The organism is Lysobacter defluvii IMMIB APB-9 = DSM 18482, assembly GCF_000423325.1.
GTDB lineage: Bacteria > Pseudomonadota > Gammaproteobacteria > Xanthomonadales > Xanthomonadaceae > Novilysobacter > Novilysobacter defluvii.
Map to the genome: position 1 here is coordinate 108,921 of NZ_AUHT01000011.1, position 53,058 is coordinate 161,978.

Here is a 53,058-nt window from a genome sequence, read left to right on the forward strand (position 1 = left end):
CACCTGCTTGCGGTCCAGCGCGGCGCCCGGATCGTCCGCGTGCACGACGTCGGCGCCACCGTCGACGCCCTGAAGGTGTGGCAGGCGGTGGCCGCCGTGCCGCCGCCGCGCGCGGGCGGAAGCGCCCCGCGGATCCGCTGGCCGGACGAGGACTGAGCCCGGCCCCCGGGCTGAAAGCGGTCGCCGGTCTGCGTTAGGCTGCCCCGCTTGTGCCGTCCCGCGGGGCGGTCCACGCAAAGCAAAGATGGGGGACCGCATGAATGAAGGCTCTTCGATGATCGCCGCCAATATGCCGCTGATCGTCATGTTCCTGGTGTACCTGGCCGGCATGGTCCTGATCGGCTTCGTCGCCTGGCGCCGGACCACCAACTTCGACGACTACATCCTGGGTGGCCGCAAACTCGGGCCGACCGTGACCGCGCTGTCCGCCGGCGCCTCCGACATGAGCGGCTGGCTGCTGATGGGCCTGCCCGGGGCGATGTACCTGGGCGGCGTGTCCGAAGCCTGGATCGGCATCGGCCTGATCATCGGCGCCTGGGTGAACTGGCGCGTGGTCGCCGGCCCGCTGCGGGTTTACACCGAGCACACCGGCAATGCGCTGACGCTGCCGGATTACTTCACCAACCGCTTCGAGGACGGCTCGCGGGTGCTGCGGATCTTCTCGGCGCTGGTGATCCTGGTGTTCTTCGCCGTGTACTGCGCCTCGGGCATGGTGGCCGGCGCCCGGCTGTTCGAGAGCGTGTTCGGGATGACCTACGGCAGCGCGCTGTTCTGGGGTGCCTCGGTGACGGTGCTGTACACCTTCGTCGGCGGCTTCCTGGCGGTCAGCTGGACCGACGTGGCCCAGGGCAGCCTGATGCTGTTCGCGCTGCTGCTGGCCCCGGTGCTGACGATCATGCACACCGGCGGCTGGGAGCTGACGGTGGAGACGATCCGCTCCGTCGATCCGTCGCTGCTGGAGTGGACCCGCACGGCCGCGGGGCCGATGAGCGGGATCGCCATGGCCTCGCTGATCGCCTGGGGCCTGGGCTACTTCGGCCAGCCGCACATCCTGGCCCGGTTCATGGCCGCCGACTCGGTGCGCACCATCCCGGCCGCACGCCGCATCGGCATGGGCTGGATGATCCTGTGCCTGGTCGGCTCGCTGTCGATCGGTCTCTTCGGCATCGCCTACTTCGCCGCCCACCCGGAGGTGGCGGGACCGGTGGAGGCCAACTCCGAGCGGGTGTTCATCACCCTGGTGGAGGTGCTGTTCAACCCATGGGTGGCCGGCATCCTCCTGTCGGCGATCCTGGCGGCGGTGATGAGTACCCTGTCCAGCCAGCTGCTGGTGTGCTCCAGCGTGCTGTCGGAGGACTTCTACCGCGGCTTCATCCGCAAACAGGCGGGCCAGCGCGAGCTGGTCTGGGTCGGGCGGCTGGCGGTGCTGCTGGTCGCGCTGGTCGCCATCGGCATCGGCTGGGACCCGGACAGCAAGGTGCTGGGCCTGGTGGCCTACGCCTGGGCCGGCTTTGGCGCCGCCTTCGGCCCGGTCGTGCTGCTGTCGCTGTTCTGGAAGCGGATGACCCGCAACGGTGCGCTGGCGGGCATGCTGCTGGGTGCCGGCACGGTGCTGCTGTGGAAGGAGGTGGTGGTCAACCGGATGGGCTCGGAGGTCTACGAGATCATCCCGGGCTTCATCGTCGCCACCGTCGCCATCGTCGTGGTGAGCCTGCTGGGCCGCGGGCCGTCGCGCGAGATGCAGGCCCGGCACGAGCAGGTGCACGCCGCCCTGGGCGAGCACGGCTACTGACCGGGGCAATGGGCGACCGGCGTCCATCGGCAGCGCGGCCGCCGGCCATCGCCCTGATGGGCCCGACGGCCTCGGGCAAGACCGCGCTCGCCCTGGAATGGGGCGAGCGCCTGGGCGGGGAGATCATCAGCGTCGACTCGGCGCTGGTGTACCGCGGACTCGACATCGGCTCGGCGAAGCCGGACGCCGCCGAGCGGGCGCGGGTCCCGCATCACCTGGTCGACATCCGCGACCCGTGGGAGACGTACTCCGCGGCCGAGTTCGCCGCCGACGCCCGATCGGCGATGGAACAGGCCGCCGCCCGGGGCCGCGTGCCGATCCTCGCCGGCGGCACCGGGCTGTACTTCCAGGCCCTGCTGCACGGCCTGTCGGAGATGCCCGCGGCCGACCCCGGCGTACGGGCCGAAATCGCCGACGAGGCCGAACGGCGCGGCGGGTGGGCGGCCATGCACGCCGAGCTGGGCCGCATCGACCCCGCCTCGGCCGCGCGCATCCAGCCGGGTGATCCGCAGCGGATCCAGCGGGCGCTGGAGGTCTGGCGCCTGTCGGGCCGGACCATGAGCGAGTGGCGGAGCGGGCCCGCTCCGGCGCGGCTGCCGTTCCGCGTGCTCCTGCTGGTGCTCGCGCCGCAGGACCGGACCGTGCTGCACGACCGCATCGCCCGCCGGTTCGACCAGATGCTCGAGGCCGGCTTCCTCGACGAGGTCCGCCGCCTCCGGTCCTTGCCGCAGCTGTCCGGGCACCCGGCCCCGCTGGACCTGCCGGCCCTGCGGGCGGTCGGCTACCGGCAGGCCTGGGAGCACCTGGACGGCCGCTACGACGCCGCCGGCTTCCGCGACCGGGCGATCGCGGCGACCCGGCAGCTGGCCAAGCGGCAGCTGACCTGGCTGCGTTCGCGGCTGGACGCCCGCTGGTTCGACCCGGAAAGCGACCGCACCGGGCTGGAGGAGGCGCTCGCGCTGTTCCTTCCGGCCCGGTAGGTGCCCGGGCGCGGCCCCGCGCACGGTCGCGGGTGGTGCGCTTGCGCTACCATCCCACGCGGCCCGGCCACGGGGTGGTGGCCCGGGCCGCCGCCCACGCGCGGCCCACAACAACTACAAACCAGCTGTCCTACTTTCTCGGGGAAATTCGATGTCCAAGGGGCAATCCTTGCAGGACCCGTTCCTGAACGCACTGCGCCGCGAGCGCGTGCCGGTCTCCGTGTACCTGGTCAACGGCATCAAGCTGCAGGGCACGATCGAGTCCTTCGACCAGTTCGTCATCCTGCTGCGCAACACCGTGAGCCAGATGGTCTACAAGCACGCCATCTCCACCGTGGTCCCGGCGCGCAACGTGCGCGTGGGCCCCGGCGGCGGCTACGTCCAGTCGGGCGAGAACGGCAACGGCAACGGAGCCCCCCGCGACGACGAGGAATGAGCGGAGGCGGGCTTGCGTTCCGGCCCCCGTACACCCATGTGGGGGGAATGAGCCAACGATGCCCGGAGACGACCCCGCTTGTTTGAGCGTTCCCGCAAGGGCGAGCACGCCCTGCTGATCCAGCCCCACGCCGGCGGTCCGCCGGACCCGGACGTGCTGGAGGAGTTCACCGAGCTCGCGCGCTCGGCGGGCGCCAGCATCGCGGCCGTCGTGCCCGCGCGCATCGACCGGCCCACCGCCGCGACCCTGATCGGGAGCGGCAAGCTGGAAGAGGTGATCGCCGCGGCCGATGCCTCCGGCGCCGACCTGGTGCTGGTCAACCACCCGCTCAGCCCGGTGCAGGAGCGCAACCTGGAGAAGCTGCTCCAGCGCCGCGTGGTCGACCGCACCGGCCTGATCCTGGACATCTTCGCCCAGCGCGCGCACAGCCACGAAGGCAAGCTGCAGGTCGAACTGGCCCAGCTGCGGCACCTGGCGACCCGCCTGGTGCGGGGCTGGACCCACCTGGAGCGCCAGCGCGGCGGTTCGATCGGGCTGCGCGGCCCGGGCGAGACCCAGCTGGAAACCGACCGCCGGCTGCTGCAGAAGCGCCTGGAACAGCTGCAGAAGCGCCTGGACAAGGTCGAGGTGCAACGGGCGCAGATGCGCCGCGCGCGGGTACGCAGCGAGCTGCCCCGGGTGGCGCTGGTCGGCTACACCAACGCCGGCAAGTCGACACTGTTCAATACCCTGACCGGCGCCGGCGCCTACGCCGCGGACCAGCTGTTCGCCACCCTGGACCCGACGGTCCGGCGCGTCGACCTGGCGGCGGGGGCGGTGGTGCTGGCGGACACCGTCGGCTTCGTGCGCGACCTGCCGCACGAGCTGGTCGCGGCCTTCCGCTCCACGCTCAGCGAGGCGCGCGAGGCCGACCTGCTGCTGCACGTGGTCGATGCGTCCGATCCGCACCGCGACGAGCGCATCGCGCAGGTCGACCAGGTGCTGGCGGACATCGGTGCCGGCGAGCTCCCGCAGCTGCTGGTGTTCAACAAGATCGACCGGCTCGAGGATGCCCGGCCCCGGATCGACCGCCCGGCCGAAGGCCACCCCCGGGCCTGGATCTCGGCCCGCGACGGCGAAGGCATGGAGCTGCTCGCCACTGCGATCGGCGAGGTGCTCGAGCTGCGCAACGTGAGCGGGACCATCGCCCTGCCTTCGCGGGCCGGCCGGCTGCGTGCCCGGCTGCATGAACTAGGCGCCGTGCGCGGCGAGCAGGCGTGCGAGGACGGCTGGCGGATCCAGGTCGAGCTCGCCGAGGCCGAGGCACGGCGGCTGGCGGCGGGCCCGGAAGGGCACGCGCTGGCGCCATTGCTGCCCACCCCATAGAATCAGCGGTCGCATTTTTTCGGAGCAGGCATGGCCTGGAACTCTCCCGGCAACAATTCCAGCGGCAAGGGACCGCGCCAGCGCGGTTCGGGCGGGCTGGACCAGCTCCTGGATCCGCTCCGCAACCTGTTCGGCGGTGGAGGCACGGGCGGGATCGGCCGCTGGGTGTTGCTGGTGCTGGCGCTGTGGCTGGCCGCCAACAGCTTCGTCCTGGTCGCCGAGCAGCAGCGGGGCGTGGTCCTGCGCTTCGGCGAGTACGCCCGCCTGCTGCAGCCCGGCCCCCACTTCAAGCTGCCGTGGCCGTTCGAGCGGGTCATCAAGGTCAATGCCACCTCCATCAAGACCTTCGGCACCACCGTCCCGGTGCTGACCTCCGACGAGAACATCGTCCAGGTCGAGATCAACGTGCAGTACCGCGTCAGCGACCCGCACATGTACCTGTTCGGCACCCGTGACGCCGACGCGATGCTGGCCCAGGCCGCGCTGAGCACCGTGCGCGAGCAGGTCGGCCGGTCCCCGCTGGACACCGTGCTGGGTGCCCGCAATGCGCTGGCGGTGTCCGCCCGCGACCAGCTGCAGGCCTCGCTGGACGCCTACCGCACCGGCCTGGTCGTGACCGAGCTGAACCTGCCCAACGCGCGCCCGCCGGAGGAGGTCAAGCCGGCCTTCGACGACGTCAACAGCGCCCAGCAGGACCAGGACCGCCTGATCAGCGAGGCGGAGGCCTACGCCGCGCAGGTGGTGCCCGAGGCCCGCGGCCAGGCCGCCCGGGTGCGTGCGACGGCGCAGGGCTACCGCGAGTCGATCATCGCCCGCGCCCAGGGTGACGCCGACCGCTTCTCGATGCTCGTCACCGAGTACCAGAACGCGCCGGAGGTCACCCGCAAGCGCCTGTGGCTGGAGACCGTGCAGGAAGTGCTGGCCGACAACCGCAAGGTGGTGGGCGGCGATTCCAGGCAGTTGATCTACGTTCCGATGGACTCGGCCGGCAACGGCGGCGGTGGATCCGCCAGCCAGTCGCCGCCGCTGCTCACCCCCGAGCTAGTGGTCCCGGACCAGGCGCAGGACGCCGGCGCGCGGGAGGCCCGCGGCCCCCGCCCGACCGGTCGTGAGGAGGTGGGCCGATGAGGTACCCGATTATCGTCGCGCTCGTCGTCGCGCTCCTGCTGGGCCTGATGGGCGGCACCTACGTGGTGCGCGAGGGCCAGGTCGCGATGGTGCTGAACCTGGGCCGCGTGGACCGGACCGACATCGGCCCCGGGCTGCACTTCAAGTGGCCGCTGATCGAGCGCGCGCTGGTCTTCGACCGCCGCCTGCAGGTGCTCGACGCCGAGCCGGAGCGCTACCTGACCTCCGAGCGCAAGGACGTGGCGGTGGACTTCTTCACCGTCGGCATGATCTACGACGTCGGCGCGTTCTACCGCGCCACCGGCGGCGACGAGTCGATCGCAGTGGACCGCCTGGCGCCGATCATCAAGGACTCGCTGCGCAACGAGATCAACTCCCGCACGCTCACCGAGATCGTCTCCGGCAACCGCTCGGAAATCATCGAGCAGCAGCTGGAGGGCATCAACCGCGGCGCCAGCACCATCGGCATCCGGATCATCGACCTGCGCCTGAAGCGGATCGACCTGCCGACCGACAGCCAGGTGATCCAGGACGTGTACCGCCGCATGCGCGCCCAGCGCCACCAGGTGGCCAGCCGCCTTCGCGCCGAAGGCGCCGAGCAGGCGCAGACGGTGCGCGCCGAGGCCGACCGCCAGCGCCAGGTGATCATCGCCGAGGCCGAGCGCGACGCGCAGCGACTGCGAGGCGAGGGTGATGCGGTCGCCGCCGCGACCTATGCCGAGGCCGCCAACCGCGACCCGGCGTTCTATGCCTTCCAGCGCAGCCTGGAGGCCTACCGCGCGGCCTTCGCGGACGGGCAGGGCGTGATCGTGCTTGACCGCGACGACGAGTTCCTGCGCTTCCTCGACAGCGACCGCTGACCGGCCGATGGCAGGGGAACTGTTGGCGGCCGCGTGCCTTGCACTGGTGCTGGAGGGGCTGTTCCTGTTCGCAGCCCCCCGCGCCTGGCGCGAGGCCATGGTGCACCTGGTCCGGCTCGACGACCGGCGCCTACGCAACGTCGGCGGGCTGGTGCTGGTCGTGGCCCTGGTGGGCCTGTGGGTGGTCCGCGGCGCGGGCTGACCGGCCGCTGGCCTTTCGCCTTTCAGCCGGCGACGCCGGTTTCCAGCGGCACGTCGTGTTCGCGCAGCCAGGCCACCACGGCCTTGCGCTCTTCCCGGGCTTCGGGCGTCAGCGCATCCTCCGGCGTGCGGAAGAAGTACGCCTGGAACGTCGCGTCCTGGCCGCCCTGCGCGTGCGGGGCGGCGCCGGCCTGGAGCAGCGCCAGCACGTGGGCGCCGGCATTGACCATCGCGGCGCGGTGCAGCGGGGTGTAGCCCTGGGAGTCGGCGGCGTTCGGATCGGCGCCGGCGTCCAGCAGCAGGCTGAACTGGGCGCTGGTGCGCGGTGACACCGCCACCGCCAGCGGGGTCTCGCCGTTGCGGCGGTTGCGGGCATTCGGGTCCGCGCCCTGGCCCAGCATGAGTTCGAGGTAGGACGGGTCGTCGGCCAGGGCAGCGGTGTGCAGCGCCGTCGTGCCGTTGAACCCCTCGGCCTCCGGATCGGCCCCGCTGTCGAGCAGGGCCTCGAACCCTGCGCGGCTGCCGGACAGGATCGCGAACTGGAGCAGGTTCACTCCGTCCCTGCCACGCGCATCGGGGTCGGCCCCCTCCTGTACCTGGGTGCGCACGGCGTACGCGTTGCCATGCCGGGCCGCGCTGGCCAGGGCCGCGGCTTCGGCGTCGTCAAACGGAAGGTCCATGGGTTCTCCGCTGCAGGCACTGGTGGACAGTAGTGCCGCCAGCAGCAGGATCCGCATCATCGGCTGGCGGCTTGGCATGCGCGAATACTAGCCCCAGCCGGCGGCAGTCCAGAAGCACCCCTCAGAAGCGGTCACGCAGCCAATTCCAGCCGTCGGACACCACGTCCACGCCCTGCGCCACCACTTCGGTCACGAGGCGCTCAACCGGGCGGCTGTTGAACGGCGACATCAGGATGCGCTCGAGGCTGGCCGGGTTTTCGTAGCCCTCCTGCCAGGGCTGCTGCTGCAGCATGGTGTCGATCAGGACCTGCTGCTCGTGGCTGCTGGCCGCGCGGCCCAGGTACTGGATGCCGCTGGCCAGGCCACCGAGTGGCCCCGGGATGCGCGTGAGGCCGTCGAGCACCTCGTTGACCCTCCCGGCGGTGGCCTCGTCCACGCCCGCGTGCTGCAGTCCGTACTCGATCACGCGATCGGACAGCTCGCCCTCGGGCTTGACGACGATCTGGTGGCCGATCGCATCGGGGGCGAGCGGGGCCGTGAGCCAGCCTTCCTGCACCTGGGTCAGCGCATCCTCGTGCATGGAATAGCGCCGCACCTGGCCGGCCTCGGCCTGGCTGCGGAACTGCCCGGCGTCGAGCCCCAGCCGTGCCAGGGTGCGGTCGTGCACGCCGGACGGGTCGAAGGTGACCGCGGGGATGCCGGTGACTGCCGAGGCGACCGTGGCCAGCCCGCCGCCCTGGGAGTGGCCGGTCAGCGCGAGGTTGGTGTAGGCGGGGTTGCCCGCGGCGTCGACGCCCATCTCGCCGAAGGCCTGGGCGAACTCCTGCGCCGCCTGCGGGGCCAAGCGGTCGAACTCGTCCGTGACCTGGCCGGTGCCCTGGGCGAAGTTGGTCATCCAGTCCGCGGCGCCATCGGCGGTGCCCCGGAAAGCGAGGACGTAGTTGCCCTGGCCATCGGTGAACACTTCGGCCTTGAACTGGCTGCCCGGTATGTCGAGCCGTCCCGGGTCCATGCCGGCGGCTTCGAGCTGTCCCTCGTCCAGCGCCGACCAGCCGCACAGGTCGACGTCCTTGTCGCCGTACACGGCCGTGGACATGCGCATCAGGTCGACGTCGACCTCGCGGCCACGCGTCCCGGCGACATGGGCGGAGAAATCCGCCGCGTCGTACGGCATCGCCGCGGCCGGGCCGCAGGCCGGCGGCGCCACCTGCGGATGCCAGGACGGCTCCGGGCGCCAGGCGCCGGTGTTCCCGGACAGCGGGCGCGCCTGGTCCGGCACCGGCGCGGCGGGCCCGGGAACGGTGCGCGCCAGGGTGGCCTGCAGGGCGGACGGGGCGAGGATGGGGTTCATGGCGCCAGACCCTTTATCACGCGGACGTGCCCGAGCTTTGCACCGGTGGGCCCGGGCCGCCATTGGGGCCCACCCTAGCGGGGCTGGCCCAGCGGCCCCTAAACCCGGATAATGCCGAAAAGCCGGAGGGGCGTTCCTCCGGCTTTTTCTGTGCGTGCCACCGGGGCCGTCCCGCGGCCGCCGCCTGCTCGGGAGCATCTGCAATGGGTCAGTCAGTCGTCGTTCTTGGTGCCCAGTGGGGCGATGAAGGCAAAGGCAAGATCGTCGACCTGCTGACGCAGGACATCGGCGCGGTGGTGCGCTTCCAGGGCGGCCACAACGCCGGCCACACGCTGGTGATCGGCGGCCGCAAGACGGTGCTGCACCTGATCCCGTCGGGCATCCTGCGCGACGGCGCGCTGTGCCTGATCGGCAACGGCGTGGTGCTGCACCCGGGCGCGCTGCAGAAGGAGATCGCCGAGCTGGAGGCCAGCGGCGTTGAGGTGCGCAGCCGGCTGAAGATCAGCCCGGCCACGCCGCTGATCATGCCGTACCACGTGGCCCTGGATCAGGCGCGCGAAAAGGCCGCCGGTGGCAAGGCGATCGGCACCACCGGCCGCGGCATCGGCCCGGCCTACGAGGACAAGGTGGCGCGCCGTGGCATCCGCGTCGCCGACCTGCACTATCCGGAGCAGCTGGCCGAGCAGCTGCGCAGCGCGCTCGACTACCACAACTTCGTGCTGACGAAGTACCTCGGCGTCGACGCGGTGGACTACCAGCAGACCCTGGACGAAGCGCTGGCCTTCGCCGAGGTGGTCGAGCCGATGAAGTCGGACGTTGCCGGCATCCTGCACGACCTGCGCAAGGCCGGGAAGCGGGTGCTGTTCGAAGGCGCGCAGGGCTCGCTGCTGGACATCGACCACGGCACCTACCCGTACGTCACCAGCTCCAACACCACCGTCGGCGGCGCGCTGGCGGGCACCGGCGTCGGCGCGGACGCGATCGACTACGTACTGGGCATCTGCAAGGCCTACGCGACCCGCGTGGGCGGCGGGCCGTTCCCCACCGAGCTGAACGACGACACCGGGCAGCGCCTGCGCGACCGCGGACAGGAATACGGGGCGACCACCGGGCGCCCGCGCCGCTGCGGCTGGATCGACATCGTCGCGCTCAAGCGCGCGGTCGCCATCAACGGCATCAGCGGCCTGTGCATCACCAAGCTCGACGTGCTGGACGGCTTCGACACCCTGAAGATGTGCATCGGCTACCAGTACCGCGGCAAGCAGACCGAGTACGCCCCGCTCGACGCCCAGGGCTGGGAGGAGTGCGTGCCGGTGTACCTGGAGTTCCCGGGCTGGCAGGAAGACACCCACGGCATCACCGACTGGGACAGGCTCCCGCCTGCCGCCCGGGCCTACCTGCGCGCGCTGGAGGAACTGGCCGGCTGCCCGCTGGCGATGGTGTCCACCGGGCCGGACCGGGACGCCAACATCGTGCTGCGCGACCCCTGGGGCTGACCGTCGGCCGCGTCGCGCGCGGAGCCGAGTTCCTCCAGTAGCGAGGCGATCCGCGACGCGTCCACGGGTTTGACGAAGTAGTGGTCGAAGCCGGCCCGCAGCGCGCCGGCGCGGTCGCGTTCCTGCGCGTAGCCGGTCACCGCGACCAGGGTGGCGCCCGCGGTCCCGGGTGCCGCCCGCAGCCGGCGTGCCAGCTCGTGGCCGTCCATCCCCGGCAGCCCCACGTCCAGCAGGCAGACCTGGGGCTCCTCGATGCGGGCGCGTTCCAGCGCGCGGTCGGAGGCATGCTCGACCAGGGCCTCGTGTCCGAGGGTCTCCACCAGCATCGCCAGCATGGCGGCGGCATCGCGGTTGTCGTCCACCACCAGGACCTTCAGGGGGGCGCGCCGGGTGGCCTCGCGGGCGGCGGGGATGTCGGCCGCAGCGCCCTCGGGCTCCGCGTCCAGCCGGGGCAGCGACAGCGTGAACCGGCTCCCGCGGCCGGGACCGTCGCTTGCGGCCGAGACGCTGCCGTCGTGCAGGGCCATCAGGCTCCTGACCAGGGCCAGGCCGATCCCGAGCCCGCCCTGCGACCGGTCCGCCGGCCGCTCGGCCTGCGAGAACAGGTCGAAGGCGTGCTCGACCAGGTCCGGCCCCATGCCGATGCCGGTGTCGCTCACGCTGACCTGCACCCGGCCCTCGTCTACGGCCATCTCCAGGGTGATCTCGCCGGCCTCCGGGGTGTAGCGCGCCGCGTTGGTCAGCAGGTTCGCCACCACCTGCACCAAACGCTTGTGGTCCCCGCGCACGATCGCCGCGCCGGCGGGTAGCTGGACCGTCATCCGGTGCCCGCGGGCCTCCACCACCGGGCGGGTCTGCTCGAGCGCGTCGGCCACCACGCGCTTGAGGTCCAGTGACCGCGCATCCAGCTGGATCAGCCCGCGGGTGACGCGCGAGACGTCGAGCAGGTCGTCGATGAGCCCGGTCATGTGGCGGACCTGACGGGTGATGATGCTGCTGGTCTGGCGGACGCGGTCGGGATCGTCCAGGCCCATCGCCAGCAGGTCGGCCGCCGCGCTGATCGGCGCCAGCGGGTTGCGCAGCTCGTGCGCGAGCATCGCCAGGAACTCGTCCTTGCGCCGGGAGGCCTGTGTCAGCGCCTGCTCGGCACGGACGCGGTCGGTGACGTCGTTGGTGGTGTGCAGGATGCAGACCACCTTGCCCTCCGCGTCCAGGATGGGCGTATTGACCGGATCCCAGAAGCGCTCCTCGAAATACCGGCGCCCCTGCGGGTCCGTGCGCGGTATGGGGTAGCGCGTCACCGGCAGCTGCTGCACCTCGCCGCTTTCGATCGTCTCCAGGATCGAATCCCGGAGGGAGGACGCGTTGCGTGCGCCCGGGTCCGCCGGATCGTCGGGAAACACCTCGAACAGGCTGCGTCCGACCATCTCCTCGCGTTTGCGACCGGTCCACTGCAGGAACCGGTCGTTCACCGCCATCACCACCGCCTCCGGCGTCGGCGTCAGCACATAGGCCCCGATCGGGCCGCGCAGGAAGGTGGATTGGAACAGGTCGGGCGCAAGCATCGCGGGCACGCGGAATGGAGAGGGCGCAGTATTGCCGCGCGCGCGTGACGGGCGCCGCCACGCAGCGGCCTGGCCGGAGGCCCGCCCACGGATCGCGGCGGGGCGGCGCGGATACGGGGCACCAGCGGGTAGCATTCACCGGTTGCCACAGGGGGAAGACGACGGACACCCGCCAGGACGATTGCAAGGCGCTGCACCCGCGGCTCGTGCCGACAAGGCAGGCCAAGAGCTCGTGGTGGATGGTGGCGGTGCAGTTCATCCTGGGCGGCGTGGGCGGCTTCGGCGTGATCGCCGCCATCGACGCGCTGCCCGGCGAGCTGACCCTGCCGTTGCTGGCCGGCGTGCTCGCGGTGGTGCTGCTGATGCTGTGGCTGCAGGTCCTGGTCCACGAGGTCGGCCATGCGCTCGCGGGCCTGCTGGCCGGGCGCCGGTTCATCGCCGCAGGGGTGGGGCCGCTCCGGCTCGAACGCGGCGACGGTGCCTGGAACCTGCGCTGGGGCGGGGGCGTCAAGGGCATCGGCGGCTTCGCGGCGACGTTCCCGCCGGGGCCGGAACGGCGGCGCTCGGCGGCCCTCTTCGTGCTGGGCGGACCGATGGCCAACCTCGCGTCCGCGGCCGTCGCAGGGGGCGTGCTGGTCTTTGCCGACGTGTCGCAGCCCCTGGCGGTGGCCGCGCTGGGCAGCACGGCCCTGGCCGGGCTGCTGCTGGGCGTGGTCAACCTGGTCCCGCTCCAGTCGCATGGATGGCACAGCGACGGCCAGAACCTTCGGGAACTGCTGCGCGACTCCCCGGCGTGGCGCGTGATGCAGGGCCAGCAGCTCGCGCTGGCGGCGGCGATGGCCGGCATCCGGCCGCGCGACTGGCCGGTCGCTTCGGCCGGGGTCCCCGAGGGACTGCCGCCCCAGCTGCGCGCGCCCGCGCTCAGCCTGGCCGTGAGCGTCGCGCTGGACCGCGGCGAGATCGACGCCGCGCGGCAGGCCGCACGGGCGCTGGCCGGGATCTGGCCCGGCCTGCCCGATGGACAGCGCCAGGCGATCGCCGTCGTGGTGGCGACCTACGCCGCCCGCGCCGGCGACGCGGAGCTGCTCGCGGCCTGGCGGCCGCATTGCGAGGGCGGCCTGCTGGACCTGTCGCCGTACCGGCTGTGGCTGGACGCGGAGGCGGCGGCGATGGCCGGCAACGGCGGGCAGGCGCGGCGCCTGGTGGGAGAGGCGCGCGCCGCGTTGCCGCGGGTGCATGACCGGTCGAGCGTGGTGGTGTTGGGGGAGTACCTGGACGCGCTCGAGGGGCGGGTTGCGCGGTGACGCTACCGTCGAGCGCCGCCATGGTGCCACGCGGGTCTTTCACGGGCCGCGGCCTAGCCTCACAGGTCCGCCCGTAGAGGACACCGCCATGAACGAGCAGCACGAACGTGATCGCCAGGACGCCGGTTCCACTCCGGCTTCCGAGGGTCCGGGCGATCGCGCCCGCGACGAATCGGGGGACCGTGAGGCAGCCGAGGGGCCGCCGAACCCCTCCGACCAGAAGGCCGGCCTCGACCGCGAAGTCGGCGACATCAACGATCCCGACGACGACGGCGCACTCCCGGGCCGCATGGGCGGGGGGCTCGCCGGGGGCTGACCCCTGACGCCCGGCGCGTTTGCGGGGCCGCTCCGGCATCATGGGTCGGATGCCCAGCCAGCCGCCCCATCCGGAAGCCACCCGCCGCTCCATTGCGCGCCAGGCCTGGCCGATCATCGTCGCAAACGCGGCGGTACCGATGCTGGGTCTGGTCGACACCGCGGTCATCGGCCACTACGGCACCGCGGTCGACCTGGGCGCGCTGGCGCTGGGCGCGCTGCTGTTCAACTTCATCTACTGGAGCTTCGGCTTCCTGCGCATGGCCACCACCGGCTTCACCGCGCAGGCGGACGGGGCCGGGGACGAACCCGAGGTGCGGGCGACGCTGGCGCGCTCGGCCGGGCTGGGCCTGCTGCTGGGCGTGGGGCTGCTGTTGCTGCAGTGGCCGCTGGTCACCGCGTACTTCGCGGTCATGGACGCCAGTGCCGCCGTGGAGGCGACGGGCGAGGGCTACTTCCGGGCAAGGATCTGGGGCGCGCCGGCGGCGCTGGCGCTGTACGCCTTCAGCGGCACGCTGATCGGGCTGGGCCACAGCCGGACGCTGCTGCTGGTGCAGCTGCTGTTGAACGGGGTCAACGCGGTGCTGGATGTGTACCTGGCGGGCACGCTGGGGCTGGGCGCGTTCGGCATCGGGCTGGGCACCGCGATCGCCGAGTGGGCCACCTGCCTGGTCGCGGCGCTGGTGCTGTGGCGCACGCTGCGCGCCCGCCACCGGGACCGGGAGGCGTTCGTCCCCTGGGCGAGGGTGCGCGACGGGGCCCGCCTGCGACGGATGATGTCGGCCAACGGCGACATCATGGTCCGGACCCTGTGCCTGCTGCTGGGGTTTGGCTGGTTCGCCAACCAGGGTGCGCGCTTTGGCGATGTCACGCTCGCGGCCAACCACATCCTGCTGCAACTGGTGTCGTTCAGCGCCTTCTTCCTGGACGGCTACGCCTTCGTGGCCGAGGCGCTGGTGGGGCGTGCGGTGGGTGCGCGTGACCGCGCCTGGTTCCGGCGCGTGGTGCGCCTGTCCAGCGAACTCGCGCTCGGCACCGCCGCCGCGCTTGCGGCGGGCGTGTGGCTGCTGGGGCCGGTGGTGGTCGGGCTGCTGACTTCGCTTGAGGCGGTGCGTGCCGCCGCGGTGGCCTACCTGCCGTGGACTGCCGTGTACGTGTTGCTCTCGGTCGCCGCGTTCCAGCTGGACGGCATTTTCATCGGCGCCACCCGCACGCGCGCGATGCGCAACGCCGGGCTGGTCTCGCTGGGGGCGTTCCTGCTGGCTGCGTGGCCCGCCGCCGCATGGTGGGGAAACCACGGCCTGTGGGCCGCCTTCGTGGTGTTCGTGGTTGCGCGCGCGCTGGCGCTGCTGCCGCACTACCGGCGGCTGGAGGACTCGCTGGGACAGCCGGTGGGGGGCCGTCCGGGGTAGGGCGCGTGGTGCAGGACACCACGCGCCCCATTCCAGCCGGAGGCGTCAGGACACCATCGGCTCGCTGAAGGCCTCGATTTCGCCCTCGAACTCGTTGATCGGCACGCAGGAGCAGAACACGTTCTTGTCGCCGTAGACGTTGTCCACCCGGGCCACCGGCGGCCAGTACTTGTGCTGCTTGAGCGTCGGCAGCGGGAACGCCGCCAGTTCGCGGCTGTAGCCGTGCTTCCACTCGCTGGCCGAGACCTGGGCGGCGGTGTGCGGGGCGTGCTTGAGCGGGTTGTCCTCGCGGTCGGCCCTGCCTTCCTCGATGGCGCGGATCTCCTCGCGGATCTGGATCATCGCGTCGATGAAGCGATCCAGCTCGGCCAGCGACTCGCTTTCGGTCGGCTCCACCATCAGCGTGCCGGCCACCGGGAAGCTCAGGGTCGGCGCGTGGAAGCCGAAGTCGATCAGGCGCTTGGCCACGTCCTCGGCGCTGACGCCGGTGGCCTTCTCCAGCGGGCGCAGGTCGAGGATGCACTCGTGCGCCACCAGCCCGTTGCGGCCGCTGTACAGGGTCGGGTAGTGCTCCTGCAGGCGGCGCGAGATGTAGTTGGCGTTGAGCATCGCGACCTGGCTGGCCTTGCGCAGGCCGTCACGGCCCATCAGCGTGATGTACATCCAGCTGATCGGCAGGATGCTGGCGCTGCCGAAGGTGGCGGCGCTGACCATGCCGTTGGTGCCGATGCCCTCGGTGAGGCCGGCATCGGTGCCGCGGCTGCCCCCATCCGCCCTTCGGGCACCTTCCCCCGCTTGCGGGGGAAGGGGGTAGGCGCCGGGCAGGTAGGGGGCGAGGTGGGACTTGACGGCGCAGGGGCCGACGCCGGGGCCGCCGCCGCCGTGGGGGATGCAGAAGGTCTTGTGCAGGTTCAGGTGCGAGACGTCCGAGCCCCACTTGCCCGGGGCCGCGAGGCCCAGCATGGCGTTGAGGTTGGCGCCGTCGGTGTACACCTGGCCGCCGTGCTGGTGGACGATGTCGCAGATCTCCACCACGTCCTCCTCGAACACGCCGTGCGTGGAGGGGTAGGTCATCATGATCGCGGCCAGGCGGTCGGAGTACTGCGCGGCCTTGGCGCGGATGTCCTCCACCTCGACGTTGCCGTTGGCGTCGCACTTGGTGACGACCACCTTCATGCCGCACAGCTGCGCGGAAGCCGGGTTGGTGCCGTGGGCCGACTCGGGGATCAGGCAGATGTCACGCTGCCCCTCGCCGCGCGCCTCGTGGTAGGCGCGGATCGCCAGCAGGCCGGCGTACTCGCCCTGGGCGCCGGAGTTGGGCTGCAGGCTGACGTTGTCGTAGCCGGTGCAGGCCACCAGCATCTGCTCCAGGCCGCGGATCAGCTCCAGGTAGCCCTGGGCCTGGTCGACCGGTGCGAGCGGATGGATGTTGGTGAACTCCGGCCAGGTGATCGGGATCATCTCGGCCGTGGCGTTGAGCTTCATCGTGCACGAGCCCAGCGGGATCATCGTGCGGTCCAGCGCCAGGTCCTTGTCCGAGAGCATGCGCATGTAGCGCAGCAGCTCGTGCTCGGAGTGGTGGGTGTTGAACACCGGGTGGGTCATGAACTCCGACTCGCGCAGCAGGCCGGAGGGGAGTTCGTCGGCGGTTTCCGCGTCGAGGGCATCGATGTCGCCCAGCTCGATGCCGAACAGGCCGGCCAACGCGGTGATGTCCTCGCGCGTGGTGGTCTCGTCCAGGCTGATCCCCAGGCTGCCGCCATCAATGTGGCGCAGGTTGATGTGGGCGGCGCGGGCGCGCTCGTGGATCTCGTTCGCGTCCACGCCGGTGACATACAGCGTGTCGAAGAAGTCACCGCCGACCTGGACGCCGGCCTTGCGCAGTGCACCGGCCAGGATCGCGGCCAGGCGGTGGGTGCGGCGGGCGATCCGGCGCAGGCCGTCGGGACCGTGGTAGACGGCGTACATCGACGCCATCACCGCCAGCAGCACCTGCGCGGTGCAGATGTTGGAGGTCGCCTTCTCGCGGCGGATGTGCTGCTCGCGGGTCTGCAGCGTCAGGCGGTAGGCGTTGTTGCCTTCGACGTCCACCGACACGCCGATGAGGCGGCCCGGCATGGAGCGCTTGTAGGCGTCGCGGCAGGCCATGAAGGCCGCGTGCGGTCCGCCGAAGCCGAACGGCACGCCGAAGCGCTGGGTGTTGCCGATGACGATGTCCGCGCCCCATTCGCCGGGCGACTTGAGCAGGGTCAGCGCCAGCAGGTCGACGGCCACGCAGACGATGCCCTTGCGCGCGTGCACGGTCTCGACCAGCGCGCTGTAGTCGCGGGCGTTGCCGAAGGTGTCCGGGTACTGCAGCAGCACGCCGAAGGACTCGACCTCGGCGGCGCGCGCGTCGTCGCCGACCACCAGCTCGATGCCCAGCGGCTCGGCGCGGGTGCGCAGCACCTCCAGGGTCTGCGGATGCACGCCGGAGGAGACGAAGAAGACCTCCGACTTCGCCCGCGACGAGCGCCGCGCCAGGGTCATCGCCTCGGCGGCGGCGGTGGCCTCGTCCAGCAGCGAGGCGTTGGCGATCTCCATGCCCGTCAGCTCGGCGCACATGGTCTGGAAGTTGATCAGCGCCTCCATGCGGCCCTGCGAGATCTCTGCCTGGTACGGGGTGTAGGCGGTGTACCAGCCCGGGTTCTCGAGGATGTTGCGCAGGATGACGTTGGGGACGTGGGTGCCGTGGTAGCCCTGCCCGATGAAGCTGCGGAAGACCTTGTTGCGGTCGGCGATGTCGCGGATCTTCGCCAGCGCGTCGACCTCGGTCATCGACTCCGGCAGGTCCAGCGGGTCGCGGGTTCGGATCGAGGCGGGGACGATCGCCTCGGTGAACGTTTCCAGCGATTCGTGGCCGACCACGCGCAGCATCTGCGCGACCTCGGCGTCGTTGGGGCCGATGTGGCGCTCGATGAACGCGTCGTGGTGCTCGAGCGAGCGCAGGGAAGTGTGCTGGGTCATGTCGGGACTCTGGACGTGGGCGGGCCTTGGCCTGCGGCGAGGCAGGCGGTGGGGTGCCCCTCTGTCCTTTTGCCTGAGAGTTCAAAGCGCGGGGGAGGGATGCGCTTCATGCCCCTTCGGCGCCGGAGTGAACCGGTCTCTCCAGAGTGTCCACACCCGGCGGTTTGGGGGCCTGAGCGATTACGGGCGTTGCGCCTTCGGCAGCGGGCCTGGGCCCGCTTCTCCCACCGGGGGGTTGCAGCCCCCGGATTATAGGCCGTCGGGCCATGCTTCGCCCGGGTACCTGGGACGGTCCTGCAAAAGCAAGGGACCCCGCCGGAGCGGGGTCCCGGGTGGAGCCTGCTCAGCGGCCGTCGCGGTCCGCGTCGCCGGGCAGCGCACGCTCGACGCGATGCCAGGCGGCGCGGGTCGCCTCGCGGGCGTCCTGCCACTCCAGCCGCGAATCACCGCGGTAGCGCGTCTCGTAGTCGCGGCGCAGCTCCGGCTCGACCTCGTCGAAGTTGCGCCCCTCGTACCGCGCCCGTGCCTCGTAGCCGGTACGGTAGGCCGGGCCGTAGTCCTGGTAGGTGTAGTCCGGCTTGACGTAGGACTCGTTGCGGTAGTTCTGCTCCCAGTACTGGTTCTCCGCGGTCGGATCCATGCGCTCGGCCACGCCCTTGCCGGCGAGGCCGCCGGCGACGGCGCCCACGGCCGCGCCCACGGCGGTACCGACCGGGCCGGCCGCCGAGCCGATCGCCGCGCCGGCGACGCCTCCGCCCGCGGCGCCCACGCCGGTGCCGACCGGGTGTGCGCCCGGGGCGCCGGTGATCGGGTCGCGGTTCTCGTCACGGTGCTGCGGGTCGCGATGTTCGTTTGCCATGTCGTGTGCTCCTGTTCTTTGTAGTGGTGTTGCCGGGGTACTCAGTGGTAGCGGTCGGCCGACGCGCCCTGGCCATGCTGGCCGTCGGTGCGTGCGTGCGGCGTGGTCGCCTCGCGCCCGGCCTGCGCCAGCTCGTCGCGCGCCTCGCGCAGGCCTTCGCGGGTGCGGTCGGCCATCCGGTCGCGTGTCGCCCCGAGCAGCTCGTCCTCCTTCTGCGTGGGCGGGAGCAGGCCGCCGAGCATGGCGCCCACCGCAATGCCGATCGCCCCCAGTGCCATCGGGTTCTCATGGAGCATGTGCTGGAAGCCGTCGCTGGCCCGGTGCGCACCGCGGCGGACTGTCTCGGCCGCGTTGTGTGCCTTCTCGCCGGCGGCGTCGCGGGCGTTGTGCAGGGAGTCACGCGCATGCCCCGCCTTCTCCGAGAGTCCCTCGCGCAGTTCACCCGGCTCCCGGTGGTGGGCGGGCGGGTGGCGCTGCGAAGTCCACAGCCACGCCATGCCGGCGGCGGTCAGCAGCGCGGCGGTGGGGTTGTCGCGCACCGCCTGGCCCAGGTTCGACGCGAACTCGCGGCCGCCGTCCTTGCTTCCCTGCATGGCCTTGTTGAGCAGTTCGCCCGGAGACAGGCGGCCTTCCAGGGCGTCGATGAGGCTGCTCAGGTGCGCGCGCTGGCGGTCGATCTCGCGCTCGAGCTGTTCCGGATCCTTGTGCGATTGCGCCCGGATGGTGTCAGTGGTGTTCATGGTTCCTCCTCCGGATGACTTCCCGGTCCTTGTGCAGCGAGTTCATGGTGTGCTCGGGACGCAGGGCCTCGGCACTGAACTTGCGCTTGCCCGCGGAGACCATCACCGCCCCCAGGGCGGTGACCACGGCGCCCACGAGCAGCGCGGCGGCCCATGGCGCCATCACCGTGCTCAGCCCGTACACCGCGGCGAGCAGCAGGATCACAAAGCCGGAAAAGGCGACCAGGCCGCCGGCGGACACCGCCATGGCGCCCTCGCGGGTCTGCTCCATGGCCTCGCGGGCCTCGCTCTTGGCCAGCGCGATCTCGTTGGTCGCCAGGGCGCTGGCCTCGCGCATGAGCTGCTTCAGCAGCTGGCCGGTGCTCGCGTCCTCATACGCGTCGGGTGCGGCCGAGGAGTAGGGCGAGTGGGGGCGGGCGGGACCCTGGTAGCGGGCGTCCCCGTTGCCCCCGTGGTGGATGCGGCCATCGCCGCCGGGTTGCGTGCTCATCGGGAGGTCCCTCCTGTAGTCGATCCGGGGACGGCGGCGCCGGTGCCGAGGGTCGATCCGGCGATGCCGTCATTGGGGTGGTGCGGGGCGCTGGTCGTCCGGGTTCCGGCAGGGGTGGTCGCGCCGGTGGTTCGGGTGGTCCCGCTTGCCGAACCGGCTGCGCCGTACGGACTGGCGGTGCCCGTGGGGGTGCCGGAGCTTCCGGTCGTCCCGGACGCACCCGTCCGCTCCATGTGCGTGGTGGCCTGGTCGGCCGGCACCGGAAGCTGGTCGCGTTCGTTGCGGTGCGGGCGCTGCGACGAACGGGCGAAGCGCCCCAGTCCGAACCCGATCGCGACGGCGCCGGCCAGGAACACCGCCGGCTTCTCGCGGGCGAGGCGGCCGACGTCGTGCAGCAGCTCGTCGCCGCTCTTCTCGCGCAGCGTCCCGGAAACGTGCCGCAGCTGCTCGGCGAGGTCCGAGACGTACTCGGACATGTGGCCGATGTCGTCGTGCGACAGCTCGCGCGCGGCGGCCTCGACACTGTCGGCGAGGCTCTCCGCCTTGTGGGCGGCGCTCTCGCGCAGCTCCTCGGCGCGGGCACCGGCCTCGGCCGTGGCTTGCTCGCGCAGTTCCTCGGCGGAGTGGTGGGTGGATGCGTGGTCGGCGCGGGAGCGGTCCTGGTTGCCGGCTCCGGGTTGTGCGCCACCTGGCTTGATGGGAGGTGTCATGTATGCGCTCCTCGTTCTCTGGCGGAACTTGTGGGTGGAGCCCCGGCCTGGTGGGGCCGGGCGCGGTGGGACCATTGGGGCACAAGCGCCGTAAGCCTCCCGTATAGGCGCGGCGCGGGTTCGGGGTCGTTCGCGCGCTGAACAGGGCGCACCAGCGCCCTTCGCTTCGCGTGGCGTTGACGCGTCCCGCCGAACCCTGAACCGCATGCCCCGACTCAAGCACACCGACTGGCCGGACCGGCTGTGGATCGTCCGCCACGGGCAGAGCGCCGGGAACGTCGCCCGCGCCGATGCACTCCGCGCAGATGCCCACCTGATCGACCTGGAGACACGCGACGCCGACACGCCGCTGTCGGAACTCGGCCGAAGGCAGTCGGCGGCCCTCGCGCGCTGGTTTGCCTCGCTTCCGGAGCACGAGCGCCCGACCACGCTGATGAGCTCGCCGTTCGTGCGATCCCGCCAGACGATGGACGCGGTCGCCTCTGCCCTCGGTACGTCCCGGGACGAGGTCCTGGTGGACGAGCGCTTGCGCGAGAAGGAGTTCGGCATCACCGACGGCTACACCACCGCCGGCATCGCCGCGAAGTTCCCGGAGCTGGCCGAGCAGCGCGCCCGGGTCGGCAAGTTCTACTTCCGCGCACCGGGCGGCGAGAGCTGGTGCGACGTGATCCTGCGCCTGCGCAGCGTGGTCGAGGTGCTGCGGCGCGACTACGTCGGCGAGCGCGTGCTGATCGTCGCCCACCAGGTGATCGTCAACTGCTTCCGCTACCTGCTGGAGTGCATGGACGAGGCGCAGATCCTGGAGATCGATCGCAAGGCCGACGTCCCCAACTGCTCGGTCACCGCGTATGCGATCGACCGCCAGGCGGCCGATCCACGGTTCGAGCTGCAGGTCGCGAACCTCGAGCTTCCGCTGGAGGAGGCCGGGGTACAGGCGACCGGGGCCGCCGACCGGCCCGCAGGGCCGCGATGAGCCAGGCCACGTCCATCGATGCCGCGCTGCTGCGGCGGTGGCCGCTGCCGGATCCCTCGGGCGGGGACAGCAAGGAGGATCGCGGCCGGGTGCTCGTGGTCGGCGGCAGCCGCCAGCTGGTTGGGGGCGTGCTGCTGGCCGGCGTGGCGGCCCTGCGCGCGGGAGCCGGGAAGCTGCAGGTGGCTACGGTGCAGGAGGCCGCCGGGACGCTCGCCGGGTTGCTGCCGGAGGCCCGGGTGATGGCGCAGGAGTCCGCGGACGACGGCGGTCTGGCGCGCCTGGACCGCCAAGCGCTGGAACTCGCGCGGAGGGCGGATGCCGTCCTGGTCGGCCCGGGAATGGAAGGCGGGGCCGCCACCCGCCAGGTGGTGCAGAGGCTGCTTCGCCACGCGCAGGGGACGGCGGTAGCCGACGCAGGCGCCCTGCATCCGTCCACTCCAAAGGCGCGGGCAGGGAGCGCCCGGCTGGTTATGACTCCGCATCGCGGGGAAATGGCGGCGCTGCTGGACGTCGGCATCGGGCAGGTACACGCCGCGCCCGACGAACTCGCCACCGCCTACGCGCGCGAGCACGGCGTGGTGCTCGTGCTGAAGGGGCCGACCACCTGGATCGCGGCGCCCGATGGACGGCTGTGGGTCAATACCGGTGGCAGTCCCGGGCTGGGGACGTCAGGCTCCGGGGACGTGCTCGCCGGCGTGATCGCCGGGCTGGCAGCGCGCGGCGCCACTCCGGAGCAGGCCGCCGCGTGGGGCGTCTTCCTGCACGCCCGGGCGGGCGCGCGGCTGTCCCGCAGGTTCGGCGAGGTGGGCTTCCTCGCCCGCGAGATCGCCCGCGAGGTGCCGATGCTGATGCAGGACCTCTCCGGCGGCGCGGGGGCGTAGCGGAGGCTGGATCAGCCGTCGCGCTCGAGGCGTTCCAGGTCCTTGCGGAAGGGCTTCTGGTCCGGCTCGAGGCGGACCGCGGCCCTGTAGTCCGCAAGCGCGCCGGCGATGTCGCCGCGCTTCTCCCGGAGCTGCCCGCGCCGCCAGTGCGCGCCACCCCGGGACGCTTCCTCCACCGCCTGCGCCGTGCCGTCGAGGACGCGGCCCAGTGCCGCCTCGCCATCCTGCGTGCGTTGCCCGTGCACGGCCGCGAACCGGCCGAGCTGGTACAGCAGGCGTGCGTCGTCGGGCGCCGCCAAGAGCGCCGCATCGATCTCGGGCAGCAGCTCCGCGGCCCTCGTCCCGTTGGCGATGAGTCGCGCGATCAGGGCCATGCGGAACTTCGGGTTGGCCGGCGCAAGCCGGACCGCTTCGCGCAGCTCGCGCTCGGCCGCGGCCTCCTTGAGCAGCATCCCCCGCAGGTAATGGCCGCCTGCGCGATCGCGGGATGCGTACGCCTCGATTTCTGCTTCGGCCTTGTCCCGCCCACCGCCCAGGATCGCGGGTGCGACCGCGTAGAACTGCACCAGTCCCTCGCGCGCGCCGAGGTGGTCCGGGTCCAGCGTGGCGGCCTTGCGGAACGCCTCGTGTGCCTTTCCGGCCCAGTGCGGCTTGCGCAGCAGGTTGGCTTCCATGGCCATCCAGCCGTACGCCTGCCCGGCGTAGTACCAGGCATCCGCATCCCGCGGTTGCGCGGCGATGGCCTTCTCGCCCAGCTCCACTGCAGTGCCGGGCTCACCGTTGCGGAGCGCGTCGCGCACGGCCTGCACCTCGGGTGCGCGGGCAAGGGCAGCCCCGGAGGCCAGCAGCAGCATGGCGAGCAGGAAGGGGAGGGATCGGGGGAAGCGGAAGCGGGTGCGGTCCATGCAGGTCTCCGTCGGTGCGGCCGCGGCCGGGCGGCCACGGGATCGGGCATTTTGACAAGGATGCGGGCGCGATGTTCCGCGTGCCGGCTTCTGGACGCCCGGTCCACGCGCGCGGGTACAGGCTACGGGTTCCTGCGGCCTCGATCCGACCCATGCGCATCGGCCTGATCTCCGACACCCACGGCCAACTCCGGCCCGAGGCACTCGCCTATCTGGAGGGCTGCGACCACCTGGTCCACGCCGGCGACATCGGCAAGCCGGAGGTGTTGTCCGCGCTGGAGGCGCTCGCGCCGGTCACCGCGATCCGGGGCAACGTCGATACCGGGGACTGGGCCGCGGACCTGCCGGAGGTGCGCGAGGTCACCCTCGCGGGCGTTCGCCTGCTGGTGCTCCACGACCTGAAGCAGCTCAGCGTGGATCCGGCGGCGGAGGGCGTCCGGGTGGTGGTGTCGGGGCACTCGCACAAGCCGCTGGCAGAAGAGCGCGGCGGCGTGCTCTACATCAATCCCGGCAGCGCGGGGCCACGGCGCTTCCGGCTGCCCGTTACCGCGGGGGAACTGCTGGTCTCCGGGCCGGTGGTCACGCCGCGGATCGTCGACCTGCTCGAACCCGCAGCGTAAGCGGAGCGGCCATGCAGAAGCAGACACTCGTCCAGTTGTTCCTCCCGCTGCGCGACAACGAGGGGGTGCCGTATCCGCGGCAGCTGTTCGACGAGCTGCGCGCCGAACTGACCGACGTGCATGGCGGCGTGACGGCGTACCTGCATGCGCCCGCGGCAGGCGCCTGGGAAGACGACGACGGCGCGGTGCAGCGCGACCAGGTGGTGCTGGTGGAGGTGATGGCCGATCACCTCGACCACGCCTGGTGGGCGCGTTACCGGGGCGAACTGGAGCAGCGCTTCGGGCAGGAGGAGATCCTGGTCCGCGCCTTCCCCGTCGAGCGCGTGTAAGCGGGCTACGGCTGCGGGGTGGCCGCGGCCTTGTCCTCGACGCCCGGGATGGGGGTCGTCGGCCCCGGGAATGCATCGCGCAATGCGTCGACGCCCTCCTGCGGCCGCGCCAGTCCGACCAGTTCCTGCCGGTCGCGGCGGCGCTCCTCCGTATCGATGTCCATCCGCTCGTCGCGCGAGCGCACCAGGTCCGGCTGCACCTCGCCGTCGCGGCTGAATGACCATGCCAGCAGCGCCGGCCCCATCGGCATCTCGTCCCCCGGCTGGGTCACGTGCCGGGTGGACCAGGTGTGCCAGGTCTTCCCGTAGCTGTTCATCTTGCTGCGCATCAGCTCTTCCTCGGCGACGCTCGGGAGGTTGGGCGCGACCAGCTGGCCGGACAGGATCTCGCCGTTGTGCGGGTGCCAGAAGCTGCGTTCCTCCGCCGGCAGCTGCTGGAACAGCCGCTCGGAGATGATGTATTCCACGCCGGTCAGGTTCGCTTCGGCGGTGTTGCCGTCGAACAGCGAGCACTGCGCGAAGTCCTCGTTCACCTGGTGGCAGAAGTGGTGCGCCTCCATCTGGTGCTGCGGGTCTTCCTTCATCGGGTGGAAGCCGACCAGGTAGACGTCGAACTTCGCCATCGGGCCGTTGTCCTGCAGCGCCTTGGCGCCGGCTTCGAGCACGTCGGTGCGCGTGGACTCGTCGGCACCGGGTGGATCGACGGGGGCATCGACGGGCTCGCCGCCGGTACAGGCGGCAAGCGTGAGCAGGGCAGCGGGGAGGAGCAGGCGTGTCGCGTCCATGTCGCCAGCCTCGCGCGCCGCGCGTGGATGCGGGTCATGGAGCGATATCATGCGCGGCCCCGGCCCCTCCACCGGGCGTGAGGATGGCCGTGGAAGTGGGTCTGGAAGTCATTGCGGCCCTGATGGCGGTCGCCTTCGTGGCCGGCGTGATCGACGCGATGGCGGGCGGCGGCGGGCTGCTGACCATCCCCGCGCTGATGGCCGCCGGGGTGCCGCCGGTCGCGGCGATCGCGACCAACAAGCTGCAGAGCAGCTTCGGCACCGCCAGCGCGGTGTACGCCTTTGCCCGCAAGGGGCGGATCAACTTCCGGCGCTTCCTCTGGCCGGCGGTGGCGGCCTTCATCGGCTCCGCGTTCGGGGCCTGGGTGCTGCAGCGGCTGGACCCGTCCTTTCTGGAGGGCTTCATCCCGATCCTGCTGCTGCTGATGGTGGTGTACTTCCTCGTCGCGCCCAAGGCGAGCGAGGAGGACCGGCACAGCCGCCTCGGGATGGCGTCGCTGATCCTCATCGTGGCGGTGATCGGTTTCTACGACGGCTTCTTCGGCCCGGGCACCGGCTCGTTCCTGACCACCGTGCTGGTGGCCCTGTTTGGCATGGGTCTGGTGTCGGCGACCGCCCACACCAAGCTGCTCAACCTGGCCAGCAACGTGGCGGCGCTGGTCACCCTGGTGATCGGCGGGCAGGTGCTGTGGGCGATCGGGCTTGCGATGGCGGTGGCCAGCGTCGCCGGCGGGCAGGTGGGTGCACGGCTGGCGATGCGCGTGGGCGGGAAGATGATCAGGCCGGTACTGGTGGTGATGGCGCTGCTGCTGATCGCGAAACTGCTGTCGGATCCGGGGAACCCGCTGACCGCGTTCTTCCTGACCCGCTGACGGCGCATGCGGAGGCTCGCCGATACCGCGTAACGCAGAGGGTCCGCACGTGGGTGTACGCTCGCCCCATGGCCAGTGTCCGCCCGATGCCCGCTGCCTTCCTGGGCCACGGCAGCCCGATGAACGCCCTGGAGCGGAACCGCTTCACCGATGCCTGGCGCGCGTTCGGGGCCAGCGTGCCTCGCCCGCGGGCGATCCTGGTGGTATCGGCGCACTGGTACGTCAACGCCACGGCGGTCACCGCCATGGCGCGGCCGCGGACCATCCACGACTTCTACGGCTTCCCGAAGGCGCTGTTCGAAGTCGAGTATCCGGCCCCGGGCCTGCCGGAGCTGGCGGAGGAGGTCGCCGAGGTCGCAAAGCCCGACCACGTCGCCGCGGACCAGGACGCGTGGGGCCTGGACCACGGTACGTGGTCGGTGCTGGTCCACGCCTTCCCGGACGCCGACATCCCCGTCGTCCAGCTGTCGATCAACGCCCTCAAGCCACCGCAGTGGCATGTCGAGATGGGCGCGCGGCTGGCGAAGCTTCGCGAGAGCGGGGTGCTGCTGGTGGGCAGCGGCAACGTGGTGCACAACCTGCGGGCGATCGACTGGAAGCAGCCCGATGCCGGCTTTGACTGGGCGCGTCGCTTCGACGAGCACGCACGCGGGGTACTCACCGCGCGGCCCGCGGACGCCGCCTCCCTGTTCGAACACCCAGACTTCGCCATGGCCGCCCCCACGGACGAGCATTTCCTGCCGGCGCTCTACATCGCCGGGTTCGCCGCGGCCGTGGGCGAGCCGGCGAAGGTTCTGGTGGACGGCTACGCGTACGGGTCGCTGTCGATGACCTGCTACGGGGTGGGGACCGACTGCCCGCCCGAGCGCAATGGCCTGCCAGGTGCGGCGCCGCTGTCCACCGAGGTGCCGGCCGACGCCAGCAACATCTGATTGCGTTCCCTTCTCCCGCTTGCGGGGTGAGGGGATGCGCCTGCGAGCCACTGGCTCGCGCATCCCCGAACGCCCTCGCGCCCTCGCGAGGGCCGGGGCGCGGAGCGACGTGCCCGAAGGGCGGATGAGGGCTGCCTTACTCCCCCTGCAGCCAGGCCTCGATCCGCTCCATGTCCCTGCGCACCGCGGCGTTCAGCAGCTTCGGGTCGTTCTTCGGCAGGTAGTCGCGGAAGGTCGCCCCGGTGCGGTCGGTGGCGGCAGGGTCGGCGCCGGCCTCGAGGAGCTTCAGCACGGCGGCGGTGTTGTTCACCAGCGCGGCCTGGTGGAGCGGGGTGGTGCGGTTGCGGTCGGCCGCGGAGACGTTCGCGCCGGCGCGCAGCAGGAGATCGACGTTCTGATCGCTGCCCGCGCGTAGCGCGTCGAAGAGCGGGGTGGCGCCGGTGAGGGTGTTCGGCGTGTCCGGCGACATTCCGTGCCCGAGCAGGGTCTCCAGCCAGTACAGACTCCGGCCCATGGCCGCCAGGTGCAGGGCAGTGCGGCCGTCGGCGTCGCCGCGGGCCGGATCGGCGCCAAGTGACAGCAGCAGCCGGAAGCCGTCCCGGTCCTCCTGCCGCATCACCCAGTGCAGCAGGGGCTGTTCGCGCTCGTCGACTGCGTTGGGATTGGCCCCGGCCGCGATCAGCTCGCGGGCCAGGGCTTCGTCGCCACGGACGACGGCCTCGGCGAGCTGCGCGTTGCCGGGGTTGCTGAAAGCCTGCTGGTTCACATCGGTCCCTTGCCGGGCACAGCCGGCGGTGGAGGCGAGCATCAACGCCGCGGCCAGGAACGCGCGCATGCGAAGCGGCGCCGTCCCGGGGGAAGGCGCCGCGGCACGTGTTGCCCGTGGTGCGGCGGTCATGGCCGCAACGGTACTACGCACGGGCGCAGCGCTGCATGCCGCGATCCGGATCCGATCAGCGGCCACCCAAGCCGAAGCCGTTGCCGATCCACTCCAGCCCGTCGTTGATGGCCTGGCCTACGTCACCGGCCACGTCGGCGGCCTTCTCCACCCCGTCGCCGATCACGTCGGCCGCGGTGTCGATCGCATCACCCACGGTGTCGGCCGCATCACTTACGACCTTGCCGCCGTCCTCCATGAACCCGGCCACGGCGTCGAGCGGGGACTCCAGCCCGGTATGGTCACCGATGTCGCGCAGGATGCCGCCACCGGTGTTGCCGAGGTTCTGGACCGCATCGCCAGCCAGGCCGACCAGGCCATCGGCCAGGTCACCCACCGTGTCGACGGCGAAGTCCGCAACGTCACCCACGGCGTCCAGCGCACCCTCGACGCGGTCGCCGCCGATGAACTCACGGCCGGAGTCGCCCAGGCCGGAGACCAGTTCGGACCCGTTGTCGACCACGTCACCGACGAAGTCTCCGCCCTGGCGCAGGATATTGCCCAGGGTGTTGACGTTGAACTCGCCAATGCGGCCGCCCACGTCATCGCCGATGTTGCCCACGGTGCTGATCGTCCCGCCCACCACGTCGCCGGCGGCATCGATCAGCGCATCGGCCACCTGGCCCAGGATCGGGAAGCCATCCTGGTCGAGGTTGAAGCGCACGCCGTTGCCGAACAGGTCGGCGCCCTGGGCGACGGCGCCGCCCAGCCGGTCGAAGCCGGTCGGGCTGTTGGCCGGATCGTGCACGTCGACGTTCCCGTGTGCGTCGGGGCGGATCGCCTCGACGTACGAGGCGCCCTCGCCGCCGCCACCGTGCAGGCCGATCGGGTTGTCGGGGCTGGCCGGGTCGACGCGCAGCTCGTGCCCGACCGCCGGCGGCGGCTTCAGCCCGCGCAGGTCCTGCTGGGCGAAGGTGAGCGGATCGCCGTTGACCACATAGCGGCGCAGCTGGCCCTCGTCGGCGGCGTGCTCGCGAACCTCGTTGGGATTGAAGCCCAGTGTCTCCAGGGTCTGGTCGCTGAGCCCCGCGGCATTGAAGGTCACGCCGGAGGAATCCGTCGCGAGCGCGGCCGCGGAGGCCAGGCCACCGCCCAGGGAGTGGCCGGTGAATACCACGTTGCCGTCGCCGAACACCCGCTCGGCAATCTTGCCCAGCGCAATCGCGTCCTCGTACTGGCCGGACTCGAAGCCCAGTCCCTGCCCGAGGTTGTCGTCCAGGTCGCTGCCCTGGCCGGGCGCCCAGTTGTCGGTCCCGCGGAAGGCGACGACGTACTGGCCCTGGTCGTTCTGGTAGATCGCCGCGTCGAAGCCCGCGGTGGTGCTGAGCATCGCCGGGTCGATCGGAATCTCGTTGCCGTTCGCATCCACCAGCGAGGCCCCATCGGCGCTGGGCTGCAACTGGTGCCAGCCGGCCTCCTCGAGCTCCCGGGCGGAGCTTTCGTTCGCCTCGTAGACGTCGTTGGCCATCAGCGCGAGCTGGAAGTCGGTCTCGTGCTGCGGCGCCTGCCCCGCGAGCGAGTTGGCGAAACTGCCGTCCCCCTTGAGGAAGCCGTCGGCGACCTGCTGCAGCTGTCGCGGCAGCGGCAGTCCCTGCGCGAGGTGCTGCTGGATCCGCACCTGGTCGGCGAAGGACAGCTGGTTGGCGATCGGCATGTTCATGCGTGGCTTCCCTGACTGGACGCCACGAACTTAGCGCCCCGCCTGCCACCAGGCAGCTCGGACTGACCCTAGGGCAGCATCGCCAGCCATCCCGAAACCAGCTCCAGCACCACGTCCGGCCGCTCCTTGTGCGGGAAGTGGCCGACGCCGGGCAGCACCCTCATCGTTCCCGGCCCCTGCGGCAGGGTCGTGATCCGCTCCGGATGACGCACGCTGCCGTACTCGTCCTCTGTGCCGTGGATCGCCAGGACGGGACACTGCACCCGTTGCAGCGTGTCGTCCAGCGTCCAGTCCGCGAAGCCGGGGTCCAGCCAGGTATCGACCCAGGCATCGAGCACCCAGCCGGCCTTGTCGCCGTGGTACTTCGCGAGGCGGGCCAGTTGCTCCGGCGGCCGGAACCCTGCGCTCACCCGTGCCACGCCCTCCAGCGTCAGTGCCTCGGCGAAGGCCTGGGCGGAGACGCTCACCACCGCCCGGCAGTCCCGTGTCCAGGCGGCTGCACAGGCGAGCGCGATTCCCCCGCCGATGCTGTGGCCGAAGGCGACGAAGGGCCCGATGCCCAGTGCCTCGCGGACGTGCCGGAACCCCGTGCGCGCCTCGTCGTCGATGAAGTCGAGCCGGAGCCGCGAGGGATGCGGGTCGGAGCGCCCATGGCCGAGCCGGTCATAGGCGACGACGTCGCGGCCGGTGGCCGCGGCCAGCCTCTCCGGGAACCCGCGCCATTGCGCGACGCTGCCGAGGGAATCGTGGAACAGCACGATCGGCGGGTTGGAGCCCCCCGGCGGCTGCCAGCGGGTGGCGAACAGGGTGCCTGCGGGCGTATCGACCCGGAGGTCGCGGGACGGGATCGGTGGCATCGCGCCACGATAGCCGCGACCGCCCGGGAAGGGCACACCCGGCCCGCCGGGGGCGTGCTTATGCTCAGTCGCAGGCAGTTCCACGGACCACGACCATGAATGACCAGGCCCTCCCAAGCCACGTCCAGGGCGACACCTCCCAGCCGCTGCTGCACGAGACCGTCGGTGCCCTGCTGGCGCGCGTCGCGGCCGCCTGGCCGGAGCGCGAGGCGCTGGTGGTCCCGTTCCAGGGCGTGCGCTGGACCTGGCGCGAGTTCGACGATCGCGTCAGCCGGCTGGCCGCGGGCCTGCTGTCGCTCGGGCTGGAACCCGGCGAGCGCATCGGCATCTGGTCGCTCAACCGCAGCGAATGGGTGCTGATGCAGTTCGCCACCGCCCGCGCCGGGCTGGTGATGGTCAACATCAACCCCGCCTACCGCACCCATGAGCTGGAGCACGCGCTGGCGCTGGTGGACTGCCGCGCGCTGGTGATGCCGGAGGCGTACAGGACCTCCGACTACCTCGGCCTGCTGCGCGCAGTCGCGCCCGAGCTCGACACCTGCGCCCCCGGCCGGCTGCAGGCGGAACGCCTGCCCGCGCTTCGCCACGTGATCCTGCTGGGGCAGGGCGGGGACGTGGCCGGTACCCGGCGCTTCGACGCCATCGCGAGCTGCGATGAGCCGGCCGCCCACGCGCGGGTCGAGGGGCTGCAGTCACGACTGGACCCGCACGACCCGGCGAACATCCAGTTCACCTCCGGCACCACCGGCGCGCCCAAGGGCGCCACGCTGACCCACCACAACATCGTCAACAACGGCTTCTTCATCGGCGAGCGCCTGCGCTTCACCGAGCAGGACCGCCTGTGCATCCCGGTGCCCTTCTACCACACGTTCGGGATGGTGCTGGCCAACCTCGCGGCGGTCACGCACGGCACCTGCATGGTGCTGCCGGGCGAGGGTTTCGATGCCGAAACCACCCTGGGCACGGTGCAGGACGAACGGTGCACCGCGCTGCACGGCGTGCCGACCATGTTCATCGCCATGCTGTCGCATCCGCGCTTCGCCGAGTACGACCTGTCGACCCTGCGCACCGGGATCATGGCCGGCTCCAACTGCCCGATCGAGGTGATGCGGCAGGTCATGAAGCGCATGCACATGGCCGACGTGACCATCTGCTACGGCATGACCGAAACCAGTCCGGTGAGCTTCCAGACCACCGCGGACGACCCGGTCGAGCGCCGCGTCGACTCCGTCGGCCGCATCCACCCGCACGTGGAGGTGCGCATCGTCGACGGCGAGGGCAACACCGTCCCGCGGGGAGAGGTCGGCGAACTGCACACCCGCGGCTACTCGGTGATGCGCGGGTACTGGAACGACGAGGCGCGCACCGCGGAGGCGGTGGATGCCGACGGCTGGATGCACACCGGCGACCTGGCGACGATCGACGCGGACGGCTACTGCCGCATCGTCGGACGGCTCAAGGACATGCTGATCCGTGGCGGCGAGAACATCTACCCGCGCGAGATCGAGGAGTTCCTGTACGGGCACCCGGACATCCTCGACGTGCAGGTGTTCGGAGTCCCCGACCCGAAGTACGGCGAGGAGGTGTGTGCCTGGATCCGGCTCGCCGAGGGCGCGGAAACCACCGCCGCCGACATCCGCGAGTACTGCCGCGGACAGATCGCGCACTTCAAGATCCCGCGCTACATCGAGTTCGTCGACGAGTACCCGATGACGGTGTCGGGGAAGGTGCAGAAGAACCTGATGCGTGAGGAGATGGCCCGGAGGCTCGGAGCCGGCGCCTGAACGTTTCACCCCGCCTTCGCCTTGCCTCCACCGGCCGTAGGCGCCTCGCCCCCTAGCGTGCACTGCATCCACTTGGCGGATCCCCCGCAGGAGTTTGAATGCAATCCGCATGCGCGTTGGAAACACCGGTCGCCGCATCGTGCCCGCGATCGCGCAAGCTGCCACGGATCGGCACCCTCGAATCCGAATTCCGCGACTTCATCGCCTCCGACGACTTCCCCTGCGTGGGCTCCAAACTTGCGCTTGCGCGGGGTGGGCTGCGCGCCGTGGAGCTCGCACCGCTGGGCGACGTGTCCAATGACGCGCTCCTGCTGGACACGCTCGTCGTGTTTGCACGGCACCTTGATGCGGGCAAGGAGGACAGCACCGACGTGCATTCGCTGGTCGCCCTGTTCCACGGTCCGTGCTCGATGGACGAACCGGCCTTCGAGCGGCAGCTGTGGAACCAGCTGCAGCGCCTGCACGACCTGGACGTTGCGCGTGGCACCGGGTGGGCGCCGGACGTCGACCGGGACCCGGCGAGTCCGCGTTTCAGCATGAGCCTGGCCGGGCACCCGTTCTTCATCATCGGCCTGCACCCCGGCAGCTCCCGCCTCGCGCGACGGTTCGCGGCGCCGGCGCTGGTGTTCAACTCGCATCGCCAGTTCAACCGGCTGCGCGAAGACGGCCGCTTTGCCAAGATGCAGAAGGCGACGCGCGCACGGGACATTGCATTGCAGGGCTCGATCAACCCCAACCTGTCCGACCACGGCGAGGCTTCGGAGGCACGGCAGTACAGCGGTCGGGCGGTGGAGGCCGGCTGGCGCTGCCCCTTCCGCGCCAGGAGCAGCGCATGAGCGGCGAGGTGGTCCGCATACCGCCGTGCTCGGCCCGGGCGGTGGTGCTGGAGGCGGGCGACGAGCTGGTGGTCATCGACCCGGAGGGTGAGCAGGTCAGCGACCTGGTGGCGTTCAACCGTGCGGACATGGCCGAGTACCTGTCGTCGGGGCGCTCGATCGACTACGCCTCGCGGCTGTTCCTGACCACCGGCGACGTGCTGTATTCCAACCGCAGCCAGCCGATGTTCACGCTGCTGGAGGACACCTGCGGACGCCACGACTTCACGTTGACGCCGTGCTCGAAGGAGATGTTCGAGAAGCTCTACGGCGAGGAGGAGGGGCGCCCGGGTTGCGAGGGCAACCTGGCGATGGCGCTGGAGCCCTGGGGCATCACCCGCGACCGGGTGCCGATCGCGTTCAACATCTTCATGCACGTGGCGGTGGACGGCGAGAGTGGCGAGATCAGGGTGCTCCCGCCAAAGAGCAGGCCGGGCGCGCACCTGCGGCTGCGTGCGGAGATGCCGCTGGTCGTCGCGATGACCTCCTGCTCGGCGGGGCAGTCCAACAACTTCCGCTACAAGCCCATCGATTTCCGGGTCGAGCGCGCCCGTACAGCGTCGGCGGCGCGCCCGGGCTGAGGGCATCCGTCGAGACCGGATTGCGCGGATACTCGCGGGGGGACGGCAGCGCAACGGAGCGCGTGATGGTCGTGGAAGCCGAAAAGCGGTGGTACCTCAGCCCGGGCACGGAGCAGGGCCTGCTGCGGATCTCCATCACCGTGGTGGTCGCCTTTGCCGCCCTCGGCGTGGTCCTGGGGCTGTTGTCGCACTCCTTCGCGATCATCTTCGACGGTGTCTACTCGCTGATCGATGCCTGCATGACCGTGGTCGGTCTGCTGGTGGTGCGCCTGATCGCCGCCTCCAATGCCGGCGGTCTGCGCAACAAGCGGCTGATCGAGCGGTTCACCATGGGCTTCTGGCACCTGGAGCCGATCGTGCTCGGGGTCGACGCGCTCCTGCTGACCGGGGCGGCGGTGTACGCGCTGATCAACGCGATCGGGTCGCTGGCGGCGGGAGGGCGCGAAGTGCACTTCGACATGGCGGTGGTCTATGCGGCGCTGACCACCGTGGCGAGCTTCGCCATGTGGCGGTTCCAGTTGCGCGCCAACCGCCGGATCCGTTCCAGTTTCGTCGCCCTCGACTCCAAGGGCTGGCTGATGTCCTGCCTGATTTCCGGCGCGCTGCTGGTCGCATTCGCCGGCGGCCTGGTGGTGCAGGACACCCGGCTGGACTGGGTGACGCCGTACATCGACCCGGCGGTGCTGGCGCTGGTGTGCCTGGTGATCATCCCCATCCCGATGGGGACGATCCGCCAGGCACTGGCCGACATCCTGCTGGTCACCCCGGCGGACCTGAAGCACCACGTGGACACGGTCGCCGGGCAGATCGTGGAGAGCTACGGGTTCCTCGACTACCGCGCCTACGTCGCGCGGGTGGGCCGCGGGCGCCAGATCGAGATCGCCTTCATCATCCCGCCCGGCGAGCCGGCGCGGACCATGGAAGAGTGGGACTGGCTGCGCGACGAGATCAGCGACGCCATCGGCGGCGATACCCCGGACCGGTGGCTGACGATCGTGTTCACGGCCGACCCCGAGTGGGCAGACTAGGGCATCCCATAGCTGCCCGGACCGGGGTACATGTGCTCACATGGGCCGGATGACTTCGGGGCACCCAGGGGGAAGGCGATGAACCTGCTGCACGTGGGCAGTACAGGGCTGGTGGGCCGCCACCTGCTTGGGCAGGCGCTTGCGGACACGCGGGTGCGCTCGGTCGTTGCCCCGGTCCGGCGGCCGCTGGAGTTGCGGCACCGCAAGCTGCTGGCGCCGGTGATCCATTTCAACGCGCTTCCCGCCGACGCACCCTGGTGGCGGGCCGACGCGGTGGTCTGCACGCTGGGCACGACCATGCAGCGCGCCGGCTCGAAGGACAACTTCCGCCTGGTCGACCACGACTACCCACTTGAGGTCGCGCAGCTGGCGCGCAGGCATGGCACCGGGGTGTTCGTGCTCAACTCGGCGATCGGCGCCGACCCGCGCTCGGCGATCTTCTACAACCGGGTCAAGGGCGAGCTGGAGCGCGAGCTGGAAGCGCTCGGCTTCGCGTCGCTGACCTTCGTGCGACCGGGCCTGATCGGCGGCCAGCGCGAAGTCGCCAGGCCCGGGGAGGAGCGGGCCGGCCGGCTGCTGCGGGCGCTGGGGCCGCTCGTCCCGCGCCGCTGGCGGATCAATCCCGCGGAAAAGATCGCGGCGCGGATGCTGGAGGCGGCACTGGAGGCCCGCCCCGGAGTACACGTGGTGCCCTCCGCGGAGCTGGTGTGACCGCGGTGCGGCTGCGCGCGCTGCAGGCGGACATCACCACCCTGCAGGTGGATGCGATCGTCAACGCCGCCAATCCGGCGCTCGCCGGGGGCGGCGGCGTCGACGGGGCGATCCATCGCGCCGCCGGTCCGGAGCTGGCGCGTGCGAGCCGCGCGCTGGGACCGATCCGTCCGGGACAGGCGGTGCGCACGCCGGCCTTTGCCCTGCCGGCGCGGTTCGTCGTCCACGCCGTGGGTCCGGTGTGGCGTGGTGGCGGGGCGGGCGAGCCGGAAACACTGGCCGCCTGCTACCGGCGCAGCCTGGAGCTCGCCATGGAGGCCGGGTGCGGCTCGATCGCGTTCCCGTCCATCAGCACGGGGGTCTGTGGCTACCCGAAGCAGGAAGCCGCGCAGGTCGCGGTGGAGACGGTGCGCAGCGCGGCCGCGGAGCCGCTGGCCGAGGTCTTGTTCTGCTGCTTCTCCGGCGTGGACCTGGCCATCTACCGGAGGCTGCTGGGGGGCTGAGCCGGCAAGCTGCGGTTCCTGTTCAGCTTGCTATGCTGGCCCGCTTCCGAGGAGTCCACATGAGCCGCTGCCGCTCGTGGCGGGTGCGTGCCTGATGTCCGCATCCCCCGCCGCCACCCCCGTGATCCCGACCCGTCGCCTGGTGCTGTTGCTGGCCGGGCTGTCGATGTTCGGCCCGTTCACCATCGACACCATCTTCCCGGCGTTCCCGGCGATGGGGGCCGAGCTGGGCGCCGACAAGCTCGCGATGCAGCAGACCATCAGCTTCTACCTGGTGGCCTACGCGCTGATGAGCATCGTCCACGGCCCGCTGTCGGATGCGCTCGGGCGCCGGCGGGTGATCCTGGGCGGGCTGGTCGTGTTCATCGCCGCATCGGTCGGCTGCGCGATGTCGGAGGACCTGGGGACGCTGCTGGTGTTCCGGGTGCTGCAGGGACTGAGCGCGGGCGTGGGACTGATCGTGGGCCGGGCGGTGATCCGGGACGTACTGGAGGGTGCCGCGGCGCAGCGGCTGATGAGCCAGGTCTCGATGATCTTCGGCGTTGCGCCCGCGATCGCGCCGATCATCGGCGGCTGGCTGATCGGCTGGAGCCACTGGACCTCGATCTTCTGGTTCCTGGTCGCGTTCTCGGCGCTGCTGCTGGTGGCGACCTGGCGCGGCCTGCCCGAGACCCTGCCGCCGTCGGAGCGCTCCACTTTGGCGCCGCGGGTGCTGTGGAACGACTACCGGATGATTGCGGTGCACCCACACTTCCAGCGGCTGGCGGCCTCGGCGGCGTTCAACTTCGGGGCGCTGTTCCTGTTCATCGCCTCGGCGCCGGCCTTCGTGCTCGACCTGCTGCAGTTCCGCGGCGAGCCGTTGGACGAGCAGGACTTCGCCTGGTTCTTCGTGCCGATGATCGGCGGGATGATGCTGGGAGCCTGGTTGTCGGGGCGGGTCGCCGGGCGCATGGACCCGTTCCGGCAGGTGGCGCTGGGCTTCGGCGTGTCGGCGGCGGCGATGGTGCTGGGGCTGGGCTACAACCTGGCCGTGGAGGCGCCGCAGGTGCCCTGGGCGATCGTGCCGGTGGCGATGAACTCCTTCGGCATCGCGCTGGTGTTCCCGATCCTGACGCTGATGATCCTGGACCTGTTCCCGCGCCACCGCGGCGCGGCCTCGTCGATGCAGGCCTTCACCACGCTGGTGCTGAACTCGGTGCTGGCCGGGGTGGTGTCGCCGTTGCTCAGCCACAGCGCGTTGTGGCTGACGGGGGCGGCGGCGGGGTTGATGGTGCTGGGGTGGGGGTTCTGGGTTTGGGAGGCGCGGGTGGTGAGGGGGAGGAGGTAGAAGCTGCCCTCATCCGCCCTTCGGGCACCTTCTCCCGCTAGCGGGAGAAGGGAGGGGCTGCCCTCATCCGCCCTTCGGGCACCTTCTCCCGCCTCGGCGGGAGAAGGGATCCTTTACCAGCCGCAGGTCTTGCCTTCGTTCTGTTCCCTGAGCCAGGCCTCGAGGGGCGCGAAGTACTCCAGGACGGCGGAGGCGTCCATCTTCTCGCCGCCGGTCAGTTCGGCCAGGGTCTGCTGCCAGGGCTGGCTGGCGCCGCGGGAGAGCATGGCCTGCAGCTTCTCGCCGGCGGCCTTGTCGTCGTAGAAGCTGCACTCGTGCAGCGGGCCTTCGTAGCCGGCGGCGTCGCACAGGGACTTGTAGAACTGGAACTGCAGGATGTGGGCCAGGAAGTAGCGCGTGTACGGGGTGTTGCCCGGGACATGGTACTTGGCGCCCGCGTCGAAGAACTCCTCGCCGCGGGCTTCCACCGGGGCCACGCCCTGGTAGCGGGCCTTCAGGTCCCACCACGCCTGGTTGTAGTTGTCCGGGGTGATCGAGCCGTCGAACACGCCCCAGCGCCAGCGGTCGATCATCAGCCCGAACGGCAGGAACGCCACCTTCGACAGCGCCATGCGCATCTGCGCGTTGATCAGCGCCTCGTCGGTCTGCTGCTGGGCGTCGACCAGGCCGATCGACTCCAGGTACCGCGGGGTCATGGCCAGGACGATGGTGTCGCCGATCGCCTCGTGGAAGCCGTCGTGGGCGCCGGTCTGGAACAGCGGCGGCAGGTCGTTGTAGGCCAGGTAGTAATACACGTGGCCCAGCTCGTGGTAGATGGTGGTGAAGTCTTCCTCGTTGGGCTTGATGCACATCTTGGTGCGCACGTCGCCCTTCATGTCGATGTCCCACGCGCTGGCGTGGCAGACCACGTCGCGGTCGCGGGGCTTGATGAACTGGGTGTTCTCCCAGTAGCTGTCGGGCAGCTTGGGCATGCCCAGCGAGGTGTAGAAGTCTTCGGCGCGCTTGGTCATCTGGCGCGCGGAGGCCTCCATCGCCTCCTGCTCGAGGTCGGCCAGGGCGGCGGGGCTGCGCTCGGCGGCGGACTGGGCGATCTTCTGCGCGTGGATCTGCTGGTAGCGGTTCTCCAGCGCGCCGGTGATGTCCAGGCTGCCGGCGTCGGGGTAGGGGGCCAGCATGTCCCACAGGTTGCTCCAGTCCTGCTGCCACATGTTGCCCATCAGGTGCGCGGGCAGCAGGCCGCCGTCGACGTGGCCGCGCTCGGCGCCGTAGGTGGCGTCCAGGCGCGTGCCCGCGTAGCAGTGCAGCTGCTCGTACAGCGGGCGGACCTGGTTCCAGAGGCGGTCGGTCTCGGCCGACAGCTCGGCCGGGCTCATGTCGTACGACGAACGCCACATCTCGCCGGCGTCGGCGAAGCCCAGTTCGCCCGCGCCGGTGTTGACCAGCTCCACGAAGCGCGCGTAGTCGTCGCGCATCGGCTGGGAGATGGTGTGCCACCCGCGCCAGGCATCGAGTTGGGCATCGTAGTCGCGGTTGTTGCGCAGCACGTCCTCCAGCTCGCCGAGCTGGCGGCACTGGCGGGCGTCGCCCTCGCCCTGGCAGTACTGGCCCGAGCCGTACATGCCTTCCATCCGGCTGGCGATGCGCGTGAGCTCGGCCAGCTGGGCGGGGTCGGACGGCGCGGGCATGGAGGTGCCCAGGCGCAGCAGCTGGATCGCGCGCGCGGTTTCCGGGGTCATCTCCTGCCCGTCGAAGCGGCGCGACTCCTCGATCCACTCGTTGAGCCGGGTCAGGTAGCGCTCGTTGGCCTTCGCGGCGAGCAGCTGGGTGTCGTCGCTGATGTAGGTCGACGACAGCCACTGCGGGACCGTGATCTCAGGGTACATCTCCATGATCTCGGCATTGACCCGGGCGATGAACTGGTCCGCGGTCTCGCCGTCGCGCGCGGCCTGCGCGCCGTCGGTGCTTGCGCCGGCGCCGGCGCCCGGCTCCGGGGAGGGTGCGCGGTCGCACGCGGACAGGGCGATCGCCCCGGCGATGGCGAGCACGAGCAGGCGGGTGCGTGCGGTCACGGCATGTCTCCGGCGGAGCGTCCCGCAGCGGGACGCGACGCAGGCAGGCTAGTGTCCCGTCCGGTGGCGCGCAATAGCCGTTCCGCCGCGCGTGGCGTGCTGCGTGCCCAGGACCTGCGAGCGCAGCCGGGCTGCGCGCCGGGCGATCTTGGCGTGCATCAGCCGCCGCGACCAGCGCGAGAGCGGGAGCAGTTCCTTGCGCGCGAGGACCGACTTCAGGTCTACGCAGACTAGCTCCGGGCGCCCTCCGCGGTGGATACGGACCAGGTTGCCGCTGTTGAGGTCGAACAGCGGGATGGCCTGCCGCTGCAGCCAGGCCTCGAAGCGCACAACGGCGTCTGCGAGGGCCATGCGCCCGTCCGCATCGGGGATTCCGGACGCCAGGAGCTGGTGCAGGCTGGGCGCGGGATCGCCTGCCTCGTCCCGGACCAGTTCGCACCTGAGCGCCGGCCCCGCAGGGGTTTCGACGATGGCCTCGCTTGCCGCCAGCCGCCAGGGTTCGCTGCCGTCGGTACGCGGGCAGACGTAGTGCCAGGCGCGCAGCTCGGTGAGATTGGCATTGCCGGTGCCGGCAAGCCGCGCCCGCAGCCAGTGGCCGGGGTGCGAGCGCGGCGCATCCACCGGTTGCAGCACGTACTTCAGGCAGTGCGCGGGCGAGCCGGGGTCGCGGACGCAGATCCGGTTCGCGCCCCGGCTCACGACGACCATGCCGTTCCAGCGCGCCGGGTCCATGCTCAGCCGGGCAGCAGCCCGTGCCGCGACAGCCAGTCCCGGGCGTCCTCCGCGTCGCGCTCGAACCAGGCCTTCGCCGAGCCGAGGCGGAAGGAATAGCCCCACGCATCCATGTCGGCCTGCATGCGTTCGCGTCCCACGCCGGGGAGTTCGTCCGCGAGCAGGATCTGCAGGTAGCAGGTGGCGTCCTCTTCCTCGACCGAATCGGTCGCATCGGTATGCACCGCGGCGCGGCGCCCGGGCGGGAGGACGATCAGGTGGCAGGACTCGTGCAGCAGCGAGTGCACCGGGGTGTCGGGGCGCGCGAAGACCCGGCTGCCGATCAGCCCGGCCTCGCACTCACCCCAGTAGCTGCCGGGGATTTCCTCTCCCTCCGCGACCCGGACCAGTTCCAGCCCGTAGCGGGCGAGCAGGGCGGCGGGAGCGTCGAAGCCGATGTCGGAAAGCAGGAGGACGGTCATGCGGTTGCCCGCCGGGCAGGGGTCAGCCGGCGGAGTGCTCGGGCAGGGAGACCGAGATGTCCAGCACCTTGTTGTCGCCATCCCCGACCAGGTCCACCTTCACCGCCTCGGCGTCGACGCTGACGTACTTGCGGATGACCTCCAGCAGCTCGCGCTGGAGCATCGGCAGGTAGTCCGGGCCGCCACGGCTTGCGCGCTCGTGGGCGACGATGATGCGCAGGCGGTCCTTGGCGACCGCCGCGGTCTGTTTCCTGGCCAGCAGGAAGTCGAACATGCCCATGCTCAGCCTCCAAAGATCTTGCTGAAGAAGCCCTTCTTCTCCGGCGTTACGTAGCGCATCGGGCGGGTATCCCCGAGCAGGCGGGCGACCGCGTCGTCGTAGGCCTGGGCGGCATCGGTGTCCGCGTCCAGGATCACCGGCTCGCCCTTGTTGGAGGCGTTGAGCACGTCGGTGGACTCGGGGATCACGCCCAGGGTCTTGATGCCGAGGATCTCCTCGACGTCGGCGATGCTGAGCATCTCGCCGGTTTCCACGCGCCTGGGGCTGTAGCGGGTCAGCAGCAGGTGCTCCTTGACGCGCTCGCCCTGTTCGGCCTTGCGGGTCTTGCTGCCCAGCAGCCCCAGGATGCGGTCGGAGTCACGCACCGAGGACACCTCCGGGTTGACCACGACCACCGCCTGGTCGGCGAAGTACATGGCCAGGTAGGCACCCTTCTCGATGCCCGCCGGGGAGTCGGCGATGATGTAGTCGAAGCCGTCGTCCTCGAGCTCCTTGAGCACCTTCTCCACGCCCTCCAGGGTCAGCGCGTCCTTGTCGCGGGTCTGCGAGGCGGCAAGGATGTAGAGGTTCTCGAAGCGCTTGTCCTTGATCAGCGACTGCTTGAGGGACGACTCGCCGTTGACGACGTTGACGAAGTCGTACACCACGCGGCGCTCGCAGCCCATGATCAGGTCGAGGTTGCGCAGGCCCACGTCGAAGTCGATGACGGCCACCTTGTGGCCGCGCCGGGCCAGGCCGCAGGCGATCGAGGCGCTGCTGGTGGTCTTGCCTACGCCACCCTTGCCCGAGGTGACAACGATGATTTCGGTCAAGTTCGGTTCCTCCGGAACGGGTTCGATGCGGACCGGCAGGGGCGGGGGAAGCGCCGGCCACGCGGGGATGGGGTCGTGGTGCTTGCCGCGGACGGGCCGCGGGACTGCGACAGGATGCCCGTTTTCGGGCTCACTGTGTTCCCTGTGCCTCAACGCAGAGCTGGCCGTCCTCCAGCCACACCTGCACGGCCTTGCCGCGCAGCCCGGCTGGCAGGTCGTCCATCACCTTGTAATGGCCGGCGATCGCGACCAGCTCGGCGTGGAACTCGCGGCAGAAGATGCGGGCCTGCTCGTTGCCCTGTGCGCCGGCGAGGGCGCGCCCGCGCAGCGGCCCGTAGATGTGCACCGAGCCGTCGGCGATCACCTCGGCACCGGCGCTGACGCCGGCCAGCACGGTGAGGTCGCGGTTGTCGGCGTACACCTGCTGGCCGGAGCGCACCAGCGGCGCGTGCACCAGCCCGGGGCTGGCGGTCGGCGTGGCAGCGCGTGGCGCGGGCGCCGGCTCCGGCGCGGCGGCAGCCGGGGCGGGCGAGGGGGCGGGCGCGGGCCGGGCCGGCGGTTCCCCCGCGCCCTGCTCGTAGGCCGCGCGGAACTTGGCCAGCAGCGGCAGGCCGAGTTCGCGGGCGAGCCGGTCGGTGTCGCTGCTGCCGTAGGCCAGCGCGATGGGCAGCACGCCCGCGCCCCGCAGGGCCTCGATCAGTCCGCGGGCGGTGGCCGCGTCGGGCACCTGGCTCAGCCCGCCGAAGTCGAGCACGATCGCCGCGCGGTCGAACATGGCCGGGGCACGGCGGACGCGCGCGGTCATCTCCTGCGCCAGCCTTTCGACGTCCAGGGTGCGGATGCGCAGGTTGGCGATGCCGACCTGCCCGATCTTCAGTTCGCCGGCCTGCTCGTAGTCCATCGGGGCGGTGCTCATGCGTCGGTTCCGGTCGAGCGCGGTGCCTCCTGCCCGCCGGCGGGCAGTTCCCGGGAGCGCAGCCACGGGACATCGGGAAGCCCGTCGCCGTAGGTACCGGCGATCCAGGCGTGGCTTTCCAGGTCCTTCATCAGCATCGCGGCGCGGCGACCGGTGTCGGGCATGACGTGCTGGCCGACCTCGCGGAAGCCGAAGCTGCCGTGGAACAGCAGGACCGGGTTGGAGCCGTCCTCCAGGAAGACCTCGCAGGCCACCATCGGGTAGCGCGGTTCGGCGTAGCTCTGCGCGTCAGCGTAGAACGCGCGGCCCACGCCGCCACCGCGGCGGCGGCTGGCGACGACCACGCGGTCGATGTAGAAGAAGTCGTCGTGGCGCTCGCGGAACCAGCGGAAGTTGCTCGAATCATGCGCGCTGTCGCTGCCGACGCCGATCAGGAAGCCGGCGAGGTTGCCGTCGCGCTCGGCGACGCGGAAGTACTCGGCGGTCTCGAAGAAGTGGCGCAGCCGCGCCGCGTCCAGCGGGAGGATCGTGGGGCCTGCAGCGTTGTTGAGGGCCAGGACGGAATCCAGCTCGTGCTCGCGCACGTCGCGGATGACGATCGACATTCCGATCTCCAGGGTGGGACGAATCGCAGGGGCTGCGATCGGGGCGATTATCGCATGGGCGGTTCCGCCGCCGCGACAACGACCGGTCCGCCCGCGGGTGCCGCATGCCTGTTCATGTCCGCGTGGCGACGGGTCCGCGCCGCGCCGGAATCCCGTTAGGATGCCGTGATGATCGGTCCGCTGAACCACACCCGACTGCTGCGCTGGGCCGGCCTGTTCACCTGGGCGATCACCGGCGTGTGGCTGGTGCAGCTGTGGCTGGACCCGCGCGCCGTCGACGAACTGCTGCAGGGCGGGGGACATCCCTTCGGCGTGCTGGTCGCGCGTTGGACGGCGCTGTACCTGAGCTTCGGCATCGTCTACTGGTGGATCAGCCGCGACCTGGGGCGGCGGCGCCACGGGATGCTCGACAACGTCGCGCTGCTGGTGCTCACCGCCTGCGCGATCGGCGTCAGCGTGTTCTCCGGTTCCGGCCTGGGCAGCGTCCTGCTGATGGTCATGGCCGGCCTGCTGCCCTGGCTGGTGCCGGTGCGATCGGGCGTGGCCTGGCTGGTCGGCAGCAACCTGGCCGCCATCCCGGTGTGGGTGAACGTGCTCGGTTTCCCGCTGCTGATCGCCGCGGCGCAGTCGCTGCTCTACGCCGGGTTCTCCAGTTTCGTGTTCGTGACCGCGCTGGTGGCCCGGCAGCAGACCGAGGCGCGCGAGGAGCAGCGCCGGCTCAACGCCGAGCTCCGGGCGACGCGCCGGCTGCTGGCCGAGAGTGCGCGGGTCAACGAGCGCACCCGCATTTCCCGCGAGCTGCACGACCTGCTGGGCCACCACCTGACCGCCCTGAGCCTGAACCTGGAGGTCGCCGGGCACCTGGCGGAGGGGCGTGCGCGCGAACACGTGCAGCAGGCCCATACCCTGGCCCGGCTGCTGCTGACCGACGTGCGGGAGGCAGTGAGCCAGCTGCGCGAGGGCGGTACCATCGACCTGTCGGCGGCGCTGCGGCCGTTGGCCGAGAACGTGCCGGCGCTGGACATCCACATGGACATCCAGTCGCCACTGATGCTGGACGATCCGGAGCGCGCCCACGTGCTGCTGCGCTGCACGCAGGAGATCATCACCAACGTGGTGCGCCACGCCGGTGCCGGCAACCTGTGGCTCAGCGCCAGGCTGGAAGGCGGCAGGGTGCGGATGGACGCGCGCGACGACGGCCGGGGCGCGGAGCAGCTGGAGGCGGGCAACGGCCTGCAGGGGATGCGCGAGCGGCTCGCCCAGGTGGGCGGGACCCTGCGGATCGAAACAGGGGCGCGGGCGGGTTTCCGCCTGCATATCGAAATGCCGGCGTCGGCGAACCTGGACGCCGCGGGGCAAGGGGCAAGGGCATGAGTGGACCTGTGCGGGTAATGCTGGTGGACGACCAGACGCTGGTCCGGCAGGGCGTTCGTTCGCTGCTGTCGCTGGCGGAGGGGATCGAGGTGGTGGCCGAGGCCTCCGATGGCAGGCAGGCCGTGGAGATGGTTCCGGAGGTCCGGCCCGACGTGGTGCTGATGGACATGCGGATGCCGGTGATGTCCGGGCTGGAGGCGCTGCAGGCGCTGGCGCGCGACGGCCAGCTCCCGCCCACCATCATCCTGACCACCTTCGACGACGACCAGCTGGTGCTGGCCGGGCTGAAGGTCGGCGCCAAGGGGTTCCTGCTCAAGGACGTGTCCCTGGAGCAGCTGGTCAACGCCATCCAGACCGTCGCCGCCGGCGGCTCGCTGGTGCAGCCGGCGATGAGCCAGCGGCTGTTGTCGGGGCTGGAGCACATGCGCAACCAGTTCGTCAGCCTCGACCAGCCCGACCCGCTCACCGAACGCGAAACGGAGATCCTGCGGCTGATGGCAGGGGGGTTCTCCAACAAGGAGATCGCCAATTCGCTCGGCGTGGCCGAGGGAACCATCAAGAACCACGTCTCGAACATCCTGTCCAAGCTGGGCGTGCGCGACCGCACCCGCGCGGTACTGAAGGCATTCGAGCTGAAACTGGTGTAACGCCGGCGAAAGACCCGATTCGGCATGGCTCCCCGAGGCTGCGCCGGACCGGGCAACCTTGCTAGCATTGCCGGTCTGCGCCCTCGTCCCATCCCGGGTCCGGCCCTGGAGAACACATGACCCGCTTCATTGAATTCCTGATTTCGCTGGCCATCGTGGCCGTCCTGTTCGTGATCGTCGGCTTCATGCTGCCGTCGAAGCGCCATGTCGAGCACTCGGTCGAGACCAACCGCAGGTTGCCGATCGTGTTCGACACGATCAGCAGCTTCAACCGGTTCACGCACTGGAACGTGCTGCCGCTGCGCGATCCGAACATGCAGATCCGCATCTCCGACCCGCCGTCCGGCGTCGGCGCCCGCCTGGAGTACACCTCCGAAGAGGACGGCCTGGGCGAGGGCAGCTGGGAGATCGTGGACGTGGTCCCGAACAAGAGCGTGAGCTTCGTCATCGAGGACGAGGAGCGGGGCGAGAACAAGCGCACCACCTACACCCTGACGCCGACCGGCCGGAACAACCGCAACGTCCGCATCACCCAGACCTACGACGTCGACTACGGGATGAACCTGCTGGGCCGCTACTCGGGCCTGTACGTGAGCTCGGGCGTGGGCGAGGCGATGAAGATGAGCCTGCAGCGCCTGTCCAACATGCTGGCCGCGGTGCCGAACTATGACTATACCGAGTTCGAGGTCGCACCGGAGTTCGTCGACCGCCCGGCGGTCAACCTGCTGGTGGTCACGGCGGCCGTGGAGCGCAACAACGACGTCGTCATGCGCACCATGAAGAACAACATGCAGTGGATCGACAAGGTCATGGAGGCCAACGACCTGGAGGCCGACGGTCCGCTGCGCATCATCACCAACGAGTTCGGCGCCGAGAACTACTCCTTCGACGTGGCCCAGCCGGTCCGCCCGAAGGGCGACTCGGCCGGCGACGAGGCGGAAGGCGAGGAAGGCGAGGAGGCCACCACGGAGGTCGCCGAGGCCGCGGCCCCCGCCGGCAAGCTGGACATCGAGCTGGAAGGCCCGGTCGAGCACGTCTTCGTCGAGGCCCAGCGCGAGGCGGTGGTTCCCTTCGAGGGCCACATGGCGACCCTGCCGCGGGTGCGCGACACCCTGCGCGCCTGGGTGCTGACCCAGGGCCACGAGACCTCCGGCCGTCCGTACGAGGAGTGGATCAAGGGGATCGACGACAGCTTCACCGAGGAAGGCGAGTTCCGGGCCTACTGGGGCCTGCGCTGAGCCGAGGGCCTGGCTGGCGGTAACATCGGGCGCGCCGTGGGCAACCACGGCGCGCCTTTTTCTTTGCGGCAAGGGAAAAGACCATGGGACAGGCGGTGGACGGGATCGGCGGCGCCGGACGGGCGCTGGCACCGGTGGGCGCGGTGATGGCGGCCCTGTCGGTGGGCCTGGCGGCCTATGCCTCCCACGCCGGCGCACCGGATGCGCGCGAGGCGCTGCAGTCAGCGGCGCTGTTCCTGTTCGGGCACGGCATCGCGCTGGCCGCGCTGGCCCCGCGCACGCCGCGGCGGCTTGGCCGCCTTGCGCTGGCCGCGCTGCTGATGGGCACCCTGCTGTTCTCCGGCAGCGTCACCGCGGCCCGCCTGCTGGGCTGGTCCTCCGCGGCCGCGCCGCTGGGCGGGATGCTGATGATGGCCGCCTGGCTGGCTTGGGCCGTCGACGCGGCGCGGCGCTGACATGGCCCGGTACCGGCGCGGCTTCGACACGGAGGCGGCACGGACCCACCTGCAGCGGGACCGCAGGCTGGCGCCGTGGCTGGAGCGGATCGGCCCCATCCCGCCGGACCCGCGCTGGAAGCGGGGCTTCGATCCCGTGGATGCGCTGGCGCGCTCGATCCTCTACCAGCAGCTCAGCGGCAAGGCCGCCGCCACCATCACCGGCCGGGTGGAACAGGCGATCGGCAGCGGCCGGCTGCACGCCGACACCCTGGGCCGGGTGGACGACGCGACGCTGCGCGCCTGCGGCGTGTCGGGCAACAAGATCCTGGCCCTGCGCGACCTGGCGCGGCGCGAGGAAGACGGCGCCATCCCGGGACCACGCCGGCTGGCCTGGATGGACGAGCAGGCGATCGTCGACGCGCTGGTGGCGATCCGCGGCATCGGCCGCTGGACCGTGGAAATGATGCTGATGTTCCGGCTCGGCCGGCCGGACGTCCTGCCCGTCGACGACCTCGGCATCCGCAAGGGCCTGCAGGTCGTCGACAGGCTGGAGCAGCTGCCGACGCCGCGCGAGACCGCCACGCGTGGAGAGCGGTGGGGGCCCTGGCGGACCTATGCCGGCCTGTACCTGTGGCGGATCGCGGACGCGGCCTCCGGGAAGGGCGGCGACAAGCCTACGCCGCGCTCGCAGGAGTAGTTGCGCGGGCGCGCCCGGTCCCGCTCAGCGGGGACCGCGGCGGCGCAGGTAGTCGAACAGGATGAAGATACCGAGGCCATTGATGGCCAGCGCCAGCACCACCGCCACGGCGAGGGTGCGGGTCTCGTCGCCCGCCGCCCACGCCAGCCCGGCGCCCCCGGCGAGCATGGCAAGCGCCGCCAGCCGCAGCAGGGTGGCCAGGCGCGGTTGCTGGCGGGCGAAGCTGCGCGCCATCAGGAACGCGGGGAAGCTGCTGGCGGCGACCACCAGCGCGGGGATCATTCCTTCCTGCATCGATGTCAGGCGTCCTTGAAGCGCCAGTGCCACGGCTCGTAGATGATGCCGTGCGGGTTGTCGCGCGGATAGCTCATGTGGAACCCGTGCGCGGCGGCGTTGCCACGCAGCCACTCGAAAGCCGGGGTGGACTCGAACGACTCCTCCGCCGGCGGCTCCCCGGGGCAGGACAGGTCCAGGGCCAGGCCGGAATGGTGTTCGCTGAAACCCGGCGCGGCGTTGACCGCCAGGATCCGTGCCATGTCCTGCCCCCGGTCCCGCTTCCGCTGGAAGATGCCGAGCTGGTACGCGTGGCTGCGGTAGCCGGAGATGGCTTCCAGGGCGATGCCGTCGGCCCATGCCGCACGGCGCAGGTGGTCCCAGGCGCGGGCAGCCGGGGCCGCCAGCCACAATGGGCGCCGGTAGCGGTCGAAGCCGGCGAGGGAGAGACGGGTGGGTTCGGGAACCAGCTCCAGCCCGGTCTCCGCAGCGTAGCGTGCCTCGTCCAGGCCGAGCTGGTGCAGGCGTTCCTGGAGCCGGGACAGGGGCAGCTGGTCCACGTCGCTGGCCATCGCGCGTGCCCGCGCCGGCGGTGCGGCATGGATCGCGTCCAGCAGGTCCAGGGCGTCCCCGATGCCCGGCTCGCGCGGGAGCCGCTCCACCATGGGCAGCACGCCTTCGGGGAGGTCGGCGGCCAGGTAGCGCCCGTCGCGCTTGCGCCGCAGCACGTGTCGGGCGCGCGCGAGCACGCGGGCGTCCTGGTTGCCGTGTGCGCGCAACAGGCCGCGTGGCCAGATCTCGATCTCGCCGGTGTTGAACAGGACCTGGGGCTGGCCGCGCATGCGGGCAGGGTAGTGGTGCATGCCGCCCGGCGCCAGCGCGCAGGAAGCAGGAAGCCGGCGCGGGGCCGGCTTCCGGGGTGGCCGGTCAGGACTCCGGCGGCGCCGGCGGGGCCTGGCCCGGCGCCTGCGCGGGCTGGGCCGGCTGCAGCAGGAAGCCGGCGATCCGGCCCTCGGCGTCGATCGCCGTCTGGGCGAGGATGACGCCGCCTTCGTACATCAGCGGGACCATCACCACCTGGTAGCCCCCCTGCTCGGCGGTCTGCGGGGCGCCGCGACCGGTGGCCGCGCCGAGCTGCTGCGGGAGCGATTGCCAGACCTCGCGCAGCTTGTCCGCGGGCACTTCCTGGCGCATCTGGTCGGTGAAGCTGGCCTCGACCGCGGCGAAGTCGCCCGCATCCAGTCGGTCCAGCAGCTGGATTGCCGTCTGCTGCGCGCTTGCCGCCGGGGCGGTGGCGGGTGCCGCGGCCTGGGGGGCGGCGTGGCCGGCCATCGGGGCGGTGAGCATTGCAGCCGCGAGGGCGGCGGGGATCAACATGCGCATGGGCAACTCCTTGCGGGATGGACCGGACGGGTCCGGCAGGCGGCTACCGATAGCAGCCGCGGCGGGTGACTGCAAGTCAGGGCAGGATGCGGTACAGCGGCGCCGGCATGAACTCGCCCGTCGCGTAGAGCGCCTCGCCATCGGCGGACCAGCCCAGCGCCTCGGCCTGGGGCAGCCAGGGAAGGTCGTGGACCACGGGAGTTCCGGTGACGGCGTTCGCCCAGTCCTGCCCCTCCCGGCGTTCATAGAGCAGCAGGTGGCGGTAGGTCATCACCGCGAGCCTGCGCCGGTCGGGCGACACCGAAGCGGCGGTGACCTGCCTGGCCAGCGGGGTGCGGCCGCTGGTGTCGGTGTCCTCGTCCAGCCCCGGCATGCCGTAGAGCGTGCCCTGCGGCCGGGCGGTGAGCAGCTGGACGGTGGGCGGATGCAAAGGCAGTACGAACAGCTCCGGCGGCTGGCGCTTCTTGGAGACCAGCAGCACCTCCCCGCGCTCGGCATCGACGGCGATCGCCTCGGCGTCGCGCGCGCCGTCCGGGTAGCGGAAGGCGATGGACCAGGCCGGGCTCAGGCGTCCGTTGCTGAGCTCCTCCGGCTCCTCGAACACGTGCAGCTGCAGGCTGCGGCGCAGGCCGCCGTTGTCGCCGATGTCGGCCACGAGGAGGTAGCTCCGCCCCTCGAGCTGGAAGGACTCGATGTCCTCCCAGTCGGTCTTGACCACGCCGTCGACGTTGAAGCTCGCCAGGCGCCGGCCGCTAGTGGTGACCGCGAACAGCCGTGCCGGGTTGCCGCCGTCGTCGTGTAGCCAGAGCACGCCAGGGTGCCGGGTCGAGGCGGCCAGGCCGCTGACTTCGCGAAGCTGCATGTCCATGAGCACGCCCGACAGGCCCGTGCCGGACTCGCCACGGCACCCGGCGAGCAGCACCAGTACCAGCAGGGCGGCCACGAGCAGGCGGGGGCGGGCGGGCGACGGGGCGGCATGCATCGGGCGAAGCATCGCATGGCGCCCGGTGCCGCGTAACCTCGGCGCGGCACCAGCTTGTGCCGCTAGACTTGGCGCCCCCGAGCCGATCCGCGATTCGATGCCCGAGACCGACCGTTCCCATGCCCGCTCCGTGACCCTCGGCACGCCGTTGTCGCCCCATGCCACGCGCGTGCTGTTGCTGGGGTCGGGCGAGCTGGGCAAGGAAGTCGCGCTGGAGCTGCAGCGCTTCGGGGTGGAGGTGGTCGCCGCCGACCGCTATCCCGATGCCCCGGCGATGCAGGTCGCCCACCGCAGCCACGTGCTGGACATGCTGGACGGCACCGCGGTGCGGGCGCTGGTCGCGCGCGAGCGGCCGCACCTGGTGGTGCCGGAGATCGAGGCCATCCACACCCGCACCCTGGTGGAGCTGGAGGAGGAGTTCGTCGGACGCGGCGATGGCGTGCGGGTGATTCCGACCGCCCGGGCCGCCTGGCTCACCATGGACCGCGAGGGCATCCGCCGGCTTGCCGCCGAGACCCTCGGCATCCCGACTTCCGGCTACCGCTTCGTCGACACCCGCGAGGAGTACCTCGACGCGATCGGGGCGGTCGGCCTGCCGTGCGTGGTCAAGCCGGTGATGTCCTCCTCCGGCAAGGGGCAGTCGACGGTGCGCACGCCCGCCGAGGTCGAGGCCGCCTGGGACCACGCGCAATCCGGCGGCCGCGCCGGGCGCGGGCGGGTCATCGTCGAGGGCTTCGTGGACTTCGACTACGAGATCACCCTGCTGACCGTGCGCCATCGCGACGGCACGACCTTCTGCGAGCCGATCGGCCACACCCAGGTCGACGGTGACTACCGCGAGAGCTGGCAGCCACAGCCGATGTCGCCGCTGGCGCTGGAGCGGGCGCAGGACATGGCCCGCAGGCTGTCGGAGGACCTCGGCGGCTGGGGCGTGTTCGGCATGGAGTTCTTCGTGCGGGGCGACGAGGTCTGGTTCAGCGAGGTCTCGCCACGCCCGCATGACACCGGCCTGGTCACCCTGGCCGGGCAGGACCTGAGCGAATTCGCGCTGCATGCCCGGGCGATCCTCGGGCTGCCGGTGCCGGTGATCCGCAGCCGCGGGCCGTCCGCCTCCTGCGCGGTGCTGGCCGAGGGCCACGGCGTGCCGGTGTTCGGAGGCGTCGATGCGGCGCTCGCCGAGCCCGACACCCAGCTGCGGCTGTTCGGCAAGCCGCGGGTGGAGGGCAAGCGGCGCGTCGCCGTCACCCTGGCGCTGGGCGCGGACGTCGAGCAGGCGCGCGCGAAGGCGCGCGCCGCCGCCAGCCGCCTGCGCATCCACCTGCGCTGACTTCCCACCTCTGCACGGAGCCTTGATGAAGCCACGAGTCCTCGACCGCTACTCGGTCTACTTCTTTCCCCAGGCGCTCGAGGTGCTGGGTGACGACGCGAAGATGTTCCTCAACGGCGAGGGCGAGCGGGCCCACGTCATCTGCCGCGAGATCGACACTGCGGGTTCGCTGCTGGAGATGACGCTGGACTGCCAGGGACCCGACGGCGAAGCGGTCGAAGTCGAGCTGATGGTGCCGTCGAACATGGTCCGGCTGATCATCTCGACCCGCGGCGACGGCAGCTTCGGCTTCCGGCCGCGCACGGCCGCCGATCAGGGCTCGGCGACGTCCACCCAGACCAGGTAATGGTCGCTGGCGCCGGCCACCTCCGCTCCGGGGGTGCCGGGCTCCGGCCAGTACACCCCGCCGTCGCGCACCCCCAGGTTGCGCGAGGGCAGCACGTAGTCCAGCCGCAGCGTGCCGCCCCGCGGGCCGAAGTCGCCGGTGTGGCTGGCGACGTCGCCCTGCCGCGGCAGCCCGCGCTCGCGTGCACGCTCCACCGCACCCCGGCTGCGCGGCACGAAGTCGCCGTTGATCCGCGGGTGCTCCAGCAGCTGCCGGATCGCACCGGATACGCTGTCCCCGTCGTGCGGGTCCGCGTTGTAGTCGCCCGCGACCACGAAGCGCGCGCCGGGTGCGAGCCCGCCGCAGGTCCCGGTGTCGTCGCACAGCCAGGGCGCGGGCCGGTTTCCGACGTACTCCGCCCAGAGCCGGATCTCGTCGGCGTTGCGGCGCCCGTTGCGGTCCTCGGGGCCGTCGAAGACCGGCGGGGTGGGGTGCGCGGCGAGCAGGTGGAGGGTGCCCAGGGGCGTCGAGACGGGCACATCCCAGTGCGACTTCGAGGACAGCCGCAGCTGGCGCCAGACCGGTTCGGGGTACCACGGCGCACCGGTCCCGGGGTCGACCGGCTGGCGCGCGCCGGGCATCGCGCTCCACGGAAGCAGCTGGAACGTGCGCACCTGCGAGGCCTGGATCGGGTGCCGCGAAAGCACCAGCATCCCGTACTGCCCGGGGTGCAGCCCGTAGCCCCAGGCATCGTTGCCGCGCTCGCGGCCCTCGCCGCCGACCTTGCCGTCCCGGTCGAGGTCCAGGCCGCTGGGCACGCCGGTGTTGACCGGTGCCAGGTAGCGGTACGGGTAATGCAGCGGTTCGCCGCCGCCCGCCTGCGGCTGCTCCAGGTAGCGGCGCTGGAACAGGGTCGCGGCCTCGCCGGCGGCGTCGTAGTCGAACTCGTTGAGCAGCACCACGTCCGGCCGCACCCGCTGCAGCACCGCGGCGACGTTGCGCGCCGCCTCGTCGCCCGCGCGAAGGCGCGCGACGAGGCCGCCGGCCTGTTCGGCATACAGCGAGGTGTTGTAGGTCGCCACCCGCACCGGAGCGCGCTCGCGCATCGCCTTCGACCAGGCGTCGGGATCGCCATGCACGTTCATGCGCACGCAGCCGGCGACCAGCGCGGCCAGGCCAGCGACGGCCAGCAGCGGCCAGTGGCGGCGGAGGAGGGTGGACAGGCGGGTACCGCGGGGCCGGCGGGGCGG

The 53,058-nt window shown here is 71.3% G+C and carries 57 protein-coding genes and 2 riboswitches (2 of these 59 running past the window's edge); of the genes, 32 read left to right on the top strand and 25 right to left on the bottom strand.

The window, feature by feature from the left end; translation table 11 throughout:
• The 8 genes from folP to G545_RS0109800 form a co-directional block, all read left to right on the top strand.
• Positions 1-156: the end of a dihydropteroate synthase gene (gene folP / locus G545_RS0109765; protein WP_027070224.1), read on the top strand. It extends 744 nt beyond the left edge of the window; 156 of the gene's 900 nt are visible here — the last part of the coding sequence; its start codon lies beyond the left edge, outside the window; the stop codon is at positions 154-156.
• Between the two features lie 100 nt (positions 157-256).
• Complete coding sequence (putP, locus tag G545_RS0109770; protein ID WP_231553200.1) at positions 257-1,792, top strand: sodium/proline symporter PutP; 1,536 nt, start codon at positions 257-259, stop codon at positions 1,790-1,792.
• An 8-nt stretch (positions 1,793-1,800) separates the two neighbouring features.
• Positions 1,801-2,772 carry a tRNA (adenosine(37)-N6)-dimethylallyltransferase MiaA gene (gene miaA / locus G545_RS0109775; RefSeq protein ID WP_043711632.1) on the top strand — a complete coding sequence of 324 codons (972 nt, stop codon included), beginning with the start codon at positions 1,801-1,803 and terminating at the stop codon, positions 2,770-2,772.
• A gap of 151 nt (positions 2,773-2,923) precedes the next feature.
• Complete coding sequence (gene hfq / locus G545_RS0109780; RefSeq protein ID WP_027070227.1) at positions 2,924-3,208, top strand: RNA chaperone Hfq; 285 nt, start codon at positions 2,924-2,926, stop codon at positions 3,206-3,208.
• 78 nt (positions 3,209-3,286) lie between these two features.
• Positions 3,287-4,573 (top strand): ribosome rescue GTPase HflX, encoded by a 1,287-nt coding sequence (gene hflX / locus G545_RS0109785; RefSeq protein WP_027070228.1) that lies wholly within the window; start codon positions 3,287-3,289, stop codon positions 4,571-4,573.
• Between the two features lie 30 nt (positions 4,574-4,603).
• A complete protein-coding gene (hflK, locus tag G545_RS0109790) occupies positions 4,604-5,701 on the top strand; it encodes an FtsH protease activity modulator HflK (RefSeq protein WP_027070229.1) in 1,098 nt (365 codons plus the stop codon).
• Positions 5,698-6,561, top strand: coding sequence for a protease modulator HflC (gene hflC / locus G545_RS0109795; protein ID WP_027070230.1), 864 nt, complete (start codon positions 5,698-5,700; stop codon positions 6,559-6,561). Before hflK ends, hflC begins: the two co-directional genes overlap by 4 nt.
• A 7-nt stretch (positions 6,562-6,568) precedes the next feature.
• The gene (locus G545_RS0109800; protein ID WP_027070231.1) at positions 6,569-6,763 is read left to right on the top strand and encodes a DUF2065 domain-containing protein; all 195 of its coding nucleotides are present in this window, start codon (positions 6,569-6,571) and stop codon (positions 6,761-6,763) included.
• 22 nt (positions 6,764-6,785) lie between these two features.
• Here the strand turns inward: G545_RS0109800 and G545_RS14340 are convergent, their stop codons facing one another.
• Both G545_RS14340 and G545_RS15035 read right to left on the bottom strand, forming a co-directional pair.
• Positions 6,786-7,442, bottom strand: coding sequence for an ankyrin repeat domain-containing protein (locus G545_RS14340; protein WP_161625785.1), 657 nt, complete (start codon positions 7,440-7,442; stop codon positions 6,786-6,788).
• Positions 7,443-7,563: 121 nt separating this feature from the next.
• A complete protein-coding gene (locus tag G545_RS15035; RefSeq protein WP_027070232.1) occupies positions 7,564-8,793 on the bottom strand; it encodes an Mbeg1-like protein in 1,230 nt (409 codons plus the stop codon).
• A gap of 203 nt (positions 8,794-8,996) precedes the next feature.
• Between G545_RS15035 and G545_RS0109815 the strand changes: the two genes are divergently transcribed.
• Entirely contained in the window at positions 8,997-10,289 is a 1,293-nt protein-coding gene (locus G545_RS0109815) for an adenylosuccinate synthase (protein WP_027070233.1), read from the top strand.
• Here G545_RS0109815 and G545_RS14350 read toward each other — a convergent pair.
• Positions 10,187-11,854 carry a hybrid sensor histidine kinase/response regulator gene (locus tag G545_RS14350; protein WP_052347310.1) on the bottom strand — a complete coding sequence of 556 codons (1,668 nt, stop codon included), beginning with the start codon at positions 11,852-11,854 and terminating at the stop codon, positions 10,187-10,189. The two genes, G545_RS0109815 and G545_RS14350, sit on opposite strands and share 103 nt — an antisense overlap.
• A gap of 206 nt (positions 11,855-12,060) precedes the next feature.
• Here G545_RS14350 and G545_RS0109825 point away from each other — a divergent pair, with 206 nt between their 5' ends.
• From G545_RS0109825 to G545_RS0109835, 3 genes are all read left to right on the top strand, one after another.
• Complete coding sequence (locus G545_RS0109825; protein ID WP_161625786.1) at positions 12,061-13,158, top strand: zinc metalloprotease; 1,098 nt, start codon at positions 12,061-12,063, stop codon at positions 13,156-13,158.
• A gap of 88 nt (positions 13,159-13,246) precedes the next feature.
• A complete protein-coding gene (locus G545_RS15790; RefSeq protein WP_036137881.1) occupies positions 13,247-13,474 on the top strand; it encodes a hypothetical protein in 228 nt (75 codons plus the stop codon).
• 49 nt (positions 13,475-13,523) lie between these two features.
• Positions 13,524-14,885 carry an MATE family efflux transporter gene (locus G545_RS0109835; protein ID WP_052106848.1) on the top strand — a complete coding sequence of 454 codons (1,362 nt, stop codon included), beginning with the start codon at positions 13,524-13,526 and terminating at the stop codon, positions 14,883-14,885.
• A gap of 45 nt (positions 14,886-14,930) precedes the next feature.
• Here the strand turns inward: G545_RS0109835 and gcvP are convergent, their stop codons facing one another.
• From gcvP to G545_RS15660, 5 genes are all read right to left on the bottom strand, one after another.
• Positions 14,931-17,891: an aminomethyl-transferring glycine dehydrogenase gene (gene gcvP, locus G545_RS0109840; RefSeq protein WP_027070236.1), complete on the bottom strand. Its 2,961-nt coding sequence runs from the start codon at positions 17,889-17,891 to the stop codon at positions 14,931-14,933.
• A gap of 57 nt (positions 17,892-17,948) precedes the next feature.
• Positions 17,949-18,040, bottom strand: a riboswitch (glycine riboswitch).
• Between the two features lies 1 nt (position 18,041).
• A riboswitch (glycine riboswitch) is annotated at positions 18,042-18,128 on the bottom strand.
• A gap of 106 nt (positions 18,129-18,234) precedes the next feature.
• Positions 18,235-18,750, bottom strand: coding sequence for a glycine zipper domain-containing protein (locus G545_RS0109845; RefSeq protein ID WP_027070237.1), 516 nt, complete (start codon positions 18,748-18,750; stop codon positions 18,235-18,237).
• 41 nt (positions 18,751-18,791) lie between these two features.
• Entirely contained in the window at positions 18,792-19,490 is a 699-nt protein-coding gene (locus tag G545_RS14360) for a DUF3618 domain-containing protein (protein ID WP_052347311.1), read from the bottom strand.
• The gene (locus G545_RS14365; RefSeq protein WP_081677839.1) at positions 19,477-19,980 is read right to left on the bottom strand and encodes a phage holin family protein; all 504 of its coding nucleotides are present in this window, start codon (positions 19,978-19,980) and stop codon (positions 19,477-19,479) included. The genes G545_RS14360 and G545_RS14365 overlap by 14 nt, the downstream gene beginning before the upstream one ends.
• Positions 19,977-20,690 carry a hypothetical protein gene (locus tag G545_RS15660; RefSeq protein WP_052106581.1) on the bottom strand — a complete coding sequence of 238 codons (714 nt, stop codon included), beginning with the start codon at positions 20,688-20,690 and terminating at the stop codon, positions 19,977-19,979. Before G545_RS15660 ends, G545_RS14365 begins: the two co-directional genes overlap by 4 nt.
• 205 nt (positions 20,691-20,895) lie before the next feature.
• Between G545_RS15660 and G545_RS0109865 the strand changes: the two genes are divergently transcribed.
• Both G545_RS0109865 and G545_RS0109870 read left to right on the top strand, forming a co-directional pair.
• On the top strand, positions 20,896-21,663 hold the full coding sequence (locus tag G545_RS0109865) for a histidine phosphatase family protein (protein ID WP_036136293.1): 768 nt from the start codon (positions 20,896-20,898) through the stop codon (positions 21,661-21,663).
• Entirely contained in the window at positions 21,660-22,544 is an 885-nt protein-coding gene (locus G545_RS0109870; protein WP_027070239.1) for an NAD(P)H-hydrate dehydratase, read from the top strand. Before G545_RS0109865 ends, G545_RS0109870 begins: the two co-directional genes overlap by 4 nt.
• 11 nt (positions 22,545-22,555) lie before the next feature.
• Here G545_RS0109870 and G545_RS0109875 read toward each other — a convergent pair whose 3' ends face one another.
• Entirely contained in the window at positions 22,556-23,449 is an 894-nt protein-coding gene (locus tag G545_RS0109875; protein ID WP_027070240.1) for a tetratricopeptide repeat protein, read from the bottom strand.
• Positions 23,450-23,601: 152 nt separating this feature from the next.
• On the opposite strand from G545_RS0109875, the gene G545_RS0109880 reads away from it, so the two are divergent.
• Together G545_RS0109880 and G545_RS0109885 are read left to right on the top strand one after the other, a co-directional pair.
• Positions 23,602-24,069, top strand: coding sequence for a metallophosphoesterase family protein (locus G545_RS0109880; protein ID WP_027070241.1), 468 nt, complete (start codon positions 23,602-23,604; stop codon positions 24,067-24,069).
• Positions 24,070-24,080: 11 nt separating this feature from the next.
• The gene (locus G545_RS0109885) at positions 24,081-24,398 is read left to right on the top strand and encodes a hypothetical protein (RefSeq protein WP_027070242.1); all 318 of its coding nucleotides are present in this window, start codon (positions 24,081-24,083) and stop codon (positions 24,396-24,398) included.
• A 5-nt stretch (positions 24,399-24,403) separates the two neighbouring features.
• Here the strand turns inward: G545_RS0109885 and G545_RS0109890 are convergent, their stop codons facing one another.
• Entirely contained in the window at positions 24,404-25,183 is a 780-nt protein-coding gene (locus G545_RS0109890) for an OBAP family protein (RefSeq protein WP_027070243.1), read from the bottom strand.
• An 83-nt stretch (positions 25,184-25,266) separates the two neighbouring features.
• Between G545_RS0109890 and G545_RS0109895 the strand changes: the two genes are divergently transcribed.
• Together G545_RS0109895 and ygiD are read left to right on the top strand one after the other, a co-directional pair.
• Positions 25,267-26,055, top strand: coding sequence for a TSUP family transporter (locus G545_RS0109895; protein ID WP_197050191.1), 789 nt, complete (start codon positions 25,267-25,269; stop codon positions 26,053-26,055).
• Positions 26,056-26,123: 68 nt separating this feature from the next.
• The gene (gene ygiD / locus G545_RS0109900) at positions 26,124-26,987 is read left to right on the top strand and encodes a 4,5-DOPA-extradiol-dioxygenase (RefSeq protein ID WP_036136288.1); all 864 of its coding nucleotides are present in this window, start codon (positions 26,124-26,126) and stop codon (positions 26,985-26,987) included.
• 136 nt (positions 26,988-27,123) lie between these two features.
• Here the strand turns inward: ygiD and G545_RS14375 are convergent, their stop codons facing one another.
• From G545_RS14375 to G545_RS0109915, 3 genes are all read right to left on the bottom strand, one after another.
• Complete coding sequence (locus G545_RS14375; RefSeq protein ID WP_052106580.1) at positions 27,124-27,822, bottom strand: ankyrin repeat domain-containing protein; 699 nt, start codon at positions 27,820-27,822, stop codon at positions 27,124-27,126.
• Between the two features lie 118 nt (positions 27,823-27,940).
• Complete coding sequence (locus G545_RS15045; protein ID WP_052106579.1) at positions 27,941-29,584, bottom strand: Mbeg1-like protein; 1,644 nt, start codon at positions 29,582-29,584, stop codon at positions 27,941-27,943.
• 68 nt (positions 29,585-29,652) lie between these two features.
• The gene (locus tag G545_RS0109915) at positions 29,653-30,441 is read right to left on the bottom strand and encodes an alpha/beta fold hydrolase (protein ID WP_027070246.1); all 789 of its coding nucleotides are present in this window, start codon (positions 30,439-30,441) and stop codon (positions 29,653-29,655) included.
• Between the two features lie 95 nt (positions 30,442-30,536).
• Here G545_RS0109915 and G545_RS0109920 point away from each other — a divergent pair, with 95 nt between their 5' ends.
• The 7 genes from G545_RS0109920 to G545_RS14385 all read left to right on the top strand — a co-directional run bounded on the left by G545_RS0109920 (position 30,537) and on the right by G545_RS14385 (position 37,250).
• Complete coding sequence (locus G545_RS0109920; protein WP_027070247.1) at positions 30,537-32,225, top strand: AMP-binding protein; 1,689 nt, start codon at positions 30,537-30,539, stop codon at positions 32,223-32,225.
• A 98-nt stretch (positions 32,226-32,323) separates the two neighbouring features.
• Positions 32,324-33,061 carry a guanitoxin biosynthesis heme-dependent pre-guanitoxin N-hydroxylase GntA gene (gene gntA / locus G545_RS0109925; RefSeq protein ID WP_081677842.1) on the top strand — a complete coding sequence of 246 codons (738 nt, stop codon included), beginning with the start codon at positions 32,324-32,326 and terminating at the stop codon, positions 33,059-33,061.
• Positions 33,058-33,681, top strand: coding sequence for a DUF1989 domain-containing protein (locus tag G545_RS0109930; RefSeq protein ID WP_027070249.1), 624 nt, complete (start codon positions 33,058-33,060; stop codon positions 33,679-33,681). Before gntA ends, G545_RS0109930 begins: the two co-directional genes overlap by 4 nt.
• A 65-nt stretch (positions 33,682-33,746) precedes the next feature.
• Positions 33,747-34,709 (top strand): cation diffusion facilitator family transporter, encoded by a 963-nt coding sequence (locus G545_RS0109935; RefSeq protein WP_052106578.1) that lies wholly within the window; start codon positions 33,747-33,749, stop codon positions 34,707-34,709.
• Between the two features lie 78 nt (positions 34,710-34,787).
• Positions 34,788-35,420 (top strand): Rossmann-fold NAD(P)-binding domain-containing protein, encoded by a 633-nt coding sequence (locus G545_RS0109940; protein ID WP_027070251.1) that lies wholly within the window; start codon positions 34,788-34,790, stop codon positions 35,418-35,420.
• Positions 35,421-35,425: 5 nt separating this feature from the next.
• Positions 35,426-35,923 carry an O-acetyl-ADP-ribose deacetylase gene (locus tag G545_RS0109945; RefSeq protein WP_197050192.1) on the top strand — a complete coding sequence of 166 codons (498 nt, stop codon included), beginning with the start codon at positions 35,426-35,428 and terminating at the stop codon, positions 35,921-35,923.
• A 94-nt stretch (positions 35,924-36,017) separates the two neighbouring features.
• Entirely contained in the window at positions 36,018-37,250 is a 1,233-nt protein-coding gene (locus G545_RS14385; RefSeq protein WP_036136284.1) for a multidrug effflux MFS transporter, read from the top strand.
• 113 nt (positions 37,251-37,363) lie between these two features.
• Here G545_RS14385 and G545_RS14390 read toward each other — a convergent pair whose 3' ends face one another.
• The 7 genes from G545_RS14390 to G545_RS0109985 form a co-directional block, all read right to left on the bottom strand.
• Positions 37,364-39,319, bottom strand: a complete 1,956-nt coding sequence (locus tag G545_RS14390; protein ID WP_036136295.1) for a M2 family metallopeptidase — start codon at positions 39,317-39,319, stop codon at positions 37,364-37,366.
• Positions 39,320-39,367: 48 nt separating this feature from the next.
• On the bottom strand, positions 39,368-40,051 hold the full coding sequence (locus G545_RS0109960) for a YrbL family protein (RefSeq protein WP_027070253.1): 684 nt from the start codon (positions 40,049-40,051) through the stop codon (positions 39,368-39,370).
• Between the two features lie 2 nt (positions 40,052-40,053).
• Entirely contained in the window at positions 40,054-40,512 is a 459-nt protein-coding gene (locus tag G545_RS0109965) for a hypothetical protein (RefSeq protein ID WP_027070254.1), read from the bottom strand.
• A gap of 22 nt (positions 40,513-40,534) precedes the next feature.
• On the bottom strand, positions 40,535-40,792 hold the full coding sequence (gene minE / locus G545_RS0109970; protein WP_027070255.1) for a cell division topological specificity factor MinE: 258 nt from the start codon (positions 40,790-40,792) through the stop codon (positions 40,535-40,537).
• 2 nt (positions 40,793-40,794) lie between these two features.
• On the bottom strand, positions 40,795-41,604 hold the full coding sequence (gene minD, locus G545_RS0109975) for a septum site-determining protein MinD (RefSeq protein ID WP_027070256.1): 810 nt from the start codon (positions 41,602-41,604) through the stop codon (positions 40,795-40,797).
• 130 nt (positions 41,605-41,734) lie between these two features.
• A complete protein-coding gene (gene minC, locus G545_RS0109980; RefSeq protein ID WP_027070257.1) occupies positions 41,735-42,520 on the bottom strand; it encodes a septum site-determining protein MinC in 786 nt (261 codons plus the stop codon).
• Positions 42,517-43,125, bottom strand: a complete 609-nt coding sequence (locus G545_RS0109985) for a GNAT family N-acetyltransferase (protein ID WP_027070258.1) — start codon at positions 43,123-43,125, stop codon at positions 42,517-42,519. The genes minC and G545_RS0109985 overlap by 4 nt, the downstream gene beginning before the upstream one ends.
• Positions 43,126-43,293: 168 nt before the next feature.
• Between G545_RS0109985 and G545_RS0109990 the strand changes: the two genes are divergently transcribed.
• The 5 genes from G545_RS0109990 to G545_RS0110010 all read left to right on the top strand — a co-directional run bounded on the left by G545_RS0109990 (position 43,294) and on the right by G545_RS0110010 (position 47,518).
• Positions 43,294-44,499 carry a sensor histidine kinase gene (locus G545_RS0109990; protein ID WP_027070259.1) on the top strand — a complete coding sequence of 402 codons (1,206 nt, stop codon included), beginning with the start codon at positions 43,294-43,296 and terminating at the stop codon, positions 44,497-44,499.
• The gene (locus G545_RS0109995) at positions 44,496-45,146 is read left to right on the top strand and encodes a response regulator (RefSeq protein WP_036138967.1); all 651 of its coding nucleotides are present in this window, start codon (positions 44,496-44,498) and stop codon (positions 45,144-45,146) included. The genes G545_RS0109990 and G545_RS0109995 overlap by 4 nt, the downstream gene beginning before the upstream one ends.
• A gap of 116 nt (positions 45,147-45,262) precedes the next feature.
• A complete protein-coding gene (locus tag G545_RS0110000; RefSeq protein WP_027070261.1) occupies positions 45,263-46,384 on the top strand; it encodes a polyketide cyclase in 1,122 nt (373 codons plus the stop codon).
• 83 nt (positions 46,385-46,467) lie between these two features.
• Complete coding sequence (locus tag G545_RS0110005; RefSeq protein ID WP_052347312.1) at positions 46,468-46,839, top strand: DUF423 domain-containing protein; 372 nt, start codon at positions 46,468-46,470, stop codon at positions 46,837-46,839.
• Between the two features lies 1 nt (position 46,840).
• Positions 46,841-47,518 (top strand): DNA-3-methyladenine glycosylase family protein, encoded by a 678-nt coding sequence (locus tag G545_RS0110010; RefSeq protein ID WP_027070263.1) that lies wholly within the window; start codon positions 46,841-46,843, stop codon positions 47,516-47,518.
• A gap of 24 nt (positions 47,519-47,542) precedes the next feature.
• Here the strand turns inward: G545_RS0110010 and G545_RS0110015 are convergent, their stop codons facing one another.
• The 4 genes from G545_RS0110015 to G545_RS15735 all read right to left on the bottom strand — a co-directional run bounded on the left by G545_RS0110015 (position 47,543) and on the right by G545_RS15735 (position 50,156).
• Entirely contained in the window at positions 47,543-47,812 is a 270-nt protein-coding gene (locus G545_RS0110015; protein WP_154656566.1) for a hypothetical protein, read from the bottom strand.
• A gap of 5 nt (positions 47,813-47,817) precedes the next feature.
• Positions 47,818-48,633, bottom strand: coding sequence for a M15 family metallopeptidase (locus tag G545_RS0110020; protein ID WP_027070265.1), 816 nt, complete (start codon positions 48,631-48,633; stop codon positions 47,818-47,820).
• An 85-nt stretch (positions 48,634-48,718) separates the two neighbouring features.
• Positions 48,719-49,174 carry a DUF3887 domain-containing protein gene (locus G545_RS15730; protein ID WP_027070266.1) on the bottom strand — a complete coding sequence of 152 codons (456 nt, stop codon included), beginning with the start codon at positions 49,172-49,174 and terminating at the stop codon, positions 48,719-48,721.
• Positions 49,175-49,250: 76 nt separating this feature from the next.
• The gene (locus tag G545_RS15735; RefSeq protein ID WP_052106767.1) at positions 49,251-50,156 is read right to left on the bottom strand and encodes a hypothetical protein; all 906 of its coding nucleotides are present in this window, start codon (positions 50,154-50,156) and stop codon (positions 49,251-49,253) included.
• Positions 50,157-50,253: 97 nt separating this feature from the next.
• Between G545_RS15735 and purT the strand changes: the two genes are divergently transcribed.
• Together purT and G545_RS0110040 are read left to right on the top strand one after the other, a co-directional pair.
• A complete protein-coding gene (gene purT / locus G545_RS0110035; RefSeq protein WP_052106768.1) occupies positions 50,254-51,483 on the top strand; it encodes a formate-dependent phosphoribosylglycinamide formyltransferase in 1,230 nt (409 codons plus the stop codon).
• Positions 51,484-51,508: 25 nt separating this feature from the next.
• Entirely contained in the window at positions 51,509-51,829 is a 321-nt protein-coding gene (locus G545_RS0110040) for a hypothetical protein (RefSeq protein WP_027070268.1), read from the top strand.
• Here G545_RS0110040 and G545_RS0110045 read toward each other — a convergent pair.
• On the bottom strand, positions 51,796-53,058 hold the 3' portion of the coding sequence (locus G545_RS0110045; protein WP_052106769.1) for an endonuclease/exonuclease/phosphatase family protein. Its footprint extends 9 nt past the window's final position; the window shows 1,263 of its 1,272 coding nt (coding positions 10-1,272); the start codon falls outside the window, past its right edge; its stop codon occupies positions 51,796-51,798. The genes G545_RS0110040 and G545_RS0110045 overlap by 34 nt on opposite strands.

What these genes read in the sequence shown, in the direction of transcription:
- putP (WP_231553200.1), top strand. Translation starts at nt 257, where the DNA reads ATGAATGAAGGCTCTTCGATGATCGCCGCCAATATGCCGCTGATCGTC.
- miaA (WP_043711632.1), top strand. Translation starts at nt 1,801, where the DNA reads ATGGGCGACCGGCGTCCATCGGCAGCGCGGCCGCCGGCCATCGCCCTG.
- hfq (WP_027070227.1), top strand. Translation starts at nt 2,924, where the DNA reads ATGTCCAAGGGGCAATCCTTGCAGGACCCGTTCCTGAACGCACTGCGC.
- hflK (WP_027070229.1), top strand. Translation starts at nt 4,604, where the DNA reads ATGGCCTGGAACTCTCCCGGCAACAATTCCAGCGGCAAGGGACCGCGC.
- hflC (WP_027070230.1), top strand. Translation starts at nt 5,698, where the DNA reads ATGAGGTACCCGATTATCGTCGCGCTCGTCGTCGCGCTCCTGCTGGGC.
- G545_RS0109800 (WP_027070231.1), top strand. Translation starts at nt 6,569, where the DNA reads ATGGCAGGGGAACTGTTGGCGGCCGCGTGCCTTGCACTGGTGCTGGAG.
- G545_RS14340 (WP_161625785.1), bottom strand. Translation starts at nt 7,442, where the DNA reads ATGGACCTTCCGTTTGACGACGCCGAAGCCGCGGCCCTGGCCAGCGCG.
- G545_RS15035 (WP_027070232.1), bottom strand. Translation starts at nt 8,793, where the DNA reads ATGAACCCCATCCTCGCCCCGTCCGCCCTGCAGGCCACCCTGGCGCGC.
- G545_RS0109815 (WP_027070233.1), top strand. Translation starts at nt 8,997, where the DNA reads ATGGGTCAGTCAGTCGTCGTTCTTGGTGCCCAGTGGGGCGATGAAGGC.
- G545_RS14350 (WP_052347310.1), bottom strand. Translation starts at nt 11,854, where the DNA reads ATGCTTGCGCCCGACCTGTTCCAATCCACCTTCCTGCGCGGCCCGATC.
- G545_RS15790 (WP_036137881.1), top strand. Translation starts at nt 13,247, where the DNA reads ATGAACGAGCAGCACGAACGTGATCGCCAGGACGCCGGTTCCACTCCG.
- G545_RS0109835 (WP_052106848.1), top strand. Translation starts at nt 13,524, where the DNA reads ATGCCCAGCCAGCCGCCCCATCCGGAAGCCACCCGCCGCTCCATTGCG.
- gcvP (WP_027070236.1), bottom strand. Translation starts at nt 17,891, where the DNA reads ATGACCCAGCACACTTCCCTGCGCTCGCTCGAGCACCACGACGCGTTC.
- G545_RS0109845 (WP_027070237.1), bottom strand. Translation starts at nt 18,750, where the DNA reads ATGGCAAACGAACATCGCGACCCGCAGCACCGTGACGAGAACCGCGAC.
- G545_RS14360 (WP_052347311.1), bottom strand. Translation starts at nt 19,490, where the DNA reads ATGAACACCACTGACACCATCCGGGCGCAATCGCACAAGGATCCGGAA.
- G545_RS14365 (WP_081677839.1), bottom strand. Translation starts at nt 19,980, where the DNA reads ATGAGCACGCAACCCGGCGGCGATGGCCGCATCCACCACGGGGGCAAC.
- G545_RS15660 (WP_052106581.1), bottom strand. Translation starts at nt 20,690, where the DNA reads ATGACACCTCCCATCAAGCCAGGTGGCGCACAACCCGGAGCCGGCAAC.
- G545_RS0109865 (WP_036136293.1), top strand. Translation starts at nt 20,896, where the DNA reads ATGCCCCGACTCAAGCACACCGACTGGCCGGACCGGCTGTGGATCGTC.
- G545_RS0109870 (WP_027070239.1), top strand. Translation starts at nt 21,660, where the DNA reads ATGAGCCAGGCCACGTCCATCGATGCCGCGCTGCTGCGGCGGTGGCCG.
- G545_RS0109875 (WP_027070240.1), bottom strand. Translation starts at nt 23,449, where the DNA reads ATGGACCGCACCCGCTTCCGCTTCCCCCGATCCCTCCCCTTCCTGCTC.
- G545_RS0109880 (WP_027070241.1), top strand. Translation starts at nt 23,602, where the DNA reads ATGCGCATCGGCCTGATCTCCGACACCCACGGCCAACTCCGGCCCGAG.
- G545_RS0109885 (WP_027070242.1), top strand. Translation starts at nt 24,081, where the DNA reads ATGCAGAAGCAGACACTCGTCCAGTTGTTCCTCCCGCTGCGCGACAAC.
- G545_RS0109890 (WP_027070243.1), bottom strand. Translation starts at nt 25,183, where the DNA reads ATGGACGCGACACGCCTGCTCCTCCCCGCTGCCCTGCTCACGCTTGCC.
- G545_RS0109895 (WP_197050191.1), top strand. Translation starts at nt 25,267, where the DNA reads ATGGCCGTGGAAGTGGGTCTGGAAGTCATTGCGGCCCTGATGGCGGTC.
- ygiD (WP_036136288.1), top strand. Translation starts at nt 26,124, where the DNA reads ATGGCCAGTGTCCGCCCGATGCCCGCTGCCTTCCTGGGCCACGGCAGC.
- G545_RS14375 (WP_052106580.1), bottom strand. Translation starts at nt 27,822, where the DNA reads ATGCGCGCGTTCCTGGCCGCGGCGTTGATGCTCGCCTCCACCGCCGGC.
- G545_RS15045 (WP_052106579.1), bottom strand. Translation starts at nt 29,584, where the DNA reads ATGAACATGCCGATCGCCAACCAGCTGTCCTTCGCCGACCAGGTGCGG.
- G545_RS0109915 (WP_027070246.1), bottom strand. Translation starts at nt 30,441, where the DNA reads ATGCCACCGATCCCGTCCCGCGACCTCCGGGTCGATACGCCCGCAGGC.
- G545_RS0109920 (WP_027070247.1), top strand. Translation starts at nt 30,537, where the DNA reads ATGAATGACCAGGCCCTCCCAAGCCACGTCCAGGGCGACACCTCCCAG.
- gntA (WP_081677842.1), top strand. Translation starts at nt 32,324, where the DNA reads ATGCAATCCGCATGCGCGTTGGAAACACCGGTCGCCGCATCGTGCCCG.
- G545_RS0109930 (WP_027070249.1), top strand. Translation starts at nt 33,058, where the DNA reads ATGAGCGGCGAGGTGGTCCGCATACCGCCGTGCTCGGCCCGGGCGGTG.
- G545_RS0109935 (WP_052106578.1), top strand. Translation starts at nt 33,747, where the DNA reads ATGGTCGTGGAAGCCGAAAAGCGGTGGTACCTCAGCCCGGGCACGGAG.
- G545_RS0109940 (WP_027070251.1), top strand. Translation starts at nt 34,788, where the DNA reads ATGAACCTGCTGCACGTGGGCAGTACAGGGCTGGTGGGCCGCCACCTG.
- G545_RS14385 (WP_036136284.1), top strand. Translation starts at nt 36,018, where the DNA reads ATGTCCGCATCCCCCGCCGCCACCCCCGTGATCCCGACCCGTCGCCTG.
- G545_RS0109960 (WP_027070253.1), bottom strand. Translation starts at nt 40,051, where the DNA reads ATGGACCCGGCGCGCTGGAACGGCATGGTCGTCGTGAGCCGGGGCGCG.
- G545_RS0109965 (WP_027070254.1), bottom strand. Translation starts at nt 40,512, where the DNA reads ATGACCGTCCTCCTGCTTTCCGACATCGGCTTCGACGCTCCCGCCGCC.
- minE (WP_027070255.1), bottom strand. Translation starts at nt 40,792, where the DNA reads ATGGGCATGTTCGACTTCCTGCTGGCCAGGAAACAGACCGCGGCGGTC.
- minC (WP_027070257.1), bottom strand. Translation starts at nt 42,520, where the DNA reads ATGAGCACCGCCCCGATGGACTACGAGCAGGCCGGCGAACTGAAGATC.
- G545_RS0109985 (WP_027070258.1), bottom strand. Translation starts at nt 43,125, where the DNA reads ATGTCGATCGTCATCCGCGACGTGCGCGAGCACGAGCTGGATTCCGTC.
- G545_RS0109990 (WP_027070259.1), top strand. Translation starts at nt 43,294, where the DNA reads ATGATCGGTCCGCTGAACCACACCCGACTGCTGCGCTGGGCCGGCCTG.
- G545_RS0109995 (WP_036138967.1), top strand. Translation starts at nt 44,496, where the DNA reads ATGAGTGGACCTGTGCGGGTAATGCTGGTGGACGACCAGACGCTGGTC.
- G545_RS0110000 (WP_027070261.1), top strand. Translation starts at nt 45,263, where the DNA reads ATGACCCGCTTCATTGAATTCCTGATTTCGCTGGCCATCGTGGCCGTC.
- G545_RS0110005 (WP_052347312.1), top strand. Translation starts at nt 46,468, where the DNA reads ATGGGACAGGCGGTGGACGGGATCGGCGGCGCCGGACGGGCGCTGGCA.
- G545_RS0110010 (WP_027070263.1), top strand. Translation starts at nt 46,841, where the DNA reads ATGGCCCGGTACCGGCGCGGCTTCGACACGGAGGCGGCACGGACCCAC.
- G545_RS0110015 (WP_154656566.1), bottom strand. Translation starts at nt 47,812, where the DNA reads ATGCAGGAAGGAATGATCCCCGCGCTGGTGGTCGCCGCCAGCAGCTTC.
- G545_RS0110020 (WP_027070265.1), bottom strand. Translation starts at nt 48,633, where the DNA reads ATGCGCGGCCAGCCCCAGGTCCTGTTCAACACCGGCGAGATCGAGATC.
- G545_RS15730 (WP_027070266.1), bottom strand. Translation starts at nt 49,174, where the DNA reads ATGCGCATGTTGATCCCCGCCGCCCTCGCGGCTGCAATGCTCACCGCC.
- G545_RS15735 (WP_052106767.1), bottom strand. Translation starts at nt 50,156, where the DNA reads ATGCATGCCGCCCCGTCGCCCGCCCGCCCCCGCCTGCTCGTGGCCGCC.
- purT (WP_052106768.1), top strand. Translation starts at nt 50,254, where the DNA reads ATGCCCGAGACCGACCGTTCCCATGCCCGCTCCGTGACCCTCGGCACG.
- G545_RS0110040 (WP_027070268.1), top strand. Translation starts at nt 51,509, where the DNA reads ATGAAGCCACGAGTCCTCGACCGCTACTCGGTCTACTTCTTTCCCCAG.